This window comes from Mycobacterium sp. 236(2023) (genome assembly GCF_029623955.1).
Lineage (GTDB): Bacteria > Actinomycetota > Actinomycetes > Mycobacteriales > Mycobacteriaceae > Mycobacterium.
This window is the reverse complement of sequence record NZ_JARSBP010000005.1, coordinates 281,941-338,243: the sequence shown is the minus strand read 5'-3', so window position 1 is coordinate 338,243 and position 56,303 is coordinate 281,941. Positions and strand designations below refer to the sequence as shown.

Below are 56,303 nucleotides of genomic sequence, written 5' to 3'. Positions count from 1 at the left end.
TTGTCGATCGTCAAGACCGCGTCGAAGGTCACCGCGTCACCGGCCGCAACGTCGTCTTGTTGGCCGATGATGGCGGCGACAGTCGCCCGAACCGCCCGCGATCCCGCTGTCAGAGCGCCTGTATCCGCTAGTCGCATGGCACGGCCGTACCCCGTTGGAGCGTCCGCCATGCCTCCGCGCTGCCAACGTCAGACCCGTGTAAGACGCGCGGTCACCGGATCAGCGTTGCCCCACCGTCGAGACGGATCTGCTGACCGGTCATGAAGCGCGACTCGTCGGCCAGCAGGTACACGGCGGCGTAAGCCGTCTCCCACACACTGCCCCGGCCCATCTTGAGCTTGACGACTTCGAGATAGGTCTCCTCGACCTCCTCGGGGGCCAGACCGAACAGCTTCTGCGAGTCGTGGTTGCCCAGAACAGAATTGATGGGGCCGAGCATCAACGTGTTGGCCCGGATTCCGGCGCCCGCGAACTCGGCGGCGGTGAGTTCGGTGATGTAGTTCAGCCCGGCCTTGCCGAGCGCGTACGGCATGATGCCGATGTTGAGACCGAGTTCGTTCTTGATGCTGGCGATCGACGAGATGTTGACGATGCTGCCGGTGGTGTCACCCTCGTTCTTCTCCATGGACTGAGCTGCGAACAGATTGCAGTGGTAGCAGCCCAGCATGTTCACGTTGACGCCGTAGTTGAAGTTCTCGGTCGTCATCGTGTTGGTCTCGATGTCGAACGGCGGGTTGACCGCGACGCTGTAGACCATGCCGTCGACCCGGCCACTCTTCGCGATGGTTACGTCGAAGATCGTCTGGCAGTCCTGCTTCTCCGACACGTCGGCCTCGACCGCATAGCTCCGACCGTGCTCGGCAGAGATCATGTCGACCGTCTCCTGCGCGGCCGCCAGGTTGCGATCCGCCACAACCACCTCGGCGCCGTGACGAGCCGCCAGGATCGCGGTGGCGCGGCCGTTGCCCATTCCCGGGCCCGGCATCTGACCCCCACCGACGATGACGACAACCTTGCCCGTCAAGTCAAGCGCCTTGCGGTCCTTCACACTGAAATCCATACTCATGGACTCACTTTCATGGTTGTCACGTGCAGGTCGGTCAGGCCTCGAAGGATGTAGGTGGGGACGTAGCCGAATGCCGGGTACGGGTCTGCGACGAGTGTGCCGTCATGGAAGAGTCCCCCGTCTCCACGGCCACCTCCTTTCCTCGACAACTGACCAAACGTAAAGCTGTGTCCCGACCGATCGTACAGTACTTAGCTGACCAAACGTATTGATGAACTGGACACTTGGTCAGCTAGCATCGAGGCGTGACGACCGCCACCGACACAGGGCCGACTCGGCAGCGACTCATCGAGGTCGCCATCGAGCTCTTCGGGAAGCACAGTGTGGCCGGCACGTCGCTGCAGATGATCTCCGATGCGCTCGGCTTCACGAAATCGGCGATCTACCACCACTTCCGGACGCGCGAGGAGCTCCTCGACGCCATCTTGGAGCCGATACTGACCGAGCTGAAGTTGCTGGTGGACGCAGCGGAATCGCAGCGCACACCGAAGGCACGCGCCGATCGGATGCTTGTCAGCTACGCCGCGCTCGCCGCGTCCAACCGCAAGCTCATCTCGGTGCTCAGCGGCGACCCGCACGTCGCCGAACTCGTTCGCACCAAGCCGCCATGGAGCGCGACAGTGACACGGCAGATGCGTTTACTTGCCGACGTCGAACCTGGGATCGGCGGTCAGGTGAACGCGGCGATCGTGATGTCGGGGTTCGCCGGCGCCGCCCGCGGCGAGTTCGCCGTCCTCGACGACGAGGCGCTGCACGACCAGATGATCTCGGCGGGCCGGCGCACGCTAGGTCTGCGAGCACCGCGGGTGCTCAGCGGTCGGTGAGCACCGCTTCGAACGCCACGCGGTCGCCACGGTAGAGAGCTCGCACGACCTCGATGGGGTCGCCGTCGACATCGAGCGATCGGCGGTTGAGAAGCAACATCGGCATTGCGGTGGTCGACTCGAGCAGGCCGGCCTCGCGGGGTGACGGCAGCACCGTCTCGATGCGCTCGGTCGCCGACCCGAACTCCACCCCCCGGGCCCGGATCGCGGCGTACAGCGAGCTCGTCGGGTCGAAGTCGCCGACAAGGTCGCCGAACCGGCGCTTCGGCAGATAGGTGCTCTCCAGACCGATCCTCACCCCGTCGGCGAGTAGCACGCGCTCCAGATGCATTACCCGATCAGAGGTCCGGATACCAAGCGCCGCAGTGATTTCCGGGTCCACGGTGACACTCTCCCACGACACCAGAAGGCGCCCCGGGGTGCGGCCCATCCGCTGCGCCCCCTCGGTGTAGGACTTCAGCGACAGCGGCTGGACGAGCTTCGGACGGGACACGACGGTGCCCCGGCCGCGCCGTTCGATACGGCCCTCGACCAGAAGTTCGTGCACGGCCTGACGGACGGTCTCACGGGCCACACCGAACCGCGCTGCCAGTTCACGTTCCGGCGGAAACGGATCGCCCTCGAGCAGATCGCCGAGAATCTCGTCCAGGCCCGTGCGGACGAGGTACGGCTTGGGCAGGCTCACGTCGCGAGCTTCCCCGCCAGTTCCAGCACCACCGCCACCGGAGCACCGGCCGCGTCGGGATCCTTGGCCGCATCGTCGTAACGGCGCAGCCGCAGCGCGTCCTGACACCAGGGGTGGGCGGCGAAGTCGGGATCGATGTTGGCCCCGCCCTGGAGCGCGAGCGAGGTGACCGAGGTCGCGCTCAGCGCGGCGGCATAGGTGGGATCGACCGCCGCGAGATGCCGTTTCGCCGCCACATGCGCCCACGCCAACCACGCGACCCTGGGCCCGAATCGCGGCCCTATCCAGTCGCGCGCCAGTTCGGCGTGGTCCTCGATGCCCGGCCCGCCGAGCAACGGACTGTGGCCGATGTCGTGCAGTGCCGCCGCGAGGACCAACTCGTCGTGGGCGCCGTCGTCCAGCGCGCGCGCCGCCGACTGCAGCGCGTGATCCCATTCGTCGACGGACTCCTCATCCCACACCCCGCGCAGCGAATCCAGCACCGCCGCCGTCTCCGCACGCACCTGTTCACCCCGCATCAACATGCCCCCAACCATACCTCTGATTGGTCTATACCAATTGTTAACCGGCTGTTCCCGCGGCCCACATCGCGTGCTTGCGACGATGACGTTCACGCCGGGTTATGTCAGCGCCATGCGGGTCACGATCATCGGCGCCGGCATCCTTGGCACCGCACACGCCTGGCACGCCGTGCGACGCGGCCACGATGTCGTCCATCTCGAGCGCGAGGCCGAGCCTCGCGGAGCCACCGTGCGCAACTTCGGACTGGTCTGGGTGTCCGGCCGCTCGTCGGGCGAACTGGACGCCAGCCTGCGATCCCGGACGCTGTGGGAAGAGATCGGGGCGCAGGTGCCCGGCATCGGATTCCGGCCGTGCGGATCCCTGACGCTGCTGCGCACCCCCGCCGAAGTCGCTGTCGCCGAGGAGGTCTGCAGCAGGGCAGACGCCGGCCGGCGCGGTTTCCGTCTCCTCGATCCCGACGCCGCACGGGCGATCAACCCGGTGCTGCGCGGCAAGTTCGTCGCCGCCCTGCATTGCGCACAGGACGGTGCCGTCGAATCCCGCCAGGCGCTGCCCGCGATCCGCGCGGTTCTCGACGCCACCGGCCGCTACACCTACGTGCCGAGCACCGAAGCCCGTGCCGCTGACGGCACCCGCGTCGCCGACGACCGCGGCAACACCTACGACGCCGACGTGGTCATCGTCTGCGCCGGCGCCGCCCACACCGGCCTCGTGCGAGACCTCGCCGGTGACATGCCGGTACGCCGGGTGCGCCTGCAGATGATGCAGACCGCTCCGCTGGACGAGCAGATGACGACGGCGATCGCCGACGGCGACAGCCTGCGCTACTACCCCGCCTACGCCGGGAACGCCCTGGACTCGTTGCAGCGCAGCGAGAATCAGGACCCGGTCGCCCACGAACACCGGATGCAGCTGCTGTGTGTGCAACGCCTGCACGGCGGCCTCACGATCGGCGACACCCACGAGTACACCGAGCCGTTCGCCTTCGACGTCGCCGAAGCGCCGTACAGCTACCTCGCCGGCGTCGTCGAGGAACTGCTCGGCCGCCCGCTTCCGCCCATCCGGCAGCGCTGGGCCGGCGTCTACAGCCAGTGTGTCGACCCCGGCCGACTGTCCTACCGCTCGGAGGTCTCCCCCGGCGTGTGGGTGGTCACAGGACCCGGCGGGCGCGGCATGACGCTGGGCCCCGTCATCGGTGAAATCACAGCGAACAAGATCGGACTATGAACATGCAAGACAACGCAATTCAGCTGGCCGTCGTCGACATGGCCGGTACCACCGTTGCCGACGACGGCCTGGTCGTCGAGGCGTTCGAGGTCGCCGCGGAAGCCGGCGGGCTTCCCGCCGACGGACCAGTACGCGAGCACGCCCGCCAGTATGTGCTCGACACCATGGGCCAGTCCAAGATCACGGTGTTCCGTGCGCTGTTCGACGACGAGGAGTCCGCGCAGAAGGCCAACACCGCGTTCGAGGACGCCTATGCCTCCCTCATCGCCGCAGGCCGCGCCGAGCCCATTCCCGGTGCGGCGGAGGCGCTCTCGCGTCTGCGCGCAGGCGGTATCAAGGTCGCGCTGACCACCGGCTTCTCCCCCGATACCCAGGGCAAGCTGATCTCCGCGCTGGGCTGGCACGACATCGCCGACCTCGTCCTGGCACCCGGCGACGGTGTCCGCGGCAGGCCCTACCCCGACCTGATCCTCACCGCGCTGCTGCGCTCCGGCGCCGACAGCGTGCAGTCGGTCGCCGCCCTCGGCGACACGTCCAGCGACGTCGAAAGCGCGCTGCGGGCCGGATGCGCTATCGCCGCAGGCACTCTCACCGGCGCTCACGACGAGCGGCAGCTCGCCGCCGCCGGTGCCACCCACATCGTCACCTCCGTATCCGACTTCGCAGATCTCCTCCTGAAAGGCTGACCATGAAACTCCGCAAGACTCTCGCGGTGATGGCCGTCGCGGCCGCCGCCACCGTGTCCGCCGCCTGCGGCGGGACCGGCTCCTCCGGATCAGGCGACGGGACGACGCTGACGGTCTACAGCGCCGACGGCCTCGCCGGCTGGTACGAGCCGACGTTCACAAAGTTCACCGAGGAGACGGGTATCAATGTCAACCTGGTGGAAGCGGGCTCCGGCGAGGTGGTTTCGCGCGTCGAGAAAGAGCAGTCCAACCCGCAGGCCGATCTGCTGGTCACCCTGCCGCCCTTCATCCAGCGCGCCGCGCAGTCGGATCTGTTGCAGGCCGGCGGCGCCGACACCAGTGGCATCGCCGAGGACCAGGTCGGCCCCGACGGCACGTTCGTGCCGATCGTCGACAACGCGTTGAGCTTCATCGTCAACCCCGAAGCCAACCCCGCGCCGGTCACCTGGGACGACCTCCTCAAGCCGGAGTTCAAGGGCAAGTTGCAATACTCGACTCCCGGCCAGGCCGGCGACGGAACGGCCGTGCTGGTGCTCCTGCAGCATCTGCTCGGCAAGCCCGGTGCGCTGGACTACCTGAAGGCGTTGCAGGCCAACAACGTCGGCCCATCGTCGTCGACCGGCAAGCTGCAGCCCAAAGTCAGCAACGGTGAGCTGCTCGTCGCCAACGGCGACGTCCAGATGAACCTTGCGTCGATCAAGGACGACGGCTCCAAGTTCCAGATCTTCATCCCCGCCGGCGCCGACGGAAAGAAGACCAGCATCTCGCTGCCCTACGTCGCGGGCGTGACGGCCGGCGCCCCGCACGCCGAAGACGCCAAGGAGCTACTGGCGTTCCTGATCTCCGAAGACGTCCAGAAGACGGTCGCACCGGACGCGCTCGGCATCCCCGTCCTCGAATCGCTCAAGGGTTCCGGCTCCACCGAACCGAACACGCCACTCGGTGTCCTTGACGGCGTCGACGTGTGGGTCCCGGATTGGAACGCCGTGCTGGCCGACTTGGATGCCGACGTCGCTGCCTACCAGCAGGCCACCGGAAGCTGATCATGGCCCAGACACGCGTCAGCCCCGTCAGCCGGCGCCTGCAGCCTGCTGCCGCCGAACCCGGCACCGCAGCAATACTTTTCGACCGTGTCGGGGTGTCCTACGGCCGTGGCAAGAAGGTCACCCACGCGCTGGTGGACTTCAACCTGCGCGTGGCTCCCGGCGAGACCGTCGCGCTGCTCGGACCGAGCGGGTCGGGCAAGTCGACGGCGCTCAATGCGCTCGCCGGCTTCGTCCGCCCGACCTCGGGGGCCGTTCGCCTCGCCGGCCGTGACGTGACCGACCTGCCGCCGGCACGCCGAGGCATCGGCGTCGTCCTGCAGTCCTATGCGTTGTTTCCGCACATGTCGGTTGCCGACAATGTGGCGTTCGGGTTGCACGCCCAGAAGGTCTCCCGGCGGGAGATCGCGCCCCGGGTGAACGCGGTGCTCGACATGGTCGGCATGTCCGGGTTCCAGAAGCGGCTGCCCCGTGAGCTTTCCGGTGGGCAACAGCAGAGGGTCGCGATCGCCCGCGCACTGGCGATCCGGCCGTCGGTGCTGTTGCTCGACGAGCCCCTCGCTGCGCTGGACGCCCAGTTGCGCCAATCGATGCTTGCCGAGCTGCAACGACTCAAAGAGGCGTTGCCCGACACCGCGATGCTGTACGTGACACACGACCAGGCCGAGGCGCTGGCACTCGCGGATCGCATCGTCGTGATGAACAAAGCGCGCCTGATGGACGTCGACACCGCCGAGAACTTGTGGAAGAGACCGCCGACGAGCTTCACGGCCGCGTTCCTCGGCGGGGCCAACCTGCTGCCGTGCGAGGTAGGCCGGGTGAGCGGCAACTCGGCGCTGGTGAAGGTCGGGACCCGCACCGTCAACGCCGAGGCACCTCAACCTGCATTCGGGCACGCGGACTGGGCGCCGGGGTCACTGGCGCTGCTGTGTGTGCGCCCCCACGCGATGCAGGTGGTCTCGACGCGTGAGCGGGATGCGTTGCAGGCCAACGTCAATGCCGCCGTGTGGCGCGGTGCGGTGACCCGGCTCGTGCTCGCGGTCGATTCGCTCCCCGACATGCTCGTCGACGTCGACGTGCCCGGACATACGCCGTTCGAGATCGGCAGCGTCGTGGGCCTTCGGCTACCCGAACCTGCCGGGGTGCTGGTCTCGCCCGGAACCGCGGCATGACCGACGTTCTCGAGCGGCCCGACACGGTACTGCCGCCGCGGCCGCATGGACCGCGCTCGACAGCATGGCTGTGGGTGCTGCCACCGCTGCTGCTCGTTCTGCTCGTCGTGCTTTACCCACTACTGCGGGTGTTCCTGGAATCGTCGGCCGAGGGTTCCTGGGGCGAGGTCCTCGGATCGGAGATGTTCCGCGACGCACTGTGGCGCACCGTCGCGATCGCCGCGACGTCGACGCTGGGCTGCCTGATCCTCGGGACTTTTCTGGCAATCGTGCTGGCGTTCGTCCCGTTTCCCGGTTCGGCGCTCGTGGGTCGACTCATCGACACCGTCCTCGCTCTGCCGTCGTTCCTCATCACGCTGGCGTTCACGTTCCTCTACGGCAGTGCAGGCGCGCTGAACGCGGCGATCTCGGCCATCACCGGCTCGAGCTCACCGATGCTCGACTTCCTCTACACCCCCGCCGGCGTGATCACTGCCGAGATCACGTTCTTCACCCCGTTCGTGGTGCGGCCGCTGCTCGCCGCGTTCTCGCTGATCCCCCAGGCCCAGCTCAACGTCGCCGCCAGCCTGGGCGCATCCCCGTGGACCGTCTTGCGAACGGTGATCATGCCGGAGGCGTGGCCGGCCCTCGCCGCAGGCGGCAGCCTCGTTCTGCTGTTGACACTCAACGAATTCGGCATCGTGCTGTTCACCGGAGCCAAAGGCGTCATGACGCTGCCGGTGCTGATCTACACCCGCGGCATCGTCACGTTCGACCTGCCGGGCGCCGCGGTGATCGCGACCGTTCAGGTGCTGCTCTCGCTCGCGCTGTACGGGCTGTACCGGGTGGTCTTCGCCCGGCTGACGTCTCGAAGGGGGGTCGGCGATGCTGCTGTGGAGTCGCCGAAGTAGGGGGATCGCGCTGACGGTTTTCGCGATCGTCGTCTTGGTGGTCTTCGTCCTGCCGCTGGGCACCGTGCTGCTCGCCGGGCTCGCAGGTTCCTGGACCGGGCCATTGCCCTCTGACCTGGGTTTCGCCCGGTTCGGGGAAGCCTTGTCGGGCGAGGACCTGGCCAGCCTGTCGGTGAGCCTCCAAACAGCCTTCCTTGCAGGAGGTTTCGCGCTGATCGTCGGAACGTGGGCAGCGCTGGCCGCACGCGATGCGCCTGACTGGCTGCGGCGCGTCACCGACGCGGTGTTCCACCTCCCCATCGCGGTACCGTCCGTGGCCATCGGCCTCGGGCTGCTGATCGCGTTCAACTCGAAACCATTGTTGTTGGGCGGAACTCGCTGGATCGTCATCCTCGCCCACGCCGTGCTCGTGTTGGCATTCGCATTCAGCGCGGTGTCTGCGGCGCTGGACCGCCTGGATCCGGCCTACCGGCAGGCGGCAGAATCGCTCGGCGCGAACTCCGCACGCGTCCTCGTCAGGATCACCCTGCCGCTGCTGCTGCCTGCCCTCGGTGCCGCCGCGGGGTTGGCCGTCGCGCTGTCGATGGGTGAACTCGGCGCCACAGTGATGGTCTATCCCGCGACGTGGAAGACGTTGCCTGTCACCATTTTCGGACTCACCGATCGCGGTCAGGTGTTCCAGGCAGCCGCGAGTACCACGTTGCTGCTTGCCGTCACGCTGGTAGCGCTCATCGTGGTCGGCCGCATCCGAGGGCGGGCCGCACTGCGCTGACGTCGGCTGTTGGCTCCGCGTTCACCGCTGATTAACCACGGCCACAGTCTCTTTCGGCTCCGCACTCCTTGACGGCTACGCTTCGCGCAGCATTTCGAACAAAGGAGTGTCATGCCGTCCATCGAAACAGGGCCGAAGCTTCGGGACATCCTGGCGACCACCGACGCCGCAGGCGTCAAGACCTGGCTCAAGGCCGTACCGGAACCCGCTGAGCGTCGCCACCAGCTCGCCAAGCTCAGCACGGCGGAACTGCGAAACCTGGGAGAGGTCCTCGACCGGAAGACCGCCAAGGCACTGCTGGATTCGGTCGACGACGAACTGGCGGCTCGCGCGATGACGGCGATGGAACCGGCGGTGGCCGCGCCCCTGATCGCATCGCTCGACACCGACCACGGCGCCGACATCCTGCGTCAAATGACCAATTCTGTACGGGAATCCGTACTCAACGAGATGACGCCGACCCGCGCCGCTGCGCTTCGCCGCGTCCTGGAGTGGCCGAAAGAGTCCGTGGCGGCGCACATGACCCCCGAAGCGCTGGCGATCCCCTCCACCCTGACCGTCGCCGCCGCCGTCGAACTGCTGCGCAGCAATGCAGACGATTTCGCGGATGATCTCGAGACCAGTGCCTACATCTATGCCACCGCCGCCGACGGCCGTCTCGTCGGGGTCGTCGCGTTCCGGGACCTCGTCCTCGCTAACGCGAACCGGGTCATCAGCGAGCTGATGAACGACGACCTGCTGTGGATGTCACCGCTGACCGACGCCGAGGACGCCGCGCAGGCCCTCGAGGATCACCACCTCGTCGCCGTGCCGGTGGTCGACGGCGACATGCGCTTGCTCGGCATCCTCACCCAGTCGACCGCCGCCGAGATCGCCGAGGAAGAAGCGACCGAAGACGCCGAGCGCCAAGGTGGTTCCGTCCCACTCGAAGTGCCCTATCTGCGCGCGTCGCCGTGGCACCTCTGGCGTAAGCGCATCGGGTGGCTCCTGCTGTTGTTCATCGCCGAGGCGTACACCGGGACGGTCCTGCGGCACTTCGAAGAAGAAATGGAAGCCGTCGTCGCGCTGGCCTTCTTCATCCCGCTGCTGATCGGGACCGGCGGCAACACCGGCACACAGATCACCACCACCCTGGTGCGCGCCCTCGCCACCGGCGATGTCCGATTCCGGGACGTTCCCTCGATCATCGCGAAGGAAATCTCGACCGGCATGCTCATCGCGCTGACCATGGGCTTTGCCGCGGTGGTGCGAGCGTGGACGTTGGGCGTCGGCCCCGAGGTCACCCTGTGTGTCGCGCTGACGATCGCCGCAATCGTGCTGTGGTCGTCGTTCATCGCGTCGATCCTGCCGCCGCTGCTCAAGAAGTGCCGGCTCGATCCCGCGCTGGTCTCGGCCCCCGCCATCGCGACCATCGTCGACGGAACCGGTCTGATCATCTACTTCCTGATCGCGCACGCGACACTGTCGCAGCTGCAGGGCTTGTAGGAGATCACTGGCCCGCGTGGAAGCGTCGTAGCGGATGCTGCGTTCACTGTGGTGACATCGCCATACAGAACTGGGGGCTTGCCATGACCACCGCCGACATCTCCGCCGACCTCGTCGTGCTCGGCTACGGCAAGGGCGGCAAGACGCTGGCCGCAGCACTGGCCAAACAGGGCTGGCGGGTCGTCATGGTGGAACGCTCGGCGCTCATGTACGGCGGCACGTGCATCAACGTCGGCTGCGTGCCCACCAAGGCGATGATTCAGCACGCTGAACACCTCGGTCCCGGAGTCCATCGTGAGAACTACCATCAGGCAGTCGAATTCACGCAGAGCCTGACCGCGACACTGCGCGCCAAGAACCTCGCCATGCTCGAGACCCTCGACACCGCGACCGTGCTCACCGGGCAGGCTCGCTTCGTCGACCCGCACACCGTCGAAGTCCGCACCACCGACGGCGGGGTCGTCACAGTGTCCGGCCGGTACGTCGTCATCGGCACCGGCTCACAGGCCGTCATCCCCGACATCCCCGGACTCGCCGACGCACCGAACGTCGTCACCAGTACCGAGCTGCTCGTCGAGTCCGACCTGCCCCGGCGGCTCGTCGTCCTCGGCGGCGGATACATCGGGCTCGAGTTCGCGGCGATGCAAGCCGCCTACGGATCGCACGTCACCGTCCTGGAGCGCAGGCCCGCGATCCTCGGCGGCGAGGATCGCGACGTCGCCGAAGCCGCCCGCGAGATCATGGTCGCCGCCGGAGTCGACATCGTTACGTCCGCCCTGGTCCAACATGTCGAAAGCCGTTCGGACGGAACGACTTCCGTGCACTACCGGATCGGCGGAGAGACTGACACGGTCGTCGCCGACACCATCCTCGTCGCCCTCGGCCGTGAACCGGTCACCGCGGAACTGGCACTCGAGCACGCAGGCGTCGAGACGACGCCGACCGGAGCCGTCGCCGTCGACGAGCACCTGCGGACCACCCAGCCGCATATCTTCGCGATCGGCGATGTCAGCGGAGGACCCCAGTTCACCTATGTCTCGCTCGACGACTATCGCATCGTGCTCGATCAGCTGACCGGAGGCGGCACCCGTTCGACAGCCGACCGATACGCGGTGCCGTACACCCTGTTCCTGACACCGCCACTGTCCCGGGTGGGGCTCACCGAACGCGCCGCGACCGAAGCGGGCACGCCGATCCGGACCGCGACGATGCGCGTCGCCGACATGGCCACAGTGCCCCGCGCCCGGATCGTCGAACAGAGCGCCGGGCTGATGAAAGTCGTCGTCGACGCCGACACCGACCAGGTCCTCGGCGCGGCATTGTTGTCCTACGACTCACACGAAGTCATCAACCTGGTGGCCTTGGCGATGCGACACGGCATCACCGCCGCTCAGCTCCGGGATGAGATCTACACGCACCCGTCGATGACGGAGGCATTCAACCAACTGCTTGGAGCGCTATAGGCGGGGTACCCAGGGCATTTCAACCGAAAGGCCCAGAGATGCCGAAGACCACCAAGTCGGGTAAGCCCAAGAAGGACGAGCTGCCGAGCACTCTTGAGCGCTCGGATGAGAAGGCGCAGCGCACGTTCACCAAAGCCCACGACGCCGCGGCCGAGCAGTACGGCGATGCCGAACGCGCGCATCGAGTCGCCTACAGCGCCCTCAAGCACAGCTATGAGAAGGTCGGCGACCACTGGGAAGAGAAGGAGCAGCGCGGACCTTCCGATGACCGCGCCGAGAGCGGCGGTCCGAACCCGTCGGGTGAGAGCGCCGAGGGCGTCGACGCCAACGCGTCGAAGAAGCACCTCACCGAAGTCGCCCGCCGTCTCGACATCCCCGGCCGGTCGAAGATGACGAAAGACGAGCTCGTCGACGAGATCATGAAAGCCAACAGACGCGAGACCCGGCGCAGCAGCTAGGCCTTGCCCGTGCGCTCGCGGTGTTTGCAGCCGGGCCAGCAGCACGGCCTGCGCATGCCCTCCTCAAGCTCTTCCTGAGTGCGGCGGATGCGTCGCTCGCGCGTCTTGTCCTGTTTGGCGTCCTCAACCCAGCAGATGAACTCGTTGCGGGCCAGCGGCGTGATGTCCTTCCACGCCGACAACGCCGCAGTGTTCTCCGCAAGTGCCGTCCGCAGATCGGCGGGCAGCTTGTGCACCACCCCGCCCGGTATCCGCTGGCCGCTCATCCGGACAGAGTAAACCCGACCGCGCGTATGACACGATCGGAAGTCGAGGGACGGGAGGGACGTTGTCGGTATCGATATCGACGGTGCGGGCATCGCAGCCCGACAAACTCGTCGACGCCGCCGACTCGATGCGCACCAAGCATTCCGAACTGCAGGCCGTCATCACCGGGCAACGTGAGATGCTCTCCGCCCTGCAGGACAAGTGGACGGGTGACGCCGCGTCGGCCGCCATCGCCAAGGGCCTCAAGGAAATCGGCCAGCAGGACCGCGTCGCCAGGCGGCTGCTCAACCTGGAGTCGGCGCTGCGCAACGGCGGTCTGCAGATGGGTGCGCTGCGGGACGCGCTCCTGGACCTGGTGTCCTCCATCGAACGGTTCGGCTTCTCGGTCGCCGACGACGGGACCGTCACCCCGCAGCAGTGGTTGATCGGTCGCTTCCTCGACGGCATGGCCGACAACCTCACGTCGGTGCTGCAGAAGATGCTGCAGTTGTTCACCGACCTCGACGAGAACACCGCGTCGGCGATCGATCAGGCGGCCGGCGTCGACATCCCGAACCCGCCCGTCGACGTCGGCGGACAGCAGATCCAGATCCCGTCGCCCGACACCGACCCGGCCGACGTCAAGCAGTGGTGGGACTCCCTCACCGAGGAGCAACGGCAGGAGCTCATCGCCGAGCATCCCCCAATCCTGGGCAACCTCAACGGGATTCCCGCCGAGGCGCGGGATCCCATCAATGTCGCGGTGATGGACGACGACCTCGATCGGGTGGAGAACGTCGCGAACCAGCACCGAGTGTCCGCTGACGAGGTTGCGAAGAACCCGGGACGATACGGCCTCTCGGAGACCGACATCACTCGCTATGACAACGCGAAGAAGACGAGCGAGGGCCTGCTCCACCAGATGACCCGTGATGGTGAGCTGAAGGGGCCCGACGGCCAGCCCCGCCGCTACAGCGATATCAGCCCCGAGGAACGGCTGCGGCTGGACGGGCGTCCGACGATGCTGTGGGCCTACGACCCGCAGGCGTTCGACGGGAAAGGCCGGGCCGCGATCGCGCTCGGAAATCCCGACAAGGCGACCAACACCGCCGTCATCGTGCCCGGGACCAGTGCCAGCGTGCGCGACGGCTGGCTCTCCGACAACCACAACGACGCCATCAACCTGTACGACCAGGCGAAGAAGGTCGACCCGGCCAACCCCACCGCGGTCATCGCCTGGATGGGCTACGACACCCCGGAGAGTTTCACCGACCCCAACATCGCCAACACCGGCCTCGCCCGCACGGGCGGCGACGCCCTGGCATGGGATGTCAACAGCCTCAGCGTGACTCACGACACCGGGATCCCCCAGCATGTGACCGTCGCCGGCCACTCCTACGGATCGACAACCGTCGCAGACGCATTCGCCAACAGCGGCCTGCAGGCCAACGACGCCATCCTGCTCGGCAGCCCCGGCACCGACGTTGCCCAGAGCGCGACAGACTTCAACGTCGACGGCGGACAGGTCTACATCGGCGACGCGTCCACCGACCCGGTGGGCTGGCTCGGACAGATGGGCAACACGCTGCCGGGCGACCTCAACGACTCGCTCGGCAACATGATGGGGCCGTCGGCCGGGTTGGGCACCGATCCCGCCTTCGAAGACTTTGGCGCGACCCGATTCCGGGCCGAGGTCCCCGGCGCCGACATGATCGACCCCGCCGACCATTCGTACTACTACACCGCCGGCAGCGAATCGTTGAACAGCATGACGCAGATCGTCACCGGCAACGGCGCCAACCTGGGCGAGCTGGGCATGACGGCGCCGCCCAGAACCGAGCTGACCATGTCGACCCCGCACAGCCTCGATCTGCCGATCGTCGGCGAGGTTCCCGTGCCGGGACTCACCATCGAGACACCGGTGATCTACGACCCGGAATGGGACCGGCCAGCACAATGAGTGACCGATGACTTATTTCCGTACGGCTTCGCGGCGCCGCATAGGGGCGCTTCTCGTCCTACTCGCGACCGCGGTCCCCGCGACAGGAGGATGTTCGATGTTCCCGTTCAAGCGCGACAGCCCAGAGCCCACACCCATTTCCGACGAGGAGTCGCGTGCCCAGGTCGTCGACGCCGCCAAGGAGATCACCCGGGCCGCCAACCTGGACGTCACCTATGCGAATTACGGCTGGGAATGGTGCAACGACCAAGGCGAGCCGCCGTACCGCAGCCGCGTCGACGTCGCATTCGTCGTCCCGCCGGACACCACCGGCCAGGATCTCAGCAAGACGGTCGCGTCGACCGCTGCCGCACAACCCGGGTGGGAAGCCGGCAATCCACCCGGCATCCACTCCGCCGGCGACGTCGTCCACAAGGGCAACGTGTGGGCCGTCATCGGGCCGGGCAACTACCCCGAGCGCGGCGGCATCCAGATCTTCGGCGAATGCCGCAACATGAACGACCACCGCGACACCGGCGCCGTGGAGATCACCGACGAAGTCCGCGGCGGCTGATCGGCGCTCGGACCGATCAGACCCGATCCCAGCCGCCCCACTCCTCTCCTCTGAAGCTTTCGTTGTCGGGTATGTCGAAGTGGCGGAGGAAGGCGTGGAGGGCCGGTTGCATCTGCGCGTGCAGTTCTGTCATCGCGTCGATGATCTCGGGCGTCATCGGATCATGATCAGCGGGCTTCTGAGCTGGAATCAGACCGAGGAGTAGCGCCATCTCCAGTTGGTAGAAGGTGAAGTCGCCGTAGGGCCGCTTCGGGTCGGCGCCCGGGATGTCCTCGTCGAAGTACGGATCGGACAGCTGCCAGCTCATGCCGGCCAGGAGCCGCCGATGCTGATCGGTGAACTCGAAGGTGCAGTCCTCCGCCAATTGCTCGACATACGGCGAATATTCGTGGTCCCTGCCAGGTCGCCGATACGGATAGCGTCCCGTGGGGCAATGGCCGAATGCCGCAGCGATCCGCAACAGATGCAGATCGTTGGGTTCCGGCGTCCAATCGGGTCCGAAGCACGGCGCCCCGACCTCGGTTCCGTCCCAGCCGACGTGCACCTCCCGAAGCCGGTCGGTATGTCGTTGCCGCCATACGATCTCCACGACGCCATTATCCCCGAGTGCTTGCGAAAGCAATGAGTGCTGCGGCCTCGGTGTAGACGGCGATCACGCCACTTGGTTGTCGGGTGGTGCGGGGCCGCCGGGGTCGCCGGGGTCGTCGCTGGGGCGTGGGCCTTGGGTTTCGGGGTCAGTCTCGGGGCGTGACTCGGCGTCAGGGTCCTTCACCACCGCCGAATCAGGCTGAGGCTCAGTGTCTTCGGGGCGCAGCAGCCGTTCGGGTACGTGGTAGTTGTTGATCCGGGCTTGTCCGGTGTCCAGCGGTTCCGGGGGGATCCATTCGACCTCATGTTGGTCGGTCATGCGGGTGGTCCAGCCGCCGTCGGTGACGCTGCGGTTGTCTGACCCGCAGGCGAGGCCGAGTTCGTCGACGTTGGTGTTGCCGCCTTTGATCCAGTCGGTGACGACGTGATGGGCTTGGGAGCCGTAGGCGCCGATGGTGCAGCCGGGTTTGGTGCAGCCGCCGTCGCGGGCGATCAGCATGATCCGCTGCGCCGGTGACGCGACCCGTCGTGCCCGGAACAAGTCCAGGGCGGAGCCGGTGGCTTTGTCGAACACGGCGAGCTGACAGTTCGAGTGGCCGGCCATGCGCACTACTTCGGCGATCGGCAGCTTCGTGCCACCCCCGGTGACCCCGACCCCGGCGCGGGATTCCAGATCCTGCAGCGTGGTTCGGATGATGACGGTGACCGGCAGCCCGTTGAGTTGGCCGAGGTCGCCGCTCATCAGGGCGATCCGCAGGACCGCGGTCAAGGCGTCGTGTTGGCGCTGGAACAGGCTGCGGCGATCGTTGTCGATCTGCTCTTGTGTCGGCGTCCCCGAGGTGCACGGCTCCTCATCGTCGGGGTTACACATGCCGGGGGCGGCGTACTTGGCGAACACCACTTCCACCATTGATCGCAGTTCCGGGCTCAACGTCGCGGTGAGATCCGTCGTGCCGTCAGGCTTCTGCTTACTCATCGTGACGCCTCGCCGACGGCCACGCTCGATGTCGTCGGGTTCGGGACCGTCCTGATCCATCAGGAACAGCATCAACTCAGCGGACTCTTTGACCTCTTTGGGTCCGTTGCCGACCGCGGTCCGCACCAGTTTCACTTCGAACTGCTCCCGGGTGACCGCATCCACAAATCCGGGCAACTTGGCGACGGCTTTACTGATGACGGTGACGTGTTCAGCGTTGATCAACCCCTGGGCCGCAGCGACCGCGGTCGCGTGCAGCACCGGCGGTAACACCGGTCCGGTGATCGGTTGGCGCGGCGCCAACACCGACGCGTCAGTCAAGCGGCGATGGGCCTCGGAAGTGGAGATGCGCCACCGCACCGACAGCACCTCTTTCCACGTTTTGGCGCCCATCTGCTGCGGGGTCGACTCCACCTGCAGCCGCGCCAGCAGTCGGTGACTCACCGACGGCAACTGGCAGCCAAGAACCTCGAGTTCATCAAGGGCAGAGACCAGTTCGTGCCGAGTCAACAGATCGACTTCGCAAGCCGCCACGTCGGCGTATGCGGAGCGCAGCGCGGCAACCTTCGCCTGCAGCTCGCCACCCGACATGATTCGAACATACATTCGAACACCGACAAATCTTCCCACCCGGACGTGCCGACAAAACAAGGAGGTCACGGACTCTTTCGAATCCGTGACCTCTTCGTGTGGTGGGCGAAGGGGGACTTGAACCCCCACGTCCCGAAGGACACTGGCACCTGAAGCCAGCGCGTCTGCCATTCCGCCACTCGCCCGAATGACCGGGGGAGCCTATCACGCAGGCATCCCGACCTCCCAACCGTACTGGGGCACCCCCGCCATCTCCAAAACCACCTCGGGCGGCCCCGTGACCAGCATCGATGGGATTCTCAGAGATTTGTTTGTGCGTCGTGGGTACAGATGGCCGATAGCATGCATGCAGCATCGCGGCCAGCCGACACGCTGGTGGCAGCAGAGTGCGGCGGAGATCCGCAACACGACGAGGGAGGCGATCGGACAGATGGGGTTGGTCGGCCGTTTTGAGCGCAAGCTCGAAGTCACGGTCGGCGACGCGTTCGCCCGGGTGTTCGGCGGTTCGATAGTGCCGCAGGAAGTCGAGGTGCTGCTGCGCCGGGAGGCCGAGACCGGGGCCCGTCAAATCCACGGCGGGCGGGTTTTGGCCCCGAACGACTACGTCATTACCCTCAGTGTGCCTGACTATCACAAAGTAATTGCCGACCCGGACATCACCGCAACCACGTTCGCCAAGCACCTGGAGGGATACATCCATGAGCAGGGATGGCAAACGTATGGTGATGTGGTCGTCAGATTCGAACAGTCACCCGACCTGCACACCGGACAGTTTCGCGCGCGTGGCGCCGTCAACCCCGACGCGACCACAGTCGAACCCGCTCCACCACCACGAGACGTCACGTCCCACGCAGAACCAGGAGTACCACCGATGACCGACAATCCGAGCTACCGCGCCGGCCAGGGACAGGGTCGGCCCGAAGACGAGTACTACAACCGCCAGGACGAGGGCTACAACCGCGGCGACGAACAGCGCGGCTATCCGCCGGCGGACCAGGGCTACCCTCCGCAGGGCGATCAGGGCTACCCCGCACGCGGCTACCAGGACCAGGGAGGCTATCCCGAGCAGGGCCGGTACCCCGATCAGGGTGGCTACCCACCCCAGTCCTACGAGCAGCGTCCCCCTGCCGGCTACGGCCCTCCGTCCGGCGGCTATCCCCCGCAGTCCTACGAGCAGCGCCCGCCCGCCGGCTACGGCCCCCCTCCCGGCGGCCAGGGCGGCTACGGCGCTCCGTCGAACGATTACGACTACGGACGTCAAGGCGGCTACCAGGACCGCGGCGGCTACCCGGATCAGGGTGGATACCCCGAACAGGGCGGATACCAGGACCAGGGCGGCTACGGCCAGCAGTCCTATGGCCGCCAGGATTACGCGCAGCCCGATTACGGGCGCTACGGCGAGGCTCCGGCCGGCTACGGCGACCAGGGTTATGGCGATCAGGGCTACGGCGACCAGGGCTACGGCGCTCCGGGTGGTCAGCAGGGTGGCTACGGCGGCTACGGCGCCGGTCAAGGCGACTATCCGGGTGGCGCGACGATCACGCTGCAACTCGACGACGGCAGCGGCCGCACCTACCAGCTGCGCGAGGGCGCCAACGTGATCGGCCGTGGGCAGGATGCTCAGTTCCGCCTGCCGGACACGGGTGTGTCACGGCGCCACCTGGAGATCCGCTGGGACGGTCAGGTCGCGCTATTGTCAGACCTCAACTCCACCAACGGCACGACGGTGAACAACGCTCCGGTGCAAGAGTGGCAGCTGGCCGACGGCGACGTCATCCGGCTCGGTCACTCCGAGATCATCGTCCGCGTTCACTGAGGGGCGGCCTCGACGCCCCAGTAAGGTGGCGCGCCGAAAGGACGCCGGCGCTTGCGCAAGGAGTATGACCGGGACGGAGAGGACGTCAGATGCAGGGCCTTGTACTGCAGCTGACCCGCGTCGGCTTCCTGTTGCTGCTGTGGCTGTTCATCTGGTCTGTGCTGCGCATCCTGCGCACCGACATCTACGCGCCGACGGGCGCAGTGATGGTGCGTCGCGGACTCGCGTTGCGCGGGTCGCTACTGCCCAACCGGGCGCGCAGGACAGTCCCCCGCCAACTGGTGGTGACCGAAGGCGCCCTGGCGGGTACCCGCATCCCGCTGGGCACCCAGCCGGTCCTGATCGGCAGGGCCGATGACTCCACACTTGTGCTGACAGACGATTACGCCTCGACGCGCCACGCCAGGCTCTCGCCACGAGGTCCGGAATGGTATGTAGAGGACCTAGGATCGACCAACGGTACTTACCTCGACAGGGCGAAGGTGACAACAGCGGTACGAGTTCCGATGGGCACCCCGGTGCGAATCGGCAAAACGGTGATCGAGTTGCGCCCGTGACCCTTGTTCTCAAGTATGCGGCGCGCAGCGACCGTGGGCTGGTGCGCGCCAACAACGAGGATTCCGTCTACGCGGGGGCGCGCCTGCTCGCGCTAGCCGACGGCATGGGCGGACACGCGGCCGGCGAGGTCGCCTCTCAGCTGGTTATCGCCGCGCTGGCCCACCTCGACGACGACGAGCCCGGTGGCGACCTGCTCAGCAAGCTCGATTCGGCCGTCCGCGAAGGCAACTCGGCGATCGCCGCGCACGTGGAACATGACCCCGAGCTCGAGGGCATGGGCACCACGTTGACGGCGATCCTGTTCGCGGGCAACCGCCTTGGCCTGGTGCACATCGGTGACTCCCGCGGTTACCTGATGCGCGACGGTGAACTGAACCAGATCACCAAGGACGACACGTTCGTTCAGACGCTCGTCGACGAAGGTCGCATCACTGCCGAGGAAGCTCACAGCCACCCGCAGCGCTCGTTGATCATGCGGGCGCTGACCGGACACGAGGTCGAGCCGACACTGATCATGCGCGAAGCGCGCGCCGGCGACCGGTACCTGCTGTGCTCCGACGGGCTGTCCGACCCGGTCAGTTTCGACACCATCGCCGAGGCACTCCAGATCGACGACGTCGCCGAAAGTGCCGACCGTCTCATCGAATTGGCGCTGCGCGGCGGCGGACCCGACAACGTCACCGTCGTGGTCGCCGACGTCGTCGACTACGACTACGGCCAGACCCAGCCGATCCTGGCCGGCGCCGTGTCCGGCGACGACGACCAGAGCGCCCCGCCGAACACGGCGGCCGGCCGTGCATCGGCTTTCAACCCGAAACGCAACGCCGCCAAACGCGTTGTGCCACAACCTGAAGAGCCGCCACCGCGACCCCGGTCCCGGCGACGCATGATCATCGCCGCGACGGTGCTGGTCCTGGTGGTGCTGGCGGGCCTGGCAGTCGGACGCGAGATCGTGCGGAACAACTACTACGTCAGCGAGAACAACGGCACCGTCTCGATCATGCGGGGTGTCCAGGGCTCCTTTCTCGGAGTCTCCCTGCAGGAGCCTTACCTCCTCGGATGCCTGAACAATCGCAACGAACTCTCCCTCATCAGCGCCGATCAGTCCGGCGGCAATCTGGACTGCAGGCTTCTCGGTGTCGAGGACATGCGTCCTCCCGAGCGCGCACAGGTGATCGCCGGACTCCCCTCAGGTTCTCTCGACGAAGCGATCGGCCAGATCGAAGAGTTGTCGCGCAGCTCCGTCCTCCCCGTGTGCGCGACCCCGACCCCGACGCCCAGCACGAGGCCCTCGGCGCCGTCACCGTCCCCCCGGCCCGGCCCGCCACCCGGCGCCACCTCCACCACCGCGCCGCCGTCACCGTCCGATGCCCCGGAAACCACTGGGCCCAGCGGGAATCCGGCCACGACCGCGCCGCCTCCGGCACCCCGCACCTCGGGTTCCGCGACGCCGCCACCGTCGGCCTCCCCCTCCCCGTCGCCGTCACCGTCACCGACGGTCACCGCACTTCCTCCCCCACCACCTGAGCCGGGAACGAACTGCCGGGAAGTCTCATGACGACCCAGCCGCAGCCTCTCGTCGCGGTGACACCCGAACTACCCAACCGTCGCAACGCCGAGCTCTTCCTCCTCGGCTTCGCCGCGGTGATCACCACGACCGCGCTGCTGCTGGTCGAAGCCAATCAGGAACAGGGACTGCACTGGGATCTCGCGCAGTACACCGTCGCCTACCTCGCCCTGTTCACGGGCGCTCACCTCGCCGTCCGCCGCTTCGCCCCCTACGCCGACCCGCTGCTGCTGCCGGTCGTCGCGCTGCTGAATGGCTTAGGGCTGGTCATGATTCACCGTCTCGACCTTGTCGAGGGCCAACCGTCGACCATGCAGGGCCTCGGTGGCACCGCCAACCAGCAGATGCTCTGGACCCTCGTCGGCGTGCTCGGCTTCTCCGCCATCGTGATCTTCCTCCGCGACCACCGGATGCTGTCGCGCTACGGCTACGTCTGCGGCCTGGCCGGGCTGATCCTGCTCGCGATCCCCGCCGTGCTGCCCCGAGAGATGTCGGAGCAGAACGGTGCGAAGATCTGGATTCAGTTCGAGGGCTTCTCCATTCAGCCCGCCGAGTTCTCCAAGATCCTGCTGCTGATCTTCTTCGCCGCCGTACTGGTGTCCAAGCGCAGCCTGTTCACCAGCGCAGGCAAACACGTCCTCGGGATGGACCTGCCACGTCCCCGCGATCTGGCTCCGCTGCTGGCCGCGTGGATCGCCTCCATCGGCGTGATGATCTTCGAGAAGGACCTCGGCACCTCGCTTCTGCTCTACGCGTCGTTCCTGGTGATGGTCTACATCGCCACCGAACGGTTCAGCTGGGTTGTGTTGGGGCTGGCGCTTTTTGCCGCAGGCAGTGTGGCGGCCTACTACGCGTTCGACCACGTGCGGGTCCGCGTCCAGACATGGCAGGACCCGTTCGCCGACCCTGACGGCGCCGGATACCAGATGGTGCAGTCACTGTTCAGCTTCGCGACCGGAGGCATCTTCGGCACCGGGCTCGGCAACGGGCAACCCGGTACCGTGCCCGCCGCGTCCACCGACTTCATCATCGCAGCCATCGGGGAAGAGCTTGGGCTGGTTGGTCTTTCGGCAGTCCTGATGCTGTACGCCATCGTCATCATCCGGGGGCTGCGGACCGCGATCGCCGTGCGCGACAGCTTCGGCAAGCTACTGGCCGCAGGCTTGGCGGCGACGTTGGCCATCCAGTTGTTCATCGTCGTCGGCGGTGTCACCAAACTGATTCCGCTGACGGGCCTGACGACACCGTGGATGTCCTACGGCGGATCATCTCTGGTGGCCAACTATCTGCTGCTGGCGATCCTGGTCCGCATCTCGCATGCGGCACGGCGACCCATCGGCACCAAACCGCTCCCTTCAGGCACCATCGCCGGGGCCAGCACCGAGGTGATCCAGAAGGTATGAACACCTCACTGCGCCGGATCTCGGTGATGATCATGGCCCTCATCGTGCTGCTGCTGGCCAACGCGACGCTGACCCAGGTCTTCACAGCCGACGGGTTGCGGTCCGACCCCCGCAATCAGCGGGTGCTCCTCGACGAGTACTCCCGCCAGCGCGGCCAGATCTCAGCGGGCGGCCAATTGCTCGCCTACTCGGTGTCGACGCCGGGGAGGTACCGCTTTCTGCGCGTCTACCCGAACCCGATGACATACGCGCCGGTCACCGGTTTCTACTCGCTGAGCTATTCCAGTTCCGGGCTCGAGCGCGCCGAGGACACCATTCTCAACGGCTCCGACGAACGGCTCTTCGGCCGCAGGCTCGCCGACTTCTTCACCGGTCGCGATCCGCGTGGCGGCAACGTCTCCACGACTATCAACCCCGAAGTCCAGCAGGCCGCGTGGGAAGCGATGGAGGACGGTTGCAACGGACCGTGCAAGGGCGCCGTCGTTGCACTCGAACCATCGACCGGAAAGATCCTGGCCCTGGTGTCCGCACCATCGTATGACCCAAACCTGTTGGCCACACACAACATTGAGGACCAGGCCGAGGCGTGGCAGCGGCTGCGCGACGATGCCGACTCGCCACTGCTCAACCGCGCCATCGCCGAGACCTATCCCCCGGGCTCCACGTTCAAGGTGATCACCACCGCCGCGGCGCTGCAGGCCGGCGCGACACCGGGCACGCAGCTGACGGCAGCGCCGTCGATCGCGTTGCCCGACAGCACGGCGACGTTGGAGAACTTCGGCGGCAACGCCTGCGGCGGCGGACCGACCGCCTCCCTCGAGTACGCCTTCGCGCACTCCTGCAACACCGCGTTCGTCCAACTGGGCATGGACACCGGCGCCGACGCGATGCGGTCGACCGCGCTGGGGTTCGGAGTCGGCGCAGTCCCGCCCGCCATTCCGCTGCAGGTGGCCGAATCCACTGTCGGGCCCATCTCCGACGATGCCGCGCTGGGGATGTCGAGCATCGGTCAGAAGGACGTGGCGTTGACTCCGCTCCAAAACGCGATGGTCGCGGCCACGATCGCCAACAAAGGCGTCACGATGCGCCCGTACCTCGTGGACAGCCTGAAGGGCTCCGACTTGGCGAATATCGCCACGACCTCCCCTGCCCAAGAGCAGAGAGCAGTGACGGAGCAGGTCGCAGATACACTTACGGACTTGATGGTCGCCGCCGAGCAGGTGACTCAGCAGAAGGGAGCCATCGCCGGCGTGCAGATCGCATCCAAGACCGGCACTGCGGAGCACGGCACGGATCCGCGCAACACGCCGCCGCATGCCTGGTACATCGCCTTCGCGCCCGCTCAGGCACCCAAAGTCGCGGTCGCGGTGCTCGTCGAGGACGGCGGAGACCGACTGTCGGCCACGGGTGGTGCACTGGCCGCCCCCATCGGGCGCGCGACAATCGCCGCGGCGCTGCAGGAGGCCTCGTGAGCCGCATTGCCAGAGATCAAGGAATGAGCCACCTCGCCGGAGGTAGGTCAATGAGCCACCTCGCCGGAGGCGAGCAATGAGCCCAAGAGTCGGTGTGACGCTGTCCGGCCGCTACCGGTTGCAGCGGCTGATCGCCACGGGCGGCATGGGACAGGTCTGGGAAGGCGTGGACTCCCGCCTCGGCCGTCGCGTCGCCATCAAGGTCCTCAAGGCCGAATACTCGGAAGATCCGGAGTTCGTCGAGCGGTTCCGCGCCGAGGCGCGCACCGTCGCGATGCTCAACCATCCCGGCATCGCCGGCGTGTACGACTACGGCGAGACGGACATCGACGGTGAAGGCCGCACCGCCTACCTGGTGATGGAGCTCGTCAACGGCGAGCCACTGAACTCGGTGATCAAGCGGACGGGCCGGCTGTCCCTGCGCCACGCACTCGACATGCTCGAGCAGACGGGCCGGGCACTTCAGGTGGCCCACACCGCAGGTCTGGTGCACCGCGACGTGAAGCCGGGAAACATCCTGATCACGCCGACCGGCCAGGTGAAGCTCACCGACTTCGGCATCGCGAAAGCCGTCGACGCCGCACCGGTCACGCAGACCGGCATGGTCATGGGCACAGCCCAGTACATCGCGCCCGAGCAGGCCCTCGGCCACGACGCGACGGCCGCCAGCGACGTCTATTCACTCGGTGTCGTCGGCTATGAAGCGGTTTCGGGCAAGCGGCCGTTCACCGGCGACGGTGCACTGACCGTGGCGATGAAGCACATCAAAGAGACACCTCCTCCGCTGCCCGCCGACCTACCCCCCAACGTGCGTGAGCTCATCGAGATCACGCTCGTCAAGAATCCCGGCATGCGATACAAGTCCGGCGGTCCGTTCGCCGACGCCGTCGCCGCCGTCCGCTCCGGGCGCCGTCCCCCGCGGCCCAATGCGGCACCGTCGATCGGACGGGCCGCGCCGACCGCCGTTCCGCCCGCCATCGCGCCCGCCCCCGTTGCCGCACCGACCGGCCGGGCACCCGCTCCGACGTCGCGCACCCGCACCACCGGCAGCCACCATCGCACCCCGCAACCCGCGCGGCGGACCTTCTCGTCGGGCCAGCGGGCCCTGCTGTGGGCTGCCGGGGTCCTCGGGGCCTTGGCGATCGTCATCGCGATCCTGATCGTCCTGAACGCCCAGGACCGCAAGGACCGCCCCGCGCCGACCACGATCACCGAGACGCCGAGCAGCCAGACCGAGCCGCCACCGGAGACTCCCGGCGCAGCGCCACCGGCGATACGCGATCATGTACCCGACGGAAATTGGGTATCCCGACCCATCGACTACGCATCGCCGCTGGTGATGCTGCACGCCCCAGAACAGATAGTGCGATGACGACCCCACAGCACCTTTCCGATCGCTACGAAGTCGGCGAGATCCTGGGCTTCGGCGGTATGTCCGAGGTCCACCTGGCACGCGACCTGCGGTTGCACCGCGACGTCGCGATCAAGGTGCTGCGCGCCGACCTGGCCCGCGACCCGAGCTTCTATCTGCGATTCCGCCGGGAAGCCCAGAACGCGGCCGCACTGAACCACCCCGCGATCGTCGCGGTGTACGACACCGGTGAGGCAGAGACGCCGACCGGGCCGCTGCCCTACATCGTCATGGAGTACGTCGACGGTGTGACGTTGCGCGACATCGTGCACAACGAGGGGCCGATGCCGTCCCAGCGCGCTATCGAGGTCATCGCCGACGCCTGCCAGGCCCTGAACTTCAGCCACCAGCACGGCATCATCCACCGCGACGTCAAACCGGCCAACATCATGATCAGCAAGGCCGGCGCCGTGAAGGTGATGGACTTCGGCATCGCCCGGGCCCTTGCCGACGCCGGCAACCCGGTGACGCAGACGGCCGCTGTGATCGGCACCGCCCAGTACCTGTCGCCGGAGCAGGCGCGCGGCGTCAAGGTCGATTCGCGGTCCGACGTGTATTCGCTGGGCTGCGTGCTCTACGAACTGCTCACCGGCGAGCCGCCGTTCGTCGGCGATTCACCCGTCGCGGTGGCCTACCAGCATGTCCGCGAGGATCCGGTGCCACCGTCGCAGCGTCACGCGGACATCTCCCCCGAACTCGATGCGGTCGTCCTCAAGGCGCTGACGAAGAACCCCGACAACCGCTACCAGACGGCCGCCGAGATGCGCGCCGACCTGGTCAAGGTGCACGGCGGCCAAACACCGGACGCTCCCAAGGTGTTCACCGACGCCGAGCGCACCTCGATGCTGTCGGCGACGCCCGGACGTCACCGCACCGAACCGATCGATTCCGCCACTGACCACCAGCCGCGCTACGAAGAGCGCGAGAAGAGCGGCTCGCTGGGCCGCTGGCTCATCGCCGTCGCCGTCCTGGCGATACTGACGGTCGTTGTCACCATCGGCATCAACATGTTCGGCGGCGAGACCCGCGACGTGCAGGTGCCCGATGTCACGGGCCAGCCGTCGGCCGATGCCATCGCTGCGCTGCAGAACCGTGGATTCTCTATCCGCACGCAGCAGAAGCCGGACTCAGAGGTTCCGCCTGATCACGTGATCGGCACCGACCCAGGCGCGAACGCGTCGATCGCCGCGGGCGACGAGGTCACCCTCAACGTGTCGACCGGACCCGAGCAACGCGAGGTTCCCGACGTGTCGGGGCTGAGCTACTCGGACGCGGTCAAACGCCTGTCCGATGCCGGCTTCGAACGGTTCCGGCAGACGACGTCAGCGTCGCTCCCGGAGCAGAAGGACCGGGTGATCTCGACGGTGCCGCCTGCGAATCAGACATCGGCGATCACGAATGAGATCACGATCGTCGTGGGCAAGGGCCCCGCGACGGCGATCGTGCCGGAGTGTGTCGGGCAGACCACCGAGGTGTGTCAGCAGATCCTGACCGCGTCCGGGTTCTTGAACACCGTCCCGGTCCAGGTCGACAGCACGGTCCCGACCGGGCAGGTCGTCGGGTTGGAGCCCGGCGCCGGCCAGACGGTTCCGCAGGACACCGTGATCCAGATCCAGGTGTCGCGCGGCAATCAGTTCGTGATGCCGGACCTGACGGGAATGTTCTGGACCGACGCCGAACCCCGCCTACGCGCGCTGGGTTGGACGGGCGTGCTGGATAAGGGCGGCGACGTGCAGAACAGCGGTCAGCGCACCAATGCCGTGGTGCGGCAGACGCCGACGGCGGGCGCCGGGGTCAACTTCGGCGCGACGATCACGCTGAACTTCGCGTCGTAGCCGCCTGGACCGCGGTCGCGACTTCGTCTTCGAGCTGACGGACCAGCGATTCCTGGGGTGCGGCGCCGCAGAACGCCAGCCAGTTGGCGAGCATTCGGTGCCCGCCCTCGGTCAGGATCGACTCCGGGTGGAACTGGACGCCGTGGATCGGCAGTTCGACGTGCCGGACGCCCATGATGACCCCGCCCTCTGTGTTGGCGGTGACCTCGAGCTCGGCGGGAACGGTGTCCGGCAGGATCGTCAGCGAGTGGTAGCGGGTCGCCGTGAACGGATCCGGCAGCCCTTTGAGAACGCCCGCGTCCGAGTGGTGGACGGTGCTGGTCTTGCCGTGCAGCAGCTCGGGGGCGCGATCAACGGTCCCTCCGAAGGCGACGCCGATGGCCTGGTGTCCGAGGCAGACGCCCAGCAATGGCGTGCGGGCCGTCGAACAGGCGTGGACCAGCGGAATCGATGCGCCCGCGCGCTCGGGTGTGCCCGGTCCGGGGCTGAGCAGCACGCCGTCGAACTCGTCGGCGACGCGCGCGATGTCCGCGTCGGTGGCCAGCCGGTCGTCGTCGTTACGCCACACCGTCGCGTCCACACCGAGTTGCCCGAGGTACTGGACCAGGTTGAACACGAAGCTGTCGTAGTTGTCGACGACCAAGACCTGCATCCGAACAGGCTACCGCCAGGGGTTTCGTGGTGTCGGCGCCGTCAGGCCGCCGCTTTGGTGCCGGCGTCGGAGGTATCGGACGAATTGGAGGAATCCGCGTCCGACGAGTTCTCCGCGTCGTCCTTGGCAGTCTTGTCGTCGCTCTTCTCGTCGTCGGTGTCGACGGCCGTCTGTGACTCTTCTGCCGTGTCGTCGTCCTCGTCGATCGGGGTCGACAGGAGATCTGTCTTACTCTCGTCGAGGTCGTCCGCGTCGTCGAGGTCGTCCGCGTCGCGGGTCGAACTCGCGCGGCGCGTCGTCCTGTCGGTGTCGACCGGTTCTTCCGGCTCGTCGGTGATCAGCGGCGCACGGGTTCCGGACACGCTCGGGGGCGGGTTGCCGTTGCCCCAATCGGCGCCCTCGCCCTGCGGCACGTACGCGGGCCGGTCGTAGTCCTTCTCGACCAGCGGCCGGTATTTGGCGTCGAGCTCGGCCATCCGCTGGTCGGACAGGAACGGGTCCAGCCATTGCAGCATCGGCAGCGTCTTGGCCGGAATCAGCATGTAGGTGGTGTTCCCCTCCCGGTAGACGAGGTTGTCCGGGTCGTTGATGTCCAGGTCGTCGAAGTAGGAGAAGTGCCGCGAGAAGATCGCGGTGTTGATGTAGGAGTAGATGCCGAAGCGCGTCGGATTGTCCGAGACGCCGTCGTATTGCGCTGACACGTCGAGGTGCTCGTACGGCTGGGTGGCCGGTAGGCCGGTGCCGGGTTGCTTGCGGTTCTCCCCGCCGAACTTGTTCTCCGGGTTGCCGAACGTCACGATCATCACCACGCGCTCGGGGTCGGGCGCCGGTGCCGTGCCCTGCTCCCATGCACGCAGGCGGTCGTACAGGCCCGCGCCGCCCACTGAGTAGCCGACGAGGATGACGTCGCCCGGGGTGGAGTCGACGGCGCTCTGGATCTGCGCTGCGGACTGTGTCCGGCTCACCGTTCCCCGACCGACCGACCGGCACGTGTTCGTCTCGCAGAAGACCCCGCCGAACGCTGTCTGCGCCTCACCCGACGGCCGGGTGGCGCCCTCGGCGAACAGCGCGGTGGCGGCTACCGTTGTCGGCGGCGCCGCCATGACGACAGCGGCCGGGACAAAGAGGCCGGCGATTGCGGCTGCACAGGTGCGGCGCCAATAACGATTCATGAGGATCCTCGATAGGTCGATCACGGCGAACAACTTTCCAGGCTGGTTGCGCCCGGCTCCGTGATCACGTTCAGGCCGCAGTGCAAGAGTTGCCTTGGCAATCTTGGCTTTTGCGCTTCGCGGCCGGACGTCGACGACCGGCCCCCACCAATCTATCCGCGCCTGCAGCAACTATCGCTGCTGCAGGTATTACGCAGTTGTGACACCGATCCGAGGATCAGCTCTCTTCGGCTGAATCCGTGCTGGACGCCGACGACTGCGCGTCGGAATCGTCGGACTCCGGATCGGCGTCCTTGTCGCGCTTACCGCGCGGGCGGTCTTCGTCGCCCTCGTCGCTCGATTCCGCGTCCGGCGTCACCCGGGCCCTCATGCGTGATACGTCGTCAGCGTCACCATCGTCGTTGTCGTCATCGTCGATCGCCGGCGGCGGGTTGCCGTTGCCCCAGTCCGCACCCTCGCCCTGCGGCACATATGCCGGCCGGTCGTAGTCCTTCTCGATCAGCGGCCGGTACTTCGCGTCGAGCTCGGCCATCTTCTCGTCGCTGACCCACGGCTCCATCCACTTGAGCATGGGCAGGACGTCGGCCTCGATCAGCATGTAGGTCGACCCGTCGCCGTCGCGATAGACCAGGTTGTCCGGGTCGTTGATGTCGACGTCCTCGAAGTACGCGACGTGCTGCGCGAACGCGTTGTTCATCGAGGAGTACCAGCCCCACCGCGTCGGTGAGTCGGCGACGCTGTCGTATTGCATCGTGACGTCGAGGTGCTGGTACGGCTGCTCAACAGGGAGCCCCGCGTAGGAGTTCTTTCTGTCGTCGCCGCCGAACTTGTTTTCGGGGTTGCCATAGGTGACGACGAGCGACACACGGCCGGGATCCGGTGCGCTTGCGGGCGTATTCGCCCACTCCCGCAGCCGGTCGTAGATGGTCGCCGCCCCCAGTGAGTAGCCCAGCACAATGATGTCGCCCGGCGTTGAATCGACGGCCGCCTGGAGCTGCCGGGATCCTGTCTTCACGTCGAACGGGGTTCGCGCGTTGTTGATCGACCGGCACGTGTTCTGCACGCAGAACGCACCGTCGAATGCGGTCTGCGCGTTGCCCTTCGCCTGCGCGGTTCCCTCCACGGCAAGCACCGTCGCCGCGGAGGCCGACGACAGGTGGCTCAACACCATCACGGCGGGTATGGCGAGCGTCCCGGCAACGGCATGACGGATTCGGCGATTCATAAGCTCCCCCTGCAATTTACCGTTCCGAAGATATTGACTCGAGCGTCTAATATGAGATTGCCCGCCCGAGGTGCGGTGTCAGCATCTTTGCAGTACACCAGCGTTCAACGCGTGCACTGATATATACCAATAATTTGCCAGCTTCGCCTCTAAAATCTGGCACGAATTCGCTTTCCGGATTAGTAGCCCAAGGGCCCAATCGGTTGTGCGAATTTCATCCGAACAGATTCCCCGTGGCCGACCAATTCGACGTCACGCACTTCTTCCGTATAGCCCAAGCCGAATCGGACGGCATACCGCTTATAGAGCGTGACGAGCGGCGCCGCGTCCAGTGCGGCCTGCATGGCACCCGGGTCACCGATCGCCGAGATGACATACGGCGGGCTGTACGTGCGGCCGTTCAACAGCAGCGTGTTGCCGACACAGCGCGGGGCGGACGTGGCGATGATCCGCTGATCCTGGACCTGAATGCCTTCGGCACCCGCACTCCACAGCGCATTGATGACCGCCTGAATGTCCTGCTGGTGCACGACGAGATCGTCGGGGGACGCATCTCGCGGGAACCGGCCCTGAGCGTCTCGTTGCGCATCGTTGAGGGTCACCACCAGGCCTGGGCCGCGCAGCGGCGTGAGACCCGCCTCGGCCGCGAGCAGGTCGCCTCTGCGGGTGATCGCGGCCAGTGCTGCATCCGTGCCGGACGAACCGCCATGGTGGTTGTCGATCTGCGGCGCGAGCGCGCCTTGTTCGGCACTCAATCGGTCGACCGAGGCCTGTGCCTCGCGGACGAGATCGACCAGGCGAGGTGAGTCGCTGCGACGAATCTCGTCGCCACCGGAGACGCCGTGGGTGGTTCCGAGGAGCAGACCCGCAGCCACACACACGACCGGCACTCCGAAGCGCCACACGGAGCGCTTGCGCCTGCCTGCGGTGCTTTCAGCCATCGGAGTCGGTGGCTCCTCTCGATGATCTCCAAATGCGGGATCGGCCTGCGTTAGGCTTTCCGTACACATCGTCGCACTGACCGGCCGTTCGTGGCACGGGAGACAGTGGCGGCGCCGAACGTTCGAAGGTACGCATGCCCAAGTCCAAGGTCCGCAAGAAGAACGACTTCACCATCAACCCGGTGAGCCGGACCCCGGTGAAGGTCAAGGCCGGACCGTCGGGCACCTGGTTCGTGGTTTTGTTCGTCGGCCTGATGCTGATCGGGTTGGTGTGGCTGATCGTGTTCCAGCTGGCGGGCAGCGGCCCCGACGTTCCGTCGTTCCTTCAGTGGATGGCTGATCTCAATGTGTGGAACTACGCGATCGCGTTTGCCTTCATGATCACGGGGCTGTTGCTCACGATGCGTTGGCGCTAGCCGCCGGCAGCGCCGAGATGAATTCATCTTGGTTGCCTGGCGTTACCTTTCGGGCAACCCGGTCGTCACCGGATCACACGGATGTGATTAATCCCCATTGGGGATAGCACTTGTGGATAACCCCGTTCGTCGGGGTAGGAGGGTGTGGGTAACCAGTGCAGCAAACAGAATGGCAACCTAAGACCGCCGCCATCACCGTGGCCGGAATCGCGGGAATTCTCTTGGCTGTAGGTGCTGTGACGCTGGTCACAGACGTTCCCGGGCAAATTCTGGTGGGCACAGCTGCCGGTGGTTTGCTGGTGTTTGCCCTCATGTCGTGGCGGGCCCGGCCGAAACTGGCAATCACTCAAGACGGTCTGCGCTACCGCGGCTGGTGGCAAGTGAGGCAGCTCACAAAGGCGGATATCAAGCGCATCCGCATTACCGAGTTCCGCCGCATCGGACGCAAAGTCCGCCTTTTGGAGATCGACACGACAGATGACCGGCTCATCGTGTTGAGCCGGTGGGATCTCGGTGGAGAGCCGCTACACGTCCTGGACGCACTGACCGACGCCGGGTATGCGCCCGGCGCCGGCTCAGGAGGCGACTACTAGGAGATCGTGATCGACTCGACGACCACCGGATCGGTGGGACGGTCGCTGCGGTCGGTCGCTGTGGTGGCGATCGCGTCGACGACCTTCTGCGACTCCGGATCGACGACCTCGCCGAAGATCGTGTGGCGCCGGTTCAGGTGCGGAGTCTGGGTCACGGTGATGAAGAACTGCGAGCCGTTCGTCCCCGGCCCTGCATTGGCCATTGCCAGCAGGTAGGGCTTGTCGAACTGCAGCTCGGGGTGGAATTCGTCGGCAAACTTGTAGCCGGCGTCGCCACGGCCGGTGCCCGTCGGGTCACCGCCCTGGATCATGAACCCTTCGATGACGCGGTGGAAGATGACTCCGTCGTAGAACGGGCCCGACGAGCCGCCGGAGGCGTTCTCGGTGCTGTACTCCTTGGTGCCCTGAGCCAGCCCGACGAAGTTGGACACGGTCTTCGGTGCGTGGTTTCCGAACAAGGCGATCTTGATGTCGCCACGGTTGGTGTGCAGGGTCGCGGTCGCGGTCTGAATAGGACTCGTCACGGGACCGAGTGTGCCACGACCGGTCTGACCGCCAACCGGGCACCGTACCTTCGCCGGGGTGGCAGGCTGGGGGAGCGACATCCTTTACTGAAGAAAGAGGTGGGATATGAGCTCCAAGACCCGCGTACGCCTGACACCCGGCCAGCGCTTCGCCCGCGGCCTGAAATACTCGACCGTCGGCCCCGTCGACGTCGGCAGGGGAGCGCTGGGCCTCGGAGTCGAGTCGGTGCGCTCGTCGGCCTCCTGGGTCGGAGATCGGTACCGCCGCAGCAAGATCGCCCGAGAACTCAAGGCCGAGCTCGCGTCGGCTCAGGACACCATCGCCGCGGAGATCTCCGCCGCCCAGCAGGTCGTCGCGAACCTGCCGCAGGCTTTCGAGGATGCCCGCAAGTCCCGTCATCGCGGACGCCGATTGCTATTCGTCGGCGTCGGCATCGCCGTGGTGGCCGGGGGAGCGGTGACGTTCTCGATCCTGCGCCGTTCCACCCAGCCCGAACCGTCGCCGCTGCCACCCAGCGTCGAGGTCGCCCCGAAACCGTAGCCGGTTACGTTCCGTCATGGCCGTCTCGGTGTTCGACCTCTTCTCGATCGGCATCGGTCCATCGAGCTCACACACCGTGGGCCCGATGCGGGCGGCGCTGCGGTTCGTCGAGAGTCTGGCTCTGGCCGATGTGGCAAGTCTGAAGGTTGAGCTCTACGGATCGCTCGGTGCCACCGGAGCGGGCCACGGAACGCCCGGGGCGGTCGTGCTCGGTCTCGAAGGCGCCGACCCCGAGACGGTCGACCCCGACGCCGCCCACGCGCGCATCGCCGAGGTGTCCGAGCGACGGCAGCTGCGGCTGGGCGGCGAGCGGCTCATCGACTTCGACATGGCGACTGACATCGTTCTTTCGTTGCAGGCCATGGACTTTCACAGCAACGGCATGGTCTTCAGCGCTCTCGACGCCGATGGAGGAGAGCTGGCCCGCCGGGTGTACTACTCGGTGGGCGGCGGCTTCGTCGTCGACGAAGATGAGGCCGCCACACCCGCCGAGGACATCGAGCTGCCGTACCCGTTTCGCACGGGCACCGAGCTCGTCGCGCTGGCCGTCCAGAACGGTTGCAGCATCGCCGATCTCGTCGCCCGCAACGAGGAAGCGCTCGGAAACGGTCCGCGGCTTCGCGAGGGCCTGCTCCGCATCTGGGCGGCAATGCGCGACTGCGTGGACCGCGGATTAGCTGCCGACGGGACATTACCGGGCAGTCTGCATGTGCGGCGCCGGGCCCGGTTACAGGCCAAGGCGCTCGAGTCGAACCCGACGGATCCGCTGTACGCAATGGACTGGGTGACGGTCTACGCGCTGGCGGTCAACGAGGAGAACGCGGCCGGCGGGCGGGTCGTGACGGCGCCGACGAACGGGGCCGCCGGCATCATTCCCGCTGTGCTGCACTACTTTTGGCGCTTCATTCCGGCAGCCGACGACGACGGTGTCGTCGAGTTTCTTCTGACCGCGGCGGCGATCGGCCAGTTGTTCAAGGCGAACGCATCGATCTCAGGCGCCGAGGTGGGGTGCCAGGGGGAGGTTGGTTCGGCCTGTTCGATGGCAGCGGGGGCGTTGGCGGCCGTGTTGGGCGGGTCGCCGGCCCAGGTCGAGAACGCCGCCGAGATCGGGATCGAGCACAACCTCGGGCTGACGTGTGACCCGGTGGGTGGGCTCGTGCAGATCCCGTGCATCGAACGCAACGCGATTGCCTCGGTGAAGGCGATCGCCGCGGCGCGGATGGCGCTGTTCGGCGACGGCACCCATCACGTCAGCCTGGACACTGCGATCAAGACGATGCGCGACACCGGCGCGGACATGGCGGACAAGTACAAGGAGACGTCGCGCGGGGGACTGGCGCTGAACGTCGTTGAATGCTGAGAGTTAGTCGGCGTCGGCGCCGACGGTGAGCGCGTAGGCCTCGGCCAGGTCTCGTAGTCCTTCGGTGCTTGCGCTGGGTGTCGCGGCGCGAATGGCCTTCAACAACGCCTCTTTCGCGTCCTTCTCCAGATCGGCGTTCTCGGCCATCGTGTGCCCTCCCTGCGTCGAGGCCGCGTCGTCGCGGCGCTGGGGGACGGCTACCCGAACGGGGCTGTGCTGAATCTGCATTCGAAAGGGAAGTGCTTTGTGGAGCCTAGAGATTCGAACTCCTGACATCTGCCTTGCAAAGGCGAAACCTGGTGCTGGTCGTACCGATCTATAGCCCGTTTCCTGCACTGCTCCATAACGGGTGCTCACCAAAGACAGGTGTAACTGTGGGCAAGTTGTGGGCAGCATGTGGTCGGCCCCGGCGCGGACGGATCTCACGAATCAGCCCACTCACATCAAGGTCAGCTGTTTGGACCCGTCGGCATCCAAATAGTCGAGCGCTTCTTCGAGGTGCTGGCGGCTCCGGATAACCTTCGCTCCATTGGCCATCAGCAGCTTATTTCCTGGAGGTGCACCGAATAGCTCAAGGGTCAGCACGACCTGACCACGCTGCAAGGCATACTCGCCGGCAGCGAGCGTCCCGCCTTTGTCACCCGCTTCGACTACGACGAGGGCGTGGCTCAAGCCAGAGATAACCGTGTTTCGCGACATCGCACCGGAGGCAAACCACTTCTGGTCTGGGGCAAATTGCGAGACAACGAGGGCGCGCTCGGAATCCCACAACTGAGCGAACTCACCGCGCCGGACGCGAAAGTTATTGATGCCTTCAGGAAGCACGATGACGGTCTCGCCGCCGCTCGCAAGTGCCGCTGAGTGCGCAACCAGGTCAACGCCTTTCGCGTAACCCGAGACGACGCTGTAACCGCGGCGAGCGACGGCGTCGGCGCACGCGTGCGCGGCACGCAAACCTTCGGAACTCGCCTGACGTGAGCCGCACATTCCTATTGCGCGCCGCGCTAGCAATTGAGCAGGTCCCTTTATGAATAGGACAGCCGGTGCCTGCCTGGATAAGCCCAGTAGCTCTGGGTAGCGGTCCTGACCGAGAAGAACAGCGTCGACACCATCTTCGACAAGAGCTTGTGCCTGCTCTTCAACTTGCCGCAAATCGTCGGGGTGTAGCGCATTCAGAAGTCTTTCGAATGCAGGAATCCCTTCGGTACGAACCCTAGTGGCGATGGTTCTTTGTCCGCCGCCGAAACGAACTGCAGCTATTGCAAACTGCAGTCGACCGTGCGCGTCGGTGCACATCGCTCACTCCTCGCCACCGCGACCCATATCGCCATAATAGTTCGAACATGTGTTCGAATCAATACTGGCTCGGCGTGTCGCTAGTCCTATTGTTCGGGGGCTGCCGGGACTAGGAGCGACGATATAGGACTACTACTCGTCCCAGCGGGCTGAAGATGGTCATCAGAGATCTGTCCCAACAGGGACCAACGAATCGTGGCGGACGCTACGTCACCGACCTCCACCACCGAGCCACGGCGGCGGGGGGACACACGCTCTCCTTCCGCGGGCCCGACGGCGCAGCCGCGCAAGTGCTCCTTTGCGATCCGACCTATACGCAAGTGGAATCCTTCATCGACTTGCATCGCTTCGAGGGCGCTGGCCGTGCCCCGACGGCAGACATTCTCGGGCTCTTAGAACTACTGCACGGGGCAGTTACAGTTCCGAGTGGGGACTCTCTCGATTTCGCACTCGCACTGGATTGGTACAACAAGATCGTTGATGGGCGGATTGGCCCCCACACCGAACTCGCCGATCTCGTTCACCGCGGCAAGTACTGGTACAAGGGCGCATCAGACGCCGAGAAGCTAAAGAAAGTCGGGTGGGCGGTCGTCGACGAGCTGGCCGGCTTCATCGGTCAGCATCCAGTCCTGCGAAGCGTCGACGCGATCGCAGCAGCCCCCGGTCACGATGCGAAAGTGGTCAGCTTCGGCGCACGGGTAGCAGCCGGAGTCTCCATACGGCGGGGAATTCCGCTCGTACGCTGCGGGTCGCACCAAGAGTTCCGTACACCCGCCAAGAGTCTCGAACCCGCTGCTCGCGCCGGAGCGCTCGGCGGCCAATTTGCTTGTGCAGAGGATGTTTACGGGCAGCGGGTTTTGATCGTCGACGACGTGCACGGTACCGGAGCAACTGCAGAGGAGACCGCTCGTGCGCTTCGAACGGCGGGTGCGAGCCAAGTTATGAGCCTCTCGGCCGTCCGAACGATGAAGTTCCTCTAGAACGCCCAGTAGTCGTCGTCGGGACGAGGCACTCCGGCTATGCGCACCTCGTCTAACACTCGCGCGGCGTTGTATGCAGCTGCACGGGCAAGGGACGACCCGTTCAGTGACTGCTCGGCAGCGAGTTTTTCGGTCTCGCGGCCGAGTTCAAGTAGTGCGTCATCAGACCACTCGTGACCCAACTTCATAAGTTGAGCGGAGGCCGCCGCGAGTGTCGCCTGCCAGCCGCTGACCTCGATCGCGTCGGCCAAAAAGGTTTCAAGCACGTCGCGGATGTCGACGATCGGCTCGAATAGCTGGGTCGATTCCCGCATACTATGTCCTAAGTATGTTGTAAATACGTAGTTGCATCCTATGACCTAAATATAAAGCGACTAGTTAGGACGCGCCGAGCGAGGTGCCATGACCGATCAGCAGGGTGTGCAGCTCAATGCGCACGCAAAGGCTGCGCGAACTGCTACCAAGCAGGCGGGCGTGAGCTGGCCTTTTCCTGCCGATCGGCGCCTAGACCAGCTCGTCGACATTGCGAATGAGGCCGGTGCCGGCGTACGCAGGAACGAGCTGGCTGCTGCCCTAGTTGCCGCTGCGCCCACCGATCCCGAGGCGCTGCTGGAGTTGGTCCTCGCCTGGCGCAGGTCCGAGGTGCGAGATGTATTGATAGGGCTCGGCGAAACCGCGCAAGTTGTTGAGATACCGCGCCATCCCCCTGGACGACGACGGGCCTGACGCGCTCGCGGCGACTCGTGGTAAACACCTGCGAAGCGGCAGTTTCCACGTCACCTACGTTCGATATGTGCGTGACGCGGAGACTGTCGACAGAGAGTTACGGCTGCTCTTCGTGGTCCGCGCGTCAATTCGCGAGCAGGGAGGCAACCCGTCGAGCCGCGCGATAGACGAGTTGCTTGAAGAGCGCCTAATGATGGGCCCGAGCCTATAAGCGACTACAACTCGCCCACACGGTGGCAAAGAAGATGCCCACCTCGATATCATACTCGGCTCGTAGAATCATCCGTGTTCGTACACACGCAGATCGGAGGTGGCCAAGTGGCATCGGTGCACGACGTCGAGGCCGTCGGCGTCGCGCTGAACGCGCTTCTAACTCGTGATTGTGGGCAGGATGTGGGCACTAGCGCGGCCTGACAGCAGAACAGGCCAGACCGCATAGTGTCCGACCTGCTTGTTTGGTTGTGGAGCCTAGGAGATTCGAACTCCTGACATCTGCCTTGCAAAGGCAGCGCTCTACCAACTGAGCTAAGGCCCCTCGTCAGGAAGGCGTATCGGAGACTGTGTGCCAGACCTCGGCACCGTGCTGGGTTCGCCACACGACTACCGAGACGACCGCCGCGACACCTGCGGCGAGCAGAAGCACCAGCTTCATCGCTACGTACCTTTCCGTGGGGCTAGGAGGACTCGAACCTCCGACCTCTTCGTTATCAGCGAAGCGCTCTAACCGCCTGAGCTATAGCCCCGTTCAACCTCACGGGCCGAGCGACGAGATTACCGCACGGATATCCCGTCTCCCAAACCGGAAGGCAGGAGGTCAGTCCCGGTCGGCCAGGGTGACCTCCACACCGCCCACCAGGTCGGTGGTCAGGTTGTAGATGAAGGCGCCGATCGTCGCCGCCGCGGTCATCAGAACGATGTTCACGAGGCCGATCAGCGCGGCGCCGCCGAAGATGGTGCCGCTGGACACCAACTCGCCGCCGGAGCTGCCGCTGGCGCTGGTCAGTAGGTCGCCGACGTTGCTGTTCAGCTTGCTCCACACACCCATTCCGCCGAGCACCAGATAGAGGAACGCGACGGCGATCATCCACACGAAGAACATCACGACCGACAGCAGCAGCGACACCTTCAGCGTGCTCCAGGGGTCCACGCGGCGGATCTGCATGCTGGCCCGCACCGGGCCCTTGTGCTGCTGCCGGGTGGCCACCTGCACCGCGCGATTGCCCGCCGCAGGGGTTCCCTTGGCAGGCGGTTTCGCCGACTGCTCGGCCTGCGGACGTTCCACCGGTTTGCGCTGCGGCTGCGGCGGGCGGGGCCCTGACAGGTCAGGGAGCTCGCTGGCGTACTTGCCACCCTGGTCAGGTCTGCCCGCGGGCTCGGGACGGTTGCCTTCCGTGCGCACAACGTCCGTGCGGTCGTTACGTGGTGGCGGCGGCGGTTGCGGAGCCGGATCCTTCCGATCCTTCCGTGGCGGACCCTGCTCCGTCTCCGGAGCGGATGCCGACCCGCCGGCCATGAAGCGGTTCAGCCTGGCGTCCAGTCCCGCACCTGCGGGACGCGGACCGTCTTGGCGGGGAGCTTCCTGCGTCGGTTGCTGCTGCCTGGCCGCCCGGGCCGCCGGACCGCGTTGCCACGGGGGCAGGTCACCCTGGTCGGACGCGTGTGCCGGTCGTGAGCCGCCGTCGGGACCGGGACCCGCAGACCCCGCACCCGACCCGTTGGCCGGGCCGGATCCCGGCTCGTTCGGTGAGCTCACCTACGACTCCTCACTCGATTCCTCGGCCTCTTCTACAGCCCCGTCGACGTCGGTGTTGACCTCGTCCGTGCTGTCGCCGACTTCAGCGTTGCGTGCGACCGCGATAAGTGTGTCGCCCTCGCCCAGGTTCATCAACCGAACGCCCTTGGTCTGGCGTCCCGCCTTGCGGACCTGTCGCGCCGCCGTCCGGATGACACCACCGCCTGAGGTGATGGCGTACAACTCGGTGTCGTCGTCGACGATCAGCGCTCCGACCAGCGTGCCACGCCGCTTGTCGAACTGGATCGTCAGCACCCCCTTGCCGCCGCGACCCTGCACCGGGTACTCCTCGATGGCTGTGCGCTTGGCGTATCCGCCGGACGTTGCCACCAGGAGGAACGTCTCCTCCCGAACCACATTCAGCGACAGCAGCGCGTCGTCGGCGTTGAACCGCATGCCCTGCACGCCGGACGTGGCGCGACCCATCGGGCGCAGCGCCTCGTCGGTCGCGGAGAACCGGATCGACTGCCCGTTCGCCGAGACCAGCAGTAGGTCCTCTTCAGCGGAACACAGCACCGCGCCGACCAATTCGTCGCCGTCGCGCAGGTTGACCGCGACGATGCCGCCTGACCGGTTCGAGTCGAAGTCGACGAGACGCGACTTCTTAACGAGGCCATTGCGGGTGGCGAGCACCAGATACGGCGCGTCCTCGTAGCCCTTGATCTGGATGACCTGGGCGATCCGCTCTTCGGGCTGGAACGCCAGCAGGTTGGCGACGTGCTGACCGCGGGCCGTGCGGGACGCCTCCGGCAGGTCGTACGCCTTCGCCCGGTAGACCCGGCCCTGTGTGGTGAAGAACAGGATCCAGTCGTGGGTCGAGCAGACGAAGAAGTGGTTGACGATGTCGTCCTGCTTGAGACCCGCACCCTGCACACCCTTGCCGCCGCGCTTCTGGCTGCGGTACAGGTCGGATTTGGTGCGCTTCGCGTAGCCCGTCTCGGTGATCGTGACGACGACCTCTTCGCGCGCGATGAGGTCCTCATCGGCGACGTCGCCGTCCGCCGGCACGATCCGGGTGCGGCGGTCGTCGCCGTACTTGTCTACTAGCTCCTTGAGCTCGTCGTGCACGATGGCGCGCTGACGCTCCGGCTTGGCCAGAATGTCCTCGAGGTCGGCGATCTCCGCCTCGATCTTGGCCAGGTCGTCAACAATGCGCTGCCGTTCCAGAGCGGCCAGGCGACGCAACTGCATGTCGAGGATGGCCTGGGCCTGGATCTCGTCGATGTCGAGCAGCTCGATCAGCCCGCTCCGCGCGACCTCGACAGTCGCCGATGCGCGGATCAACGCGATGACCTCGTCGAGGGCGTCGAGCGCCTTGACCAAGCCGCGCAGGATGTGGGCCCGCTCGTTGGCCTTGCGCAGCCGGTAGGTGGTCCGGCGGACGATGACCTCGAGTTGGTGGTTCACATACAGGCGGATCAGCTGGTCGAGGCGCAGCGTGCGCGGCACGCCGTCGACGATCGACAGCATGTTGGCGCCGAAGCTCGTCTGCAGCTGGGTGTGCTTGTAGAGGTTGTTCAGCACGACCTTCGCCACGGCGTCGCGCTTGATCTCGACGACGATCCGCAGACCCACGCGGTCACTGGATTGGTCCTCGATGTTCGAGATGCCGGTGAGGCGGCCGTCGCGCACCTGCTCGGCGATCGAGGTGATGAAGTTGTCGTGGTTGACCTGGTACGGCAGCTCGGTGATGACGAGCGATGTCCGTCCGCGCGAATCTTCTTCGATCTCGACCACGCCACGCATCCGGATCGACCCACGACCGGTGGTGTAGGTGTCCGAAATCCCTTGGGAGCCAACAATCAAACCGTGCGTCGGGAAGTCCGGGCCCTTGACGCGCTCACACACCGCGGTGAGCGTTGCCTCTTCGTCGGCTTCGTGATTGTCGAGGCACCAGTAGACAGCCTCCGCGAGCTCGCGCAGATTGTGCGGCGGCATGTTGGTGGCCATGCCGACGGCGATGCCGCCCGAACCATTGGCGAGTAGGTTCGGGAAGCGGCTGGGCAGAACCGTGGGCTCCTGCACCCGGCCGTCGTAGTTCGGGATGAAATCGACTGTCTCCTCGTCGATTTCACGCAGCATCTCCATCGCCAGGGGAGTGAGCCGCGCCTCGGTGTACCTCATCGCCGCCGGGGGATCGTTGCCCGGCGAGCCAAAGTTGCCCTGACCGTCGACGAGGGGATAGCGCAGCGACCACGGCTGCGCCATGCGGACGAGGGTGTCATAGATCGACGAGTCGCCGTGCGGGTGATAGTTACCCATCGTTTCGGCAACGGAGCGTGCGGATTTCGCGTGTCCGCGGTCCGGCCGGAAGCCGGAGTCGAACATCGCGTACAGCACGCGGCGGTGCACGGGCTTGAGGCCGTCCCGGACCTCGGGGAGCGCACGGCCGACGATGACGCTCATCGCGTAATCGATGTAGCTGCGCTGCATCTCCTGCTGGATGTCGACCGGTTCGATACGGTCGCCGGATTCCCCGGTCGGGGGCAGGGTGGTATCAGTCATTCAATATGTCCTAGCTATCTTGAGGCATACGTCGATGATCAAACATCTAAGAAGCGAACGTCTTTGGCATTACGCGTGATGAAACTCCGTCGTGCTTCCACGTCTTCGCCCATGAGAATCGAGAACAGTTCATCAGCGGCTGCCGCGTCGTCGAGAGTGACCTGACGCAGCACACGCACCGATGGATCCATCGTGGTCTCCCACAACTCCTTGGCATCCATCTCACCCAGACCCTTGTACCGCTGGATGCCATCTTCCGGATTGATCCGCTTACCCGCCGCACGGCCGGCCTCCAGCAGGCCGTCACGTTCGCGGTCGGAATACGCAAACTCCGGTTCCGTGCGCTGCCACTTCAACTTGTACAGCGGCGGCTGCGCCAAGAAGATATGACCGTTCTCCACAAGCGGCTTCATGAACCGGAACAACAGGGTCAGCAGCAACGTCGAGATGTGCTGCCCGTCGACATCAGCGTCGGCCATCAACACGATCTTGTGATAGCGCAGCTTGGCGAGGTCGAACTCATCGTGGATACCGGTGCCCAGCGCGGTGATGATCGCCTGCACTTCGGTGTTCTTCAGCACCCGGTCGATGCGCGCCTTCTCGACGTTGATGATCTTGCCGCGCAACGGAAGGATCGCCTGGAACATCGAATCCCGGCCGCTCTTGGCCGAACCACCGGCCGAATCACCCTCCACCACATACAGTTCGCACTTCTGCGGATCCGTGGACCGGCAATCAGCCAACTTGCCGGGCAGACCACCGATATCGGTCGCGCTCTTGCGGCGCACCAACTCTCGCGCCTTGCGCGCCGCGATGCGGGCCTGCGCGGACGACACCGCTTTGTTGATGACGGTCTTCGCTTCGGCCGGGTTCGACTCGAACCAGTGCGTCAGCTGCTCGTTGCAGATCTTCTGGACGAAGGACTTGACCTCGGTGTTGCCGAGCTTGGTCTTAGTCTGACCTTCGAACTGCGGCTGCGACACCTTCACCGAGATGACGGCCGCCAATCCCTCACGGATGTCGTCGCCGGTGAGGTTCGCATCCTTTTCCTTGAGGAGCTTCTTGTCCTTGGCGTACTTGTTGACTACGGTCGTCAACGCGGCGCGGAACCCCTCTTCGTGGGTGCCACCCTCGTGGGTGTTGATCGTGTTGGCGAACGTGTGCACCGACTCCGAGTAGCCGGCATTCCACTGCATCGCGATCTCGACCTCGTGGCCCTCGCCCTTGCCGTCGAAGTCGATGACGCTGGGCTGGATCGCGCTCTTGGTGCGGTTGATGTGCTTGACGAAGTCGACAAGCCCGCCCGGGTAGTGGAACACCCGATGCTTGACTTTGTGCGGGGCGGCGGCCTCGGCGGCCTTCTCCTCCGCCGTCTTCGGCGCTTCCGCATGGTCGCTGACCACATCGTCGACGACCTCGGCAGCCGTGACCCGCTCGTCGGTCAACTCGATGGTGAGGCCCTTGTTCAGGAAGGCCATCTCCTGCAAGCGCCGCGCGATGGTCTCGAAGTCGTAGACCGTCGTCTCGAAGATGTCGGGGTCCGCCCAGAAGCGGATCGTGGAACCGCTCTTGGACGTCTTCTCTCCCTGCCGCAAAGTTCCGGGGACCGATTTGTCGTAGGTCTGAAACCACTCGTATCCGTCTTTACGGATATCGGCCTCGAGGCGCGTCGACAGCGCATTGACCACCGAGACGCCCACGCCGTGCAGACCGCCGGACACCTGGTAGGCGCCTTCTTCGAATTTTCCGCCCGCGTGCAGAACAGTCATGACGACGTCGATGGTGGGGATGCCTGTCGCGTGCATCGCGACCGGGATGCCACGGCCGTCGTCGGTGACCTGGACGCCACCGTCCTCGAGAATGCGGACATCGACGCTGGTCGCGAACCCTGCCATCGCTTCATCTACGGCGTTGTCGACGACTTCCCAGATGAGATGGTGCAAGCCGCGTTCACCGGTGGAACCGATGTACATGCCCGGACGTTTACGAACCGCTTCCAGACCCTCGAGGACCTTGATCGAATCGGCACCGTATTCAGCCGGAGCATTCTTCTTCTGGGCAGCCACGTTGGACGCGTCTCCTTGGGGTTTAGCAGGGTGTCGCCGACTAAGGGATCGACCGGCCCTTGCGGATCACCGTCATAGTCTACCTTCAAGCACCGTCAGCACTGATTCTGCGGGGGCGTTTTCCGATACCTAATCGCGCCGTGCGCTGAATTTCTCGAATGAAGCAAGGTCTTGACGGCGAGGAAAGGAGCTTGTTCGCTTCTGGCGGCTCTCAGACAGGGCCTTCCGAGGCGCTGACGACGTCTAACCGTAAGTGTCCCGAGGGCCCCGACCAGGCACGCTACGGGGACCTTTGCGCCACGACGGTCCGACCGGGCCGACGATCTTCAACGAGGTCACCACACCGTCGCCGACCGCGGCAGCGATTTTGGCCAGAATCTGGGCCTGCACCATGCGCAACTGCGTCGCCCAGGCCGTCGATTCGGCAGAGACAGTGAGGACACCGTCGTGGAGTGCGGTCGGCTCGGCGTGCTCGGCGATTTGTTCTCCGACGACAGCCCGCCACCGTCCGAACACTGCGCCCTCGGCGACACGGACCGACCAGCCCTGCGTACGCGCCAGGTCCCTGGTCAACGAACCGAACAGTTGCGGGTCCCTGCTGTCCGGTCCCGGCCCCGACCAGCGCCGGCGTCCGGCACCCGCCACCCGGCGAGCCGCGGGGGCGTGCCTGCCGCGACCGACATTCTTACCCTGCTGCCGGGCTGCACCGCGGGCCTCCTCGAGCGTGCGCCGCACGAGGTCCATTCCCTTGAGACCCTCCAAATGAGCCGGCGGCGTGAAGGCGGTGTCGTCGTCGTCGGTCATGACCGAACCACCGACACCCGACCCGAGTCACTGTCCTGCATCGAGATCTCGATCAGCGTCGCATCCCAGTCCACCGGAATGTCCTCGTGCACAGCGGCTGTCACGAGTACCTGCTCGGCGGACGCGGCGACCTGCGCCAGCGCCTGACGGCGTGCGGTGTCCAGCTCGGCGAACACATCATCGAGCAACAACACCGGGTCACTTCCTTCCGCTCGCAGAAGTTCGTACGCCGACAATCTCAGAGCCAAGGCCATCGACCACGATTCTCCGTGACTGGCAAAGCCTTTCGCAGGCTGATCGCCGAGCTTCAACTCCAGATCATCCCTGTGGGGTCCGACAAGACACACCCCGCGCTCGAGTTCGGCGTCACGCCGGCGGCTCAGGGCGTCGAGCAACGCAGCCTCGAACACCTCCACATCACAGTTACCCGCCGCGGCTTCCGACTCGACCACCTCGACCCCGCTGCGATACCGGATCGACGCCGGACGTGACGCTGGAGCCAGCAGTTGATAGGCCTTCTCCACCTCTGGCGCCAGCTCATTGACGAGTTCCACACGGGCAGCGATCAATTCGGCACCATGACTGGCCAGGTGACCGTCCCAGACATCCAGCGTCTCCAACGCCCCACGATCGCCGCGGAACCTGGCGCCTGAGGCCGTCTTCAGAAGAGCCGTCCGCTGCCGGACCACTTTGTCGTAGTCGGCGCGCACGCCGGCGATCCGTGGTCGCCGCGTGGTCGCCAACTCGTCGAGATAGCGCCGGCGCTCACTGGGGTCGCCGCGCACCAGCGCCAGGTCCTCCGGTGCGAACAGCACCGCGCGCAGAACACCGAGAATCTCTCGAGCGGAACGGACAGGGGAGCGATTCAACCGTGCTTTATTTGCGCGGCCCGCGGTAATGTCCAGGTCGACGGCCAGTTCACGACCCTCGTTGACAACGATGGTGGACACCACCGCGCGGTCGGCACCTGCCCTGATCAGCGGCGCATCCGACGACACCCGATGTGACCCCAAGGTCGACGAATACCACAGCGCTTCAACGAGATTCGTCTTTCCGAAGCCGTTCGAACCCACGAACACCGTCCGCCCCGGGGCGAGCTCGAGCTCGGCCCGGGACCAGGACCGAAAATCAGTCAGCGTGAGGTGTCGTACATACAACGGATAAGCCCTCGGTCAGCCCGACTCGCTCACACGCTTGACGGCATGGCCACCGAACTGGTTGCGCAGCGCGGCGACGGCCTTCATCGTCGGCGAGTCGTCCTGCCGGGACAGGAAGCGCGCGAACAGCGCGGCCGCAATGCTCGGGACCGGAACTCTCAGACGGATCGCTTCTTCGACCGTCCAGCGGCCCTCGCCGGAATCCTCTGTGTAGCCGCTGATTTCGGCGAGTTGCGGATCTTCTTTGAGCGCCTTGGCCAGCAACTGCTGCAGCCACGATCGCACCACTGTGCCGTTGGTCCAGGCTTGGTAAACCGCCTGCGGATCCTTCACCAGATCTTCGGCGGCCAACAATTCGTAGCCCTCGGCGTAGGCGGTCATCAAGGCGTATTCGATGCCGTTGTGCACCATCTTCGCGAAGTGTCCCGCGCCGACGGGACCGACGTGGACGAATCCGTCCTCGATGGCGCCCGGTGGGCGCAGTGTGTCAAAGATCGGCATGGCCCGTGCGACATCGGCGTCGCTGCCGCCGACCATCAGCCCGTAACCTTCGGTCAATCCCCAGATACCACCCGAGACACCTGCGTCGATATATGAAATGCCCTTGGCAGCAAGAAGTTCCGCGTGTGGTCCATCTTCGGTGTAGCGGGAGTTTCCGCCGTCGATGACAAGATCACCCTCACCGAGGACATCTGCGAGTGCCGCGATCGTGCTGTCGGTGACAGTTCCCGACGGCACCATGACCCACACCACTCGCGGAGATGACAGATTCGCGGCCAAGTCCTCGAGCGACGCGACATCCGACACCTCGGGCCGCGGGTCGTATCCGACGACCTCGTGACCGCCCTGGCGCAGACGTTCGCGCATGTTGAAACCCATTTTGCCGAGGCCGATCAGACCCAGCTGCATGTGAGCGCCCCTTTTCCTGTCGATTCGACCGGTCAGCCAGGCAGGCGCACCGGCATCAACAGATAGACGTAATCGGTTTGAGCGGCCGGGAAAGGTCCGCTTGCCCCGGCGCTTCCATCATCCTCACCTGCCGGACGCAAAACCGCTGGGCGACTTGGGGTCGTGAAGCCGAATGTGACGCGCTCGGCGTGCAGCGACCCCAATCCGTCGGTGAGGTAGGTCGGGTTGAAGGCGATGGTCAACGGATCACCGGAGAACTGAACAGGCAGATCTTCCTCGGCACGCCCGACGTCGTCCGCACCGGCGGAGAGCCGGAGCACGTCGTCGGCGAATTCCATCCGGACCTGTGCTCCACGGTCGGCGACGAGCGCGACACGCTTGATCGCCTCACTCAACTCCGCGACACCCACCGTCGCCATCGCGGTGTGCTCGGTCGGCAGCAGTTGGCGGAACTTCGGGAACTCGGCGTCGAGCAACCGGGTGGTGCTGCGCTTGCCCTTGCTGCGGATACCGAGAAGTCCTTCTTTGCCGACGCTCGGGCCCTGCCCCAGAGACAGGTGCACTTCGGTCCCGTCGGTGCCGGCCTTCGCGGCTTCGGCCAGAGTCTTGGCCGGGACCAGGACAGCGGCTTCCACGCCGGCGGCGCCCGTCGACCAGGTCAACTCGCGAACTGCCAGACGGAAACGGTCGGTGGCGGCCAAAACGACCTTCTCACCCGAGATCTCGACACGGATGCCGGTGAGCATGGGGAGGGTGTCATCGCGGCCGGCGGCGACAGCCACCTGGCCGATGGCTTCGGCGAACAGATCCGACGACACCACGCCCGTCTCGTCGGGCAGCGTCGGCAGCGTCGGATAATCCTCGACGGCCATCGTCGGCAGGGAGAAGCGGGCGCTTCCGCAGGTCAACGAAACACGAGTGCCTTCGACACTGACCTCGACCGGTTTGGCCGGCAGTGCGCGGACGATGTCGGACAGCAGCCGTCCGGAAACCAAAGCGCTCCCAGGAGAAGCGATTTCGGCAGGGATCTGCACTTCGGCCGAGACTTCGTAATCGAACCCCGAGACCGTCAGACCTTCATCGGACCCGGTCAGCAGCACGCCTGCCAGGACGGGGACTGTCGGCCGGGACGGAAGATTGCGTGCCACCCACGCAACTGCGTCGGCGAAGTCTTCGCGAGTCAGCCGGAACTTCAGATCCGACAGACCAGCCGTAGTCGCCACGTTCATAACGTCCCTTCGATGCACATCCAGTCACAGCACTAACCAGCGATTTCCCCCCGAATGGCACGGCGCGTCGCTCGTAGGCGCCGCGACGACCGGAACGGCTGTCGCTGAACCACCGTAGAGCTTTCGGCCCCAACTTGAAAGCTAAACGATCGGGCTGACATGCAGGGGAGTTACGGCTTGTCAGACCCGTGAGTTACACCTCTCCCCAGGGGGCTTCTTCTAGAAGAAATTGATAGAGATAAATGAGTATTAGTAATAGGCACTGTGCAGATTGGGGATGACGGCGGTTCGTCGCAGGCCAGGGGTCCGATGGGGCTGTGAGCAGATTGTGGATGGCTGTGGGGCGGCTGCGGAGCGACTGGGGATGGTCGCGTGGCTGGGGAGTGTCCGGCAGAACTACACGGAGTTGACCTCAGGTTGTGCACAGGCCGGTGCACAGGCTTTCGTGTGATTGCTGGGACGGCAGTGGCCAAAGATTTTTGGCATCGGTTCGGCGCCGGGGCCGCGACACGCGAGCGACACGCGCACAACGCATCGTCGGTGAAGAGACGGTGAAAGGAAGAAGCTGGCGATCTGTCAGCGCTTGGCGCGCTGGCGAATACGAGTGGTGAGCTCTTTGACGTGATCGAAAACTTCACGCCGCTCGGCCATTTCGGCACGGATCTTCTTCTCGGCGTACATGACGGTGGTGTGATCCCGACCGAATGCCTGGCCGATCTTCGGTAGGGAGAGGTCGGTGAGTTCACGGCAGAGATACATCGCGATCTGGCGGGACTGGGCGAGAGCGCGGGTCTTACCGGGGCCGCGAAGTTCCTCGATGCTGGTCTCGAAGTATTCGGCTGTGGCCGCCATGATCGCCGCGGTGCTGATCTGCATGGTGGTGGCGTCGGAGATCAGGTCACGCAGCACGATTTCGGCCAGCGATTTGTCGATCGAGGTCTTGTTCAACGACGCGAAGGCCGTGACACGGATCAGCGCACCCTCGAGTTCGCGGATGTTGCGTTCGATCCTGCTGGCGATGAGCTCGAGGACGTCGTCGGGGACATCGAGCCGGTCCATCTGAGCTTTCTTGCGCAGGATCGCAATTCGCGTTTCGAGCTCAGGCGGCTGGACATCGGTGATCAGCCCCCACTCGAACCGGGTGCGCAGTCGGTCCTCGAGCGTGGCCAGCTGTTTCGGCGGCCGATCAGAGGAAATGACGATCTGCTTGTTCGCGTTGTGCAGCGTGTTGAACGTGTGGAAGAACTCTTCCTGGATGCCGTCCTTGCCTTCGATGAACTGAATGTCATCGACGAGCAGCACGTCGATATCGCGATACGTGCGCTTGAAGGACGCGCGACGATCGTCGCGCAGTGAGTTGATGAAGTCGTTCGTGAACTCCTCGGTGGAGACGTACTTCACCCTCATACCGGGGAACAGGCGTTGCGCATAGTTGCCGGCGGCGTGCAGCAGGTGCGTCTTGCCGAGGCCGGACTCACCCCAGATGAACAGCGGGTTGTAGGCGCGGGCCGGAGCTTCGGCGATCGCGAGTGTGGCGGCGTGGGCGAACCGGTTCGACGCCCCGATCACGAAGGTGTCGAACGTATAGCGACGATTCAGCGTGACCGAGACGTTGTCGTCGTCGGCGGCATTTTTGGCTCGGTTGAAATACGACGGCCAACTCTCCTCCGCACTCGCCCGAGCCGCGAGGTCGTCGTCGACATCGTCGTCGTCGGATTCCTGAAGCGGTGCCGGGGGAGTGACGGGTGTGCTGGGTTCGTCGCCGTTCTCGGAGACGGGATCAGCGATGCGTACTCCGAGTTCGACGCGTTGTCCGAGCTGACGGCTCAGCGCGGCGACTATCGGCTCGCGCAAATGGCGTTCGATCTCGTTCTGGACGAACGGGGTTGGCACCGACAGCAGCGCGAAGCCTTCGGTGATGACCAGGGGGCGGACGAGCTTGAGCCACGCGCGCTGCTGTGGCGTCAGTGCGCCGTTCCCCGGACCTCCCGCGCCGTTGAGTTCGGTGACGACGTTGTTCCAGATCGCGACAAAAGGCGGATCGGGGTCAGTTGTCAACGACACTTACCCCCTCGCGGTCCCTTCAGGGACGGCCAAAAGAACGAGGACGAACTGTCCACAAAGTTATCCACAGGTTGTGGAAAAAGGACGCTCGTCGCCGTTTGGTTGTCTACCGGCGGGGACACCGCGTTGCCGGAGCTCATCACCATTCAGTCAGTGGGCTCGCGACGGAGTGTGGGCGTCCTCGCTTCGTTGTCTTTCGCCGATCCGGCGTGGAATCGGCATTGCCAGAAGCTAACAGTTTTCTCTCCGGGTGCCAACAGTTCTGCAACATTGCGGGTAGCCGGAATCCGGCTTGGCACAATCGTTCCAGACGAGCGTGACGGCTGTGGTGTGTGTGATGTTTCTGACGGGCCGGCGGGGTGCTCCTGCCTGCGGTATAACGCCTGGGAGGCGGTTTGACCCAGCCAATTCTCGTCAGTACCCTCGAACAGTCGCCCGCACGTGGCGATACGGCTGCGACCGGCCCCTGCCGGGGACCGCGCCGGCTAGCTATGCGAGACCGATCGAGCTTAACAACGGCCGACCGTGTCGGGCTGCCATGGATGTCATGGGAGTGTCGGCGCGGGGGCCTGACTTAACAAGGAGAGATTGCCGTGGCCAAGGGCAAGCGGACCTTCCAGCCCAACAACCGTCGCCGCGCCAAGGTGCACGGCTTCCGGTTGCGGATGCGCACCCGCGCCGGGCGTGCGATCGTCACCGCCCGGCGCGCTAAGGGCCGTCGTTCACTGACTGCGTGACGCGGTCAGGTCTGACGCGGTGCTTCCGGCGCAACACCGGATGACGCGCTCGGCCGAGTTCGGTGCCACAGTCAGTCGAGGGAAGCGGGCGGCTCAGCCCGATCTCGTCCTCTACACGCTGCGCTCTGATGACAGCGGCGAGCCCGGACCTCGAATCGGGCTGATTGTTTCGAAGGCAGTGGGTAACGCCGTGCAGCGGCATGCGGTATCGCGTCGGCTTCGTCATGCTGCGCGAGCGATTCTCGATGATCTCGATCCGGCAGACCGCGTGGTGATCCGCGCTCTGCCGCGGAGCCGCGACGCGGTCTCGCCGCGGTTGGAGCAAGAACTGCGTGCGGGGTTGGATCGCATTCGGCGCCGGAGCGGAACACCGTCATGAGTTCCCGGTCGTGGGCGGTGCGCTCTGCGGTGTACATGATTGAGCTCTACCGCCACACGATCTCTCCGCTGCGCCTGCCGACCTGCCGGTTCAGCCCGACGTGCAGTCAATACGCCGTCGAAGCCCTGAGTGAGTACGGATTCTTTCGGGGCAGCTGGCTTGCCCTGGTTCGTCTGCTCAAGTGCGGGCCATGGCATAACGGAGGGTGGGATCCGATCCCCGACCGCGAAAGTCACAGTGACGCAACTGGTGCCTGTGACACCGACGACCACCCGGGTACCCCGGTAGAGCAAGGGAAGAGTCAGACGAGTGTCGTTTAATTGGTTCAGCCTCGACATCATCTATTACCCGGTGTCGGCGATCATGTGGGTCTGGTACAAGGCGTTCGCCTTCCTCTTGGGGCCGACCAACTTCTTCGCCTGGGCGCTGTCGGTGATGTTCCTGGTGTTCACGCTGCGCGCGATCCTGTACAAGCCCTTCGTCCGGCAGATCCGCACCACGCGGCAGATGCAGGAACTGCAGCCCCAGATCAAGGCTCTGCAGAAGAAGTACGGCAAGGACCGTCAGCGCATGGCGCTGGAGATGCAGAAGCTTCAGAAGGAACACGGGTTCAACCCCATCCTCGGCTGCCTGCCCATGCTCGCGCAGGTGCCGGTCTTCCTCGGGCTGTACCACGTGCTCATGTCGTTCAACCGCACCCAGACTGGCATCGGCCGGCTGGGGTTATCGGTCGAAGAGAACCGGCTGCTGCCGAACTACTTCTTCAGCGCGACCGACGTTCAGCACTTCCTCGACGCGAATCTCTTCGGTGCGCCGCTGGGCGCGACGATGATCCAGCAGCACGGTCTGGACGCCTTCACCGAGTTCCACCGCCCGGCCGTCATCGCCGTCGGTGTTCCGATCATGATCTGCGCCGGCGTGGCAACGTACTTCAACAGCCGCGCGTCGGTGGCCCGCCAGAGTCCGGAGGCCGCGGCCAACCCCCAGACCGCGATGATGAACAAGCTTGCGCTGTACGTCTTCCCGCTGGGCGTCGTCGTCGGCGGTCCGTTCCTTCCGCTGGCGATCATCCTGTACTGGTTTGCGAACAACATCTGGACCTTCGGTCAGCAGCACTATGTGTTCGGCAAGATCGAGAAGGAAGAAGAGCTCAAGAAGCTTGAGGCGATCGAGCGTCGCTCGCAGAATGCGCCGGCGCCTGGGGCGAAGCCCAAGAAGAAGAAGGCCACCACCGAGTCAGGATCGTCTACACCGGCGGGATCGGCCAAGGAGATCACCGAACCGTCGGGTGGCGTCGAGGACGCCGACGACGACACCGCGGTGGGCGGGAAGCCGTCCACTCAGAGCCCGAACAAGTCCGCTGCGCAGAACGGGGCGGCCAGCCGCACGCCGAGACCTGGCGCGCGGCCCAAAAAACGGAAGCGTTGACGCGCGGGCGACCGCGACCAAGAGAGAGGTGCAAGCAATGACGGATGTGGAACACGAGACCAACGGTGCGGGGGCTGCGGCCACCGACGTGCTGTCGCCGGACGCTGAGGTGACCGAGAACGGTACGAGTAGCGGGACGGAGGACCTCGAGGAGAAGCTCGTCGCCGAGGGAGAGATCGCCGGCGACTATCTCGAAGAGTTGCTCGATCTGTTGGACTTCGACGGCGACATCGATCTGGACGTCGAAGGCGACCGTGCGATCGTCAGCATCGACGGCGGTGGAGATCTCACGAAGCTCGTCGGCCGTAAGGGCGAGGTGCTCGACGCATTGCAGGAACTGACCCGGCTCGCCGTCCACCAGAAGACGGGGGAGCGCAGCCGGCTGATGCTGGATATCGCGCAGTGGCGTCGACGCCGCCGCGACGAGTTGGCGGCCCTTGGCGAGAAGGTGGCGCAGCGGGTGCTTCAGAGCGGTGAGCGTGAGGAGCTTTCTCCGATGACGCCGTTCGAGCGCAAGATCGTGCACGATGCGGTGGCGGGCATTGACGGCGTTCACAGTGAGAGCGAGGGCGTGGAGCCGTCGCGCCGTGTCGTCGTTCTCGTCGACTGAGACTTACATCCATGTAGTTCTCTGTCGAAGCCAAGGGAGTCGGTGGGTGGTTTCGCCGCGATGCGACGAGAAGTAGTCGGAGGATGTTTCACGTGAAACATGCGGAGGTACCACCACCGCCCCCACATTCTGTTGAATTCTTTGGCCCAGCGATCGATGCCGCGCAACGTTACGCGGCGATTCTCGCGGGCGCCGGCGTCGAACGCGGCTTGCTCGGTCCCCGCGAAGTCGATCGAATCTGGGACCGGCACATTCTCAATTGCGCTGTGGTCGGCGAGCTCCTGGAGTCCGGTGAGCGGATCGCCGACATAGGTAGTGGAGCCGGCCTGCCCGGGATACCGTTGGCACTGGCCCGACCCGACGTACACGTTTCTCTCATCGAACCGCTTCTACGGCGCAGCGACTTTCTGCGCGAGGCGATCGACGATCTCGGTATCGACTGTGAAGTCGTTCGTGGGCGCGCCGAGGACCGGAGCGTTCGCGAGGAGGTGGGGGCAGCGGATGTCGTGGTATCTCGCGCCGTCGCGTCGTTGGACAAACTGACGAAATGGAGCACACCTCTGCTGCGACCCGGCGGCCGCATGTTGGCCATCAAGGGCGAGCGCGCGGACGACGAGGTGCGGGAGCATCGGAAGTCGATGGCGGCTCTGGGGGTGTCAGAGGTGAAGGTGGAGAGATGTGGCGGTCAAATCGTGGATCCGCCCGCGACGGTGGTCGTAGGGTTTCTGGGAACGGCGTCGGCAAAGCAGTCGCGGACCGAAAGGAAGCATCGGTGATGTCTGGCGCCAACGACGCTGAGGTGAACGAAGCAGCGGGCACGGTCCCGGCGCCCGATGTTTCACGTGAAACGTGGAACGCCCAGAACGCGCAGGACGCCGACACCCCGATCGGCGCTGAGGCTGCGCGTGCGGTGCGGCTGATGCAGGCGGCGGTCCAAGGACAACTGCCGCGACCCCCGAAGCAGCGGGTGTTCACGATCGCGAATCAGAAGGGCGGGGTGGGGAAGACGACAACCGCCGTCAACATCGCAGCGGCGCTGGCGCTGCAGGGGCTGAAGGTTCTCGTCATCGATCTCGATCCTCAGGGCAATGCGAGCACCGCGCTGGGCATCGAGCATCGCCCCGGGACCGCTTCGTCGTACGAAGTGTTGATCGGCGAGATCTCCGTCGAAGAGGCGCTGCAGCGCAGTCCGCACAACGAGCGCCTCTACTGCATCCCGGCGACGATCGACCTTGCCGGCGCCGAGATCGAGTTGGTCAGCATGGTGGCCCGAGAGGGCCGGCTGCGGACGGCCCTTGCGGAACTCAAGCACTACGACTTCGACTACGTCTTCATCGATTGCCCGCCGTCACTGGGCTTGCTCACCATCAACGCGCTCGTCGCAGCACCGGAAGTGTTGATCCCCATCCAGTGCGAGTACTACGCACTCGAAGGAGTGGGACAGTTGCTGCGCAACATCGAGATGGTGAAGGCGCACCTGAATCCGATGCTGGACGTCACGACCGTCGTTCTGACGATGTACGACGGCCGGACCAGACTGGCCGATCAGGTCGCCATGGATGTGCGCGAACACTTCGGGGACAAGGTTCTGCGGACCGTGATTCCGCGAAGCGTCAAAGTCTCCGAGGCCCCCGGCTACGGAATGACGATCATCGACTACGACCCGGGGTCGCGGGGAGCGATGAGCTATTTGGACGCAAGCCGAGAATTGGCTCTGCGAGGCGGGCAGGCGCCAGTTGAAGGAGGACAGGCTCGATGAACAAGCAGGCTGGTAAGCGCAGTGGTCTCGGCAGGGGACTGGCATCGCTGATCCCGACGGGTCCGGCCGAAGCAAATGAACCGGCGACCCTCGGACCGAAGATGGGCGGGGCGGCCGCAGACGTTCTTCTCGGTGGTCCGCCGGCCGCGGCACCACCGGCCGAGCCGAATCCGGCCGGAGCGGTGTACCGCGAGATTGCGCCCTCGCAGATCGACCCGAACCCGCGACAGCCCCGACAGGTCTTCGACGAGGAAGCTCTTTCCGAGCTCGTGCACTCGATCCGTGAATTCGGCCTCATGCAGCCGATCGTGGTCCGCACGACTCCGGATGCTGCAGGCAGCTCACCTCGGTACCAGCTCGTGATGGGGGAGCGGCGATGGAGGGCCGCCCAGCAGGCCGGCGTTGCGACCATTCCCGCCATCGTGCGAGAGACCTCCGACGACAGCATGCTGCGCGACGCGCTGCTGGAGAACATCCACCGCGCGCAGCTCAATCCTCTGGAAGAAGCTGCGGCGTATCAGCAGCTGCTCGAGGAATTCGACGTCACCCACGATGAACTGGCGTCGCGCATCGGACGGTCCCGCCCACTGATCACCAATATGATCCGCCTGCTGCGTCTTCCGATCGCCGTCCAGCGGCGAGTGGCCGCCGGGGTGCTGTCCGCCGGACATGCGCGGGCGCTGCTCTCCCTCGAGGGCGGCGCGGAAGCGCAAGAGGAGTTGGCCGCCCGCATCGTGGCGGAAGGCCTGTCGGTCCGCGCCACCGAAGAAGCGGTCACACTCGCCAACCGCAACGGCGGCACGACGCCGACGGCACCCCGCCGCAAGCCGATTCAGATGCCTGGCCTCCAAGACGTGGCCGAGCAGCTGTCGACGGCTTTCGACACCCGGGTGACCGTCAGCCTCGGCAAGCGGAAAGGCAAAATCGTCGTCGAGTTCGGCTCGGTCGACGATCTTCAGCGAATTGTGGAGATGATGAACGCGTCCAAGCCATGACCGGTCACACCGGGGAATTACGTCACTGTGACACTGTAGCGGTGCGGCCGATGTCAGCATCGGTTTCGCTGCGCAAACACGGTGCGCCCCAGGTGAATTGGTCGAATAGCGGACAAAACCTCCGGGTGGACGTCGCGATCGGGCTCGGGTGGCGCCGGCCTTCTATCCTTGAGG

The 56,303-nt window shown here is 65.5% G+C and carries 56 protein-coding genes and 3 tRNA genes (1 of these 59 running past the window's edge); 33 read left to right on the top strand and 26 right to left on the bottom strand.

Annotation, left to right across the window (positions count from 1 at the left end; genetic code table 11):
* Positions 1-137, bottom strand: partial view of a hypothetical protein gene (locus P9A17_RS22445; protein WP_278040939.1) — the 5' end (the start) only. The gene continues 475 nt to the left of window position 1, outside the view; 137 of the gene's 612 nt are visible here — the first part of the coding sequence; its start codon is at positions 135-137; its stop codon lies beyond the left edge, outside the window.
* Between the two features lie 74 nt (positions 138-211).
* Positions 212-1,066, bottom strand: a complete 855-nt coding sequence (locus P9A17_RS22440) for an SDR family oxidoreductase (protein ID WP_278040938.1) — start codon at positions 1,064-1,066, stop codon at positions 212-214.
* Positions 1,067-1,311: 245 nt separating this feature from the next.
* On the opposite strand from P9A17_RS22440, the gene P9A17_RS22435 reads away from it, so the two are divergent.
* A complete protein-coding gene (locus P9A17_RS22435) occupies positions 1,312-1,890 on the top strand; it encodes a TetR family transcriptional regulator (protein WP_278040937.1) in 579 nt (192 codons plus the stop codon).
* Here P9A17_RS22435 and P9A17_RS22430 read toward each other — a convergent pair.
* Both P9A17_RS22430 and P9A17_RS22425 read right to left on the bottom strand, forming a co-directional pair.
* Positions 1,877-2,575 carry a GntR family transcriptional regulator gene (locus P9A17_RS22430; RefSeq protein WP_278040936.1) on the bottom strand — a complete coding sequence of 233 codons (699 nt, stop codon included), beginning with the start codon at positions 2,573-2,575 and terminating at the stop codon, positions 1,877-1,879. The two genes, P9A17_RS22435 and P9A17_RS22430, sit on opposite strands and share 14 nt — an antisense overlap.
* Positions 2,572-3,099: an HD family phosphohydrolase gene (locus P9A17_RS22425; RefSeq protein WP_278040935.1), complete on the bottom strand. Its 528-nt coding sequence runs from the start codon at positions 3,097-3,099 to the stop codon at positions 2,572-2,574. Before P9A17_RS22425 ends, P9A17_RS22430 begins: the two co-directional genes overlap by 4 nt.
* 109 nt (positions 3,100-3,208) lie before the next feature.
* On the opposite strand from P9A17_RS22425, the gene P9A17_RS22420 reads away from it, so the two are divergent.
* From P9A17_RS22420 to P9A17_RS22380, 9 genes are all read left to right on the top strand, one after another.
* Positions 3,209-4,324, top strand: coding sequence for a TIGR03364 family FAD-dependent oxidoreductase (locus P9A17_RS22420; protein ID WP_278041060.1), 1,116 nt, complete (start codon positions 3,209-3,211; stop codon positions 4,322-4,324).
* 2 nt (positions 4,325-4,326) lie between these two features.
* Entirely contained in the window at positions 4,327-5,010 is a 684-nt protein-coding gene (locus P9A17_RS22415; RefSeq protein WP_278041059.1) for a phosphonatase-like hydrolase, read from the top strand.
* Between the two features lie 2 nt (positions 5,011-5,012).
* A complete protein-coding gene (locus tag P9A17_RS22410; RefSeq protein WP_278040934.1) occupies positions 5,013-6,053 on the top strand; it encodes a 2-aminoethylphosphonate ABC transporter substrate-binding protein in 1,041 nt (346 codons plus the stop codon).
* Positions 6,054-6,055: 2 nt separating this feature from the next.
* Positions 6,056-7,225 (top strand): ABC transporter ATP-binding protein, encoded by a 1,170-nt coding sequence (locus P9A17_RS22405; protein WP_278040933.1) that lies wholly within the window; start codon positions 6,056-6,058, stop codon positions 7,223-7,225.
* Positions 7,222-8,115, top strand: coding sequence for a 2-aminoethylphosphonate ABC transporter permease subunit (locus P9A17_RS22400; protein WP_278040932.1), 894 nt, complete (start codon positions 7,222-7,224; stop codon positions 8,113-8,115). The genes P9A17_RS22405 and P9A17_RS22400 overlap by 4 nt, the downstream gene beginning before the upstream one ends.
* Positions 8,090-8,887 carry an ABC transporter permease subunit gene (locus P9A17_RS22395; protein ID WP_278040931.1) on the top strand — a complete coding sequence of 266 codons (798 nt, stop codon included), beginning with the start codon at positions 8,090-8,092 and terminating at the stop codon, positions 8,885-8,887. The genes P9A17_RS22400 and P9A17_RS22395 overlap by 26 nt, the downstream gene beginning before the upstream one ends.
* A 111-nt stretch (positions 8,888-8,998) precedes the next feature.
* Positions 8,999-10,372 carry a magnesium transporter gene (gene mgtE / locus P9A17_RS22390; RefSeq protein ID WP_278040930.1) on the top strand — a complete coding sequence of 458 codons (1,374 nt, stop codon included), beginning with the start codon at positions 8,999-9,001 and terminating at the stop codon, positions 10,370-10,372.
* A gap of 83 nt (positions 10,373-10,455) precedes the next feature.
* Positions 10,456-11,835 carry an FAD-dependent oxidoreductase gene (locus tag P9A17_RS22385; RefSeq protein WP_278040929.1) on the top strand — a complete coding sequence of 460 codons (1,380 nt, stop codon included), beginning with the start codon at positions 10,456-10,458 and terminating at the stop codon, positions 11,833-11,835.
* Positions 11,836-11,873: 38 nt separating this feature from the next.
* Positions 11,874-12,293: a ChaB family protein gene (locus P9A17_RS22380; protein WP_278040928.1), complete on the top strand. Its 420-nt coding sequence runs from the start codon at positions 11,874-11,876 to the stop codon at positions 12,291-12,293.
* Here P9A17_RS22380 and P9A17_RS22375 read toward each other — a convergent pair.
* Positions 12,290-12,559: a YdeI/OmpD-associated family protein gene (locus P9A17_RS22375; protein ID WP_278040927.1), complete on the bottom strand. Its 270-nt coding sequence runs from the start codon at positions 12,557-12,559 to the stop codon at positions 12,290-12,292. The genes P9A17_RS22380 and P9A17_RS22375 overlap by 4 nt on opposite strands.
* 62 nt (positions 12,560-12,621) lie before the next feature.
* Between P9A17_RS22375 and P9A17_RS22370 the strand changes: the two genes are divergently transcribed.
* Together P9A17_RS22370 and P9A17_RS22365 are read left to right on the top strand one after the other, a co-directional pair.
* Positions 12,622-14,499: an alpha/beta hydrolase gene (locus tag P9A17_RS22370; RefSeq protein ID WP_278040926.1), complete on the top strand. Its 1,878-nt coding sequence runs from the start codon at positions 12,622-12,624 to the stop codon at positions 14,497-14,499.
* A 97-nt stretch (positions 14,500-14,596) separates the two neighbouring features.
* Positions 14,597-15,052: a hypothetical protein gene (locus P9A17_RS22365; RefSeq protein ID WP_278040925.1), complete on the top strand. Its 456-nt coding sequence runs from the start codon at positions 14,597-14,599 to the stop codon at positions 15,050-15,052.
* Positions 15,053-15,068: 16 nt separating this feature from the next.
* Here the strand turns inward: P9A17_RS22365 and P9A17_RS22360 are convergent, their stop codons facing one another.
* The 3 genes from P9A17_RS22360 to P9A17_RS22350 all read right to left on the bottom strand — a co-directional run bounded on the left by P9A17_RS22360 (position 15,069) and on the right by P9A17_RS22350 (position 17,392).
* Complete coding sequence (locus tag P9A17_RS22360; protein ID WP_278040924.1) at positions 15,069-15,641, bottom strand: hypothetical protein; 573 nt, start codon at positions 15,639-15,641, stop codon at positions 15,069-15,071.
* Between the two features lie 63 nt (positions 15,642-15,704).
* Positions 15,705-17,207 carry an HNH endonuclease signature motif containing protein gene (locus P9A17_RS22355; RefSeq protein ID WP_278040923.1) on the bottom strand — a complete coding sequence of 501 codons (1,503 nt, stop codon included), beginning with the start codon at positions 17,205-17,207 and terminating at the stop codon, positions 15,705-15,707.
* 99 nt (positions 17,208-17,306) lie between these two features.
* Positions 17,307-17,392, bottom strand: a tRNA-Leu gene (locus P9A17_RS22350).
* A gap of 245 nt (positions 17,393-17,637) precedes the next feature.
* Between P9A17_RS22350 and P9A17_RS22345 the strand changes: the two genes are divergently transcribed.
* The 7 genes from P9A17_RS22345 to pknB all read left to right on the top strand — a co-directional run bounded on the left by P9A17_RS22345 (position 17,638) and on the right by pknB (position 27,269).
* Positions 17,638-19,023, top strand: coding sequence for an FhaA domain-containing protein (locus tag P9A17_RS22345; protein ID WP_278041058.1), 1,386 nt, complete (start codon positions 17,638-17,640; stop codon positions 19,021-19,023).
* Between the two features lie 89 nt (positions 19,024-19,112).
* Positions 19,113-19,580: an FHA domain-containing protein gene (locus P9A17_RS22340; protein WP_278040922.1), complete on the top strand. Its 468-nt coding sequence runs from the start codon at positions 19,113-19,115 to the stop codon at positions 19,578-19,580.
* The gene (locus P9A17_RS22335) at positions 19,577-21,139 is read left to right on the top strand and encodes a protein phosphatase 2C domain-containing protein (protein ID WP_278040921.1); all 1,563 of its coding nucleotides are present in this window, start codon (positions 19,577-19,579) and stop codon (positions 21,137-21,139) included. The genes P9A17_RS22340 and P9A17_RS22335 overlap by 4 nt, the downstream gene beginning before the upstream one ends.
* Entirely contained in the window at positions 21,136-22,551 is a 1,416-nt protein-coding gene (locus P9A17_RS22330; protein WP_278040920.1) for an FtsW/RodA/SpoVE family cell cycle protein, read from the top strand. The genes P9A17_RS22335 and P9A17_RS22330 overlap by 4 nt, the downstream gene beginning before the upstream one ends.
* Complete coding sequence (gene pbpA, locus P9A17_RS22325) at positions 22,548-24,023, top strand: D,D-transpeptidase PbpA (protein ID WP_278040919.1); 1,476 nt, start codon at positions 22,548-22,550, stop codon at positions 24,021-24,023. Before P9A17_RS22330 ends, pbpA begins: the two co-directional genes overlap by 4 nt.
* Before the next feature lie 76 nt (positions 24,024-24,099).
* Positions 24,100-25,395, top strand: coding sequence for a protein kinase (locus P9A17_RS22320; RefSeq protein WP_278040918.1), 1,296 nt, complete (start codon positions 24,100-24,102; stop codon positions 25,393-25,395).
* Positions 25,392-27,269: a Stk1 family PASTA domain-containing Ser/Thr kinase gene (pknB, locus tag P9A17_RS22315; RefSeq protein ID WP_278040917.1), complete on the top strand. Its 1,878-nt coding sequence runs from the start codon at positions 25,392-25,394 to the stop codon at positions 27,267-27,269. Before P9A17_RS22320 ends, pknB begins: the two co-directional genes overlap by 4 nt.
* Here the strand turns inward: pknB and P9A17_RS22310 are convergent.
* The 4 genes from P9A17_RS22310 to P9A17_RS22295 form a co-directional block, all read right to left on the bottom strand.
* Entirely contained in the window at positions 27,247-27,921 is a 675-nt protein-coding gene (locus P9A17_RS22310; RefSeq protein ID WP_278040916.1) for an aminodeoxychorismate/anthranilate synthase component II, read from the bottom strand. The two genes, pknB and P9A17_RS22310, sit on opposite strands and share 23 nt — an antisense overlap.
* Before the next feature lie 41 nt (positions 27,922-27,962).
* Entirely contained in the window at positions 27,963-29,093 is a 1,131-nt protein-coding gene (locus P9A17_RS22305) for a PE-PPE domain-containing protein (RefSeq protein ID WP_278040915.1), read from the bottom strand.
* A 217-nt stretch (positions 29,094-29,310) separates the two neighbouring features.
* Positions 29,311-30,318, bottom strand: coding sequence for a PE-PPE domain-containing protein (locus P9A17_RS22300; protein ID WP_278040914.1), 1,008 nt, complete (start codon positions 30,316-30,318; stop codon positions 29,311-29,313).
* A 179-nt stretch (positions 30,319-30,497) separates the two neighbouring features.
* The gene (locus P9A17_RS22295; RefSeq protein ID WP_278040913.1) at positions 30,498-31,259 is read right to left on the bottom strand and encodes a DUF881 domain-containing protein; all 762 of its coding nucleotides are present in this window, start codon (positions 31,257-31,259) and stop codon (positions 30,498-30,500) included.
* A 134-nt stretch (positions 31,260-31,393) separates the two neighbouring features.
* Between P9A17_RS22295 and crgA the strand changes: the two genes are divergently transcribed.
* Both crgA and P9A17_RS22285 read left to right on the top strand, forming a co-directional pair.
* Positions 31,394-31,675 carry a cell division protein CrgA gene (gene crgA, locus P9A17_RS22290; protein ID WP_278040912.1) on the top strand — a complete coding sequence of 94 codons (282 nt, stop codon included), beginning with the start codon at positions 31,394-31,396 and terminating at the stop codon, positions 31,673-31,675.
* Between the two features lie 155 nt (positions 31,676-31,830).
* Positions 31,831-32,268, top strand: coding sequence for a PH domain-containing protein (locus P9A17_RS22285; RefSeq protein WP_278040911.1), 438 nt, complete (start codon positions 31,831-31,833; stop codon positions 32,266-32,268).
* On the opposite strand, the gene P9A17_RS22280 is transcribed toward P9A17_RS22285, so the two are convergent.
* A complete protein-coding gene (locus P9A17_RS22280; RefSeq protein WP_278040910.1) occupies positions 32,265-32,792 on the bottom strand; it encodes a peptidylprolyl isomerase in 528 nt (175 codons plus the stop codon). The two genes, P9A17_RS22285 and P9A17_RS22280, sit on opposite strands and share 4 nt — an antisense overlap.
* 106 nt (positions 32,793-32,898) lie before the next feature.
* Here P9A17_RS22280 and cwsA point away from each other — a divergent pair, with 106 nt between their 5' ends.
* The gene (cwsA, locus tag P9A17_RS22275) at positions 32,899-33,333 is read left to right on the top strand and encodes a cell wall synthesis protein CwsA (RefSeq protein WP_278040909.1); all 435 of its coding nucleotides are present in this window, start codon (positions 32,899-32,901) and stop codon (positions 33,331-33,333) included.
* Between the two features lie 16 nt (positions 33,334-33,349).
* Positions 33,350-34,693: an L-serine ammonia-lyase gene (locus tag P9A17_RS22270; protein ID WP_278040908.1), complete on the top strand. Its 1,344-nt coding sequence runs from the start codon at positions 33,350-33,352 to the stop codon at positions 34,691-34,693.
* 3 nt (positions 34,694-34,696) lie between these two features.
* On the opposite strand, the gene P9A17_RS22265 is transcribed toward P9A17_RS22270, so the two are convergent.
* Both P9A17_RS22265 and P9A17_RS22260 read right to left on the bottom strand, forming a co-directional pair.
* Complete coding sequence (locus P9A17_RS22265) at positions 34,697-34,921, bottom strand: hypothetical protein (protein WP_278040907.1); 225 nt, start codon at positions 34,919-34,921, stop codon at positions 34,697-34,699.
* 210 nt (positions 34,922-35,131) lie between these two features.
* On the bottom strand, positions 35,132-35,989 hold the full coding sequence (locus tag P9A17_RS22260; protein WP_278040906.1) for a DNA-processing protein DprA: 858 nt from the start codon (positions 35,987-35,989) through the stop codon (positions 35,132-35,134).
* Between the two features lie 320 nt (positions 35,990-36,309).
* On the opposite strand from P9A17_RS22260, the gene P9A17_RS22255 reads away from it, so the two are divergent.
* On the top strand, positions 36,310-36,969 hold the full coding sequence (locus P9A17_RS22255; protein ID WP_278040905.1) for a phosphoribosyltransferase family protein: 660 nt from the start codon (positions 36,310-36,312) through the stop codon (positions 36,967-36,969).
* On the opposite strand, the gene P9A17_RS22250 is transcribed toward P9A17_RS22255, so the two are convergent.
* Positions 36,966-37,283 carry a hypothetical protein gene (locus P9A17_RS22250; protein WP_278040904.1) on the bottom strand — a complete coding sequence of 106 codons (318 nt, stop codon included), beginning with the start codon at positions 37,281-37,283 and terminating at the stop codon, positions 36,966-36,968. The genes P9A17_RS22255 and P9A17_RS22250 overlap by 4 nt on opposite strands.
* A gap of 88 nt (positions 37,284-37,371) precedes the next feature.
* Here P9A17_RS22250 and P9A17_RS22245 point away from each other — a divergent pair, with 88 nt between their 5' ends.
* The gene (locus P9A17_RS22245; protein WP_278040903.1) at positions 37,372-37,695 is read left to right on the top strand and encodes a hypothetical protein; all 324 of its coding nucleotides are present in this window, start codon (positions 37,372-37,374) and stop codon (positions 37,693-37,695) included.
* A gap of 462 nt (positions 37,696-38,157) precedes the next feature.
* Here the strand turns inward: P9A17_RS22245 and P9A17_RS22240 are convergent.
* The 10 genes from P9A17_RS22240 to dnaA form a co-directional block, all read right to left on the bottom strand.
* A tRNA-Ala gene (locus tag P9A17_RS22240) sits at positions 38,158-38,230 on the bottom strand.
* Positions 38,231-38,364: 134 nt separating this feature from the next.
* Positions 38,365-38,438: transfer RNA gene (locus P9A17_RS22235), tRNA-Ile, on the bottom strand.
* A 71-nt stretch (positions 38,439-38,509) separates the two neighbouring features.
* The gene (locus tag P9A17_RS22230) at positions 38,510-39,448 is read right to left on the bottom strand and encodes a DUF3566 domain-containing protein (RefSeq protein WP_278040902.1); all 939 of its coding nucleotides are present in this window, start codon (positions 39,446-39,448) and stop codon (positions 38,510-38,512) included.
* Positions 39,449-41,992, bottom strand: coding sequence for a DNA gyrase subunit A (gene gyrA, locus P9A17_RS22225; RefSeq protein ID WP_278040901.1), 2,544 nt, complete (start codon positions 41,990-41,992; stop codon positions 39,449-39,451). It abuts the gene before it with no gap.
* Positions 41,993-42,030: 38 nt separating this feature from the next.
* On the bottom strand, positions 42,031-44,058 hold the full coding sequence (gene gyrB, locus P9A17_RS22220) for a DNA topoisomerase (ATP-hydrolyzing) subunit B (protein ID WP_278040900.1): 2,028 nt from the start codon (positions 44,056-44,058) through the stop codon (positions 42,031-42,033).
* A gap of 243 nt (positions 44,059-44,301) precedes the next feature.
* A complete protein-coding gene (locus P9A17_RS22215) occupies positions 44,302-44,862 on the bottom strand; it encodes a DUF721 family protein (RefSeq protein WP_278040899.1) in 561 nt (186 codons plus the stop codon).
* Positions 44,859-46,019, bottom strand: coding sequence for a DNA replication/repair protein RecF (recF, locus tag P9A17_RS22210; RefSeq protein WP_278040898.1), 1,161 nt, complete (start codon positions 46,017-46,019; stop codon positions 44,859-44,861). Before recF ends, P9A17_RS22215 begins: the two co-directional genes overlap by 4 nt.
* A gap of 15 nt (positions 46,020-46,034) precedes the next feature.
* Positions 46,035-46,928, bottom strand: a complete 894-nt coding sequence (gene gnd / locus P9A17_RS22205; RefSeq protein WP_278040897.1) for a phosphogluconate dehydrogenase (NAD(+)-dependent, decarboxylating) — start codon at positions 46,926-46,928, stop codon at positions 46,035-46,037.
* A gap of 32 nt (positions 46,929-46,960) precedes the next feature.
* Positions 46,961-48,157 (bottom strand): DNA polymerase III subunit beta, encoded by a 1,197-nt coding sequence (dnaN, locus tag P9A17_RS22200; protein WP_278040896.1) that lies wholly within the window; start codon positions 48,155-48,157, stop codon positions 46,961-46,963.
* A 576-nt stretch (positions 48,158-48,733) separates the two neighbouring features.
* Complete coding sequence (gene dnaA, locus P9A17_RS22195) at positions 48,734-50,215, bottom strand: chromosomal replication initiator protein DnaA (protein WP_278041057.1); 1,482 nt, start codon at positions 50,213-50,215, stop codon at positions 48,734-48,736.
* Positions 50,216-50,814: 599 nt separating this feature from the next.
* Between dnaA and rpmH the strand changes: the two genes are divergently transcribed.
* The 8 genes from rpmH to P9A17_RS22155 all read left to right on the top strand — a co-directional run bounded on the left by rpmH (position 50,815) and on the right by P9A17_RS22155 (position 56,129).
* On the top strand, positions 50,815-50,958 hold the full coding sequence (gene rpmH, locus P9A17_RS22190; RefSeq protein WP_003930923.1) for a 50S ribosomal protein L34: 144 nt from the start codon (positions 50,815-50,817) through the stop codon (positions 50,956-50,958).
* A gap of 19 nt (positions 50,959-50,977) precedes the next feature.
* Positions 50,978-51,337, top strand: coding sequence for a ribonuclease P protein component (rnpA, locus tag P9A17_RS22185; protein ID WP_278040895.1), 360 nt, complete (start codon positions 50,978-50,980; stop codon positions 51,335-51,337).
* Positions 51,334-51,657 carry a membrane protein insertion efficiency factor YidD gene (gene yidD, locus P9A17_RS22180; RefSeq protein WP_278040894.1) on the top strand — a complete coding sequence of 108 codons (324 nt, stop codon included), beginning with the start codon at positions 51,334-51,336 and terminating at the stop codon, positions 51,655-51,657. Before rnpA ends, yidD begins: the two co-directional genes overlap by 4 nt.
* A 43-nt stretch (positions 51,658-51,700) precedes the next feature.
* Positions 51,701-52,765: a membrane protein insertase YidC gene (gene yidC / locus P9A17_RS22175; RefSeq protein WP_278041056.1), complete on the top strand. Its 1,065-nt coding sequence runs from the start codon at positions 51,701-51,703 to the stop codon at positions 52,763-52,765.
* 37 nt (positions 52,766-52,802) lie between these two features.
* Positions 52,803-53,375: a R3H domain-containing nucleic acid-binding protein gene (locus tag P9A17_RS22170; protein ID WP_278040893.1), complete on the top strand. Its 573-nt coding sequence runs from the start codon at positions 52,803-52,805 to the stop codon at positions 53,373-53,375.
* A 92-nt stretch (positions 53,376-53,467) separates the two neighbouring features.
* Positions 53,468-54,151 (top strand): 16S rRNA (guanine(527)-N(7))-methyltransferase RsmG, encoded by a 684-nt coding sequence (rsmG, locus tag P9A17_RS22165; protein ID WP_278040892.1) that lies wholly within the window; start codon positions 53,468-53,470, stop codon positions 54,149-54,151.
* Entirely contained in the window at positions 54,151-55,134 is a 984-nt protein-coding gene (locus P9A17_RS22160; RefSeq protein ID WP_278040891.1) for a ParA family protein, read from the top strand. Before rsmG ends, P9A17_RS22160 begins: the two co-directional genes overlap by 1 nt.
* Positions 55,131-56,129 carry a ParB/RepB/Spo0J family partition protein gene (locus P9A17_RS22155; protein WP_278040890.1) on the top strand — a complete coding sequence of 333 codons (999 nt, stop codon included), beginning with the start codon at positions 55,131-55,133 and terminating at the stop codon, positions 56,127-56,129. Before P9A17_RS22160 ends, P9A17_RS22155 begins: the two co-directional genes overlap by 4 nt.
* The last annotated feature ends 174 nt before the right edge of the window (positions 56,130-56,303 follow it).

What these genes read in the sequence shown, in the direction of transcription:
- P9A17_RS22440 (WP_278040938.1), bottom strand. Translation starts at nt 1,066, where the DNA reads ATGAGTATGGATTTCAGTGTGAAGGACCGCAAGGCGCTTGACTTGACG.
- P9A17_RS22425 (WP_278040935.1), bottom strand. Translation starts at nt 3,099, where the DNA reads ATGTTGATGCGGGGTGAACAGGTGCGTGCGGAGACGGCGGCGGTGCTG.
- P9A17_RS22420 (WP_278041060.1), top strand. Translation starts at nt 3,209, where the DNA reads ATGCGGGTCACGATCATCGGCGCCGGCATCCTTGGCACCGCACACGCC.
- P9A17_RS22415 (WP_278041059.1), top strand. Translation starts at nt 4,327, where the DNA reads ATGCAAGACAACGCAATTCAGCTGGCCGTCGTCGACATGGCCGGTACC.
- P9A17_RS22410 (WP_278040934.1), top strand. Translation starts at nt 5,013, where the DNA reads ATGAAACTCCGCAAGACTCTCGCGGTGATGGCCGTCGCGGCCGCCGCC.
- P9A17_RS22405 (WP_278040933.1), top strand. Translation starts at nt 6,056, where the DNA reads ATGGCCCAGACACGCGTCAGCCCCGTCAGCCGGCGCCTGCAGCCTGCT.
- P9A17_RS22400 (WP_278040932.1), top strand. Translation starts at nt 7,222, where the DNA reads ATGACCGACGTTCTCGAGCGGCCCGACACGGTACTGCCGCCGCGGCCG.
- P9A17_RS22395 (WP_278040931.1), top strand. Translation starts at nt 8,090, where the DNA reads ATGCTGCTGTGGAGTCGCCGAAGTAGGGGGATCGCGCTGACGGTTTTC.
- mgtE (WP_278040930.1), top strand. Translation starts at nt 8,999, where the DNA reads ATGCCGTCCATCGAAACAGGGCCGAAGCTTCGGGACATCCTGGCGACC.
- P9A17_RS22385 (WP_278040929.1), top strand. Translation starts at nt 10,456, where the DNA reads ATGACCACCGCCGACATCTCCGCCGACCTCGTCGTGCTCGGCTACGGC.
- P9A17_RS22380 (WP_278040928.1), top strand. Translation starts at nt 11,874, where the DNA reads ATGCCGAAGACCACCAAGTCGGGTAAGCCCAAGAAGGACGAGCTGCCG.
- P9A17_RS22375 (WP_278040927.1), bottom strand. Translation starts at nt 12,559, where the DNA reads ATGAGCGGCCAGCGGATACCGGGCGGGGTGGTGCACAAGCTGCCCGCC.
- P9A17_RS22365 (WP_278040925.1), top strand. Translation starts at nt 14,597, where the DNA reads ATGTTCCCGTTCAAGCGCGACAGCCCAGAGCCCACACCCATTTCCGAC.
- P9A17_RS22355 (WP_278040923.1), bottom strand. Translation starts at nt 17,207, where the DNA reads ATGTCGGGTGGCGAGCTGCAGGCGAAGGTTGCCGCGCTGCGCTCCGCA.
- P9A17_RS22345 (WP_278041058.1), top strand. Translation starts at nt 17,638, where the DNA reads ATGGGGTTGGTCGGCCGTTTTGAGCGCAAGCTCGAAGTCACGGTCGGC.
- P9A17_RS22340 (WP_278040922.1), top strand. Translation starts at nt 19,113, where the DNA reads ATGCAGGGCCTTGTACTGCAGCTGACCCGCGTCGGCTTCCTGTTGCTG.
- P9A17_RS22330 (WP_278040920.1), top strand. Translation starts at nt 21,136, where the DNA reads ATGACGACCCAGCCGCAGCCTCTCGTCGCGGTGACACCCGAACTACCC.
- pbpA (WP_278040919.1), top strand. Translation starts at nt 22,548, where the DNA reads ATGAACACCTCACTGCGCCGGATCTCGGTGATGATCATGGCCCTCATC.
- P9A17_RS22320 (WP_278040918.1), top strand. Translation starts at nt 24,100, where the DNA reads ATGAGCCCAAGAGTCGGTGTGACGCTGTCCGGCCGCTACCGGTTGCAG.
- pknB (WP_278040917.1), top strand. Translation starts at nt 25,392, where the DNA reads ATGACGACCCCACAGCACCTTTCCGATCGCTACGAAGTCGGCGAGATC.
- P9A17_RS22310 (WP_278040916.1), bottom strand. Translation starts at nt 27,921, where the DNA reads ATGCAGGTCTTGGTCGTCGACAACTACGACAGCTTCGTGTTCAACCTG.
- P9A17_RS22305 (WP_278040915.1), bottom strand. Translation starts at nt 29,093, where the DNA reads ATGAATCGTTATTGGCGCCGCACCTGTGCAGCCGCAATCGCCGGCCTC.
- P9A17_RS22300 (WP_278040914.1), bottom strand. Translation starts at nt 30,318, where the DNA reads ATGAATCGCCGAATCCGTCATGCCGTTGCCGGGACGCTCGCCATACCC.
- P9A17_RS22295 (WP_278040913.1), bottom strand. Translation starts at nt 31,259, where the DNA reads ATGGCTGAAAGCACCGCAGGCAGGCGCAAGCGCTCCGTGTGGCGCTTC.
- crgA (WP_278040912.1), top strand. Translation starts at nt 31,394, where the DNA reads ATGCCCAAGTCCAAGGTCCGCAAGAAGAACGACTTCACCATCAACCCG.
- cwsA (WP_278040909.1), top strand. Translation starts at nt 32,899, where the DNA reads ATGAGCTCCAAGACCCGCGTACGCCTGACACCCGGCCAGCGCTTCGCC.
- P9A17_RS22270 (WP_278040908.1), top strand. Translation starts at nt 33,350, where the DNA reads ATGGCCGTCTCGGTGTTCGACCTCTTCTCGATCGGCATCGGTCCATCG.
- P9A17_RS22265 (WP_278040907.1), bottom strand. Translation starts at nt 34,921, where the DNA reads ATGCAGATTCAGCACAGCCCCGTTCGGGTAGCCGTCCCCCAGCGCCGC.
- P9A17_RS22260 (WP_278040906.1), bottom strand. Translation starts at nt 35,989, where the DNA reads ATGTGCACCGACGCGCACGGTCGACTGCAGTTTGCAATAGCTGCAGTT.
- P9A17_RS22250 (WP_278040904.1), bottom strand. Translation starts at nt 37,283, where the DNA reads ATGCGGGAATCGACCCAGCTATTCGAGCCGATCGTCGACATCCGCGAC.
- P9A17_RS22245 (WP_278040903.1), top strand. Translation starts at nt 37,372, where the DNA reads ATGACCGATCAGCAGGGTGTGCAGCTCAATGCGCACGCAAAGGCTGCG.
- gyrA (WP_278040901.1), bottom strand. Translation starts at nt 41,992, where the DNA reads ATGACTGATACCACCCTGCCCCCGACCGGGGAATCCGGCGACCGTATC.
- P9A17_RS22215 (WP_278040899.1), bottom strand. Translation starts at nt 44,862, where the DNA reads ATGACCGACGACGACGACACCGCCTTCACGCCGCCGGCTCATTTGGAG.
- gnd (WP_278040897.1), bottom strand. Translation starts at nt 46,928, where the DNA reads ATGCAGCTGGGTCTGATCGGCCTCGGCAAAATGGGTTTCAACATGCGC.
- dnaN (WP_278040896.1), bottom strand. Translation starts at nt 48,157, where the DNA reads ATGAACGTGGCGACTACGGCTGGTCTGTCGGATCTGAAGTTCCGGCTG.
- yidD (WP_278040894.1), top strand. Translation starts at nt 51,334, where the DNA reads ATGAGTTCCCGGTCGTGGGCGGTGCGCTCTGCGGTGTACATGATTGAG.
- yidC (WP_278041056.1), top strand. Translation starts at nt 51,701, where the DNA reads ATGTGGGTCTGGTACAAGGCGTTCGCCTTCCTCTTGGGGCCGACCAAC.
- P9A17_RS22170 (WP_278040893.1), top strand. Translation starts at nt 52,803, where the DNA reads ATGACGGATGTGGAACACGAGACCAACGGTGCGGGGGCTGCGGCCACC.
- P9A17_RS22160 (WP_278040891.1), top strand. Translation starts at nt 54,151, where the DNA reads ATGTCTGGCGCCAACGACGCTGAGGTGAACGAAGCAGCGGGCACGGTC.
- P9A17_RS22155 (WP_278040890.1), top strand. Translation starts at nt 55,131, where the DNA reads ATGAACAAGCAGGCTGGTAAGCGCAGTGGTCTCGGCAGGGGACTGGCA.